The organism is Paenibacillus sp. HWE-109 (genome assembly GCF_022163125.1).
GTDB lineage: Bacteria > Bacillota > Bacilli > Paenibacillales > NBRC-103111 > Paenibacillus_E.
This window is the reverse complement of record NZ_CP091881.1, coordinates 6,685,300-6,742,970: the sequence shown is the minus strand read 5'-3', so window position 1 is coordinate 6,742,970 and position 57,671 is coordinate 6,685,300. Positions and strand designations below refer to the sequence as shown.

At 45.6% G+C, this 57,671-nt stretch carries 54 protein-coding genes, 1 pseudogene and 1 other annotated feature (2 of these 56 only partly in view); of the genes and pseudogenes, 45 read left to right on the top strand and 10 right to left on the bottom strand.

Going from position 1 to position 57,671, the window contains the following annotated elements; all coding sequences use genetic code 11:
* Positions 1 to 277, top strand: partial view of a hypothetical protein gene (locus tag LOZ80_RS28700; RefSeq protein ID WP_238167867.1) — the 3' portion only. It extends 104 nt beyond the left edge of the window; only the last 277 of its 381 coding nucleotides appear in the window; its start codon lies off the left edge, out of view; the stop codon is at positions 275 to 277.
* A 107-nt stretch (positions 278 to 384) separates the two neighbouring features.
* Here LOZ80_RS28700 and LOZ80_RS28695 read toward each other — a convergent pair whose 3' ends face one another.
* Positions 385 to 789, bottom strand: a complete 405-nt coding sequence (locus tag LOZ80_RS28695) for a VOC family protein (protein ID WP_238167866.1) — start codon at positions 787 to 789, stop codon at positions 385 to 387.
* Between the two features lie 285 nt (positions 790 to 1,074).
* Between LOZ80_RS28695 and LOZ80_RS28690 the strand changes: the two genes are divergently transcribed.
* The 6 genes and pseudogenes from LOZ80_RS28690 to LOZ80_RS28665 form a co-directional block, all read left to right on the top strand.
* Positions 1,075 to 2,442, top strand: a complete 1,368-nt coding sequence (locus tag LOZ80_RS28690; RefSeq protein WP_238167865.1) for a PepSY-associated TM helix domain-containing protein — start codon at positions 1,075 to 1,077, stop codon at positions 2,440 to 2,442.
* A 24-nt stretch (positions 2,443 to 2,466) separates the two neighbouring features.
* Entirely contained in the window at positions 2,467 to 3,072 is a 606-nt protein-coding gene (locus LOZ80_RS28685; RefSeq protein WP_238167864.1) for a hypothetical protein, read from the top strand.
* A 21-nt stretch (positions 3,073 to 3,093) separates the two neighbouring features.
* Positions 3,094 to 3,753 (top strand): response regulator, encoded by a 660-nt coding sequence (locus LOZ80_RS28680; protein WP_238167863.1) that lies wholly within the window; start codon positions 3,094 to 3,096, stop codon positions 3,751 to 3,753.
* A gap of 86 nt (positions 3,754 to 3,839) precedes the next feature.
* Positions 3,840 to 4,805: an ABC transporter substrate-binding protein gene (locus LOZ80_RS28675; protein WP_238167862.1), complete on the top strand. Its 966-nt coding sequence runs from the start codon at positions 3,840 to 3,842 to the stop codon at positions 4,803 to 4,805.
* Complete coding sequence (locus LOZ80_RS28670) at positions 4,802 to 5,794, top strand: FecCD family ABC transporter permease (RefSeq protein WP_238167861.1); 993 nt, start codon at positions 4,802 to 4,804, stop codon at positions 5,792 to 5,794. Before LOZ80_RS28675 ends, LOZ80_RS28670 begins: the two co-directional genes overlap by 4 nt.
* A 22-nt stretch (positions 5,795 to 5,816) precedes the next feature.
* Positions 5,817 to 5,963, top strand: a pseudogene (locus LOZ80_RS28665) (MATE family efflux transporter); the annotation flags it as partial.
* 980 nt (positions 5,964 to 6,943) lie between these two features.
* Here the strand turns inward: LOZ80_RS28665 and LOZ80_RS28660 are convergent.
* Positions 6,944 to 7,921, bottom strand: coding sequence for a DMT family transporter (locus LOZ80_RS28660; protein ID WP_238167860.1), 978 nt, complete (start codon positions 7,919 to 7,921; stop codon positions 6,944 to 6,946).
* A gap of 116 nt (positions 7,922 to 8,037) precedes the next feature.
* Here LOZ80_RS28660 and LOZ80_RS28655 point away from each other — a divergent pair, with 116 nt between their 5' ends.
* The 6 genes from LOZ80_RS28655 (at position 8,038) to LOZ80_RS28625 (ending at position 14,545) form a co-directional block, all read left to right on the top strand.
* On the top strand, positions 8,038 to 9,393 hold the full coding sequence (locus LOZ80_RS28655; protein ID WP_238167859.1) for an aminotransferase-like domain-containing protein: 1,356 nt from the start codon (positions 8,038 to 8,040) through the stop codon (positions 9,391 to 9,393).
* 54 nt (positions 9,394 to 9,447) lie between these two features.
* Complete coding sequence (locus LOZ80_RS28650; protein WP_238167858.1) at positions 9,448 to 10,536, top strand: acyltransferase domain-containing protein; 1,089 nt, start codon at positions 9,448 to 9,450, stop codon at positions 10,534 to 10,536.
* A 42-nt stretch (positions 10,537 to 10,578) separates the two neighbouring features.
* Positions 10,579 to 11,868, top strand: a complete 1,290-nt coding sequence (locus tag LOZ80_RS28645; RefSeq protein WP_238167857.1) for an ankyrin repeat domain-containing protein — start codon at positions 10,579 to 10,581, stop codon at positions 11,866 to 11,868.
* A gap of 81 nt (positions 11,869 to 11,949) precedes the next feature.
* A complete protein-coding gene (locus LOZ80_RS28640) occupies positions 11,950 to 12,426 on the top strand; it encodes a MerR family transcriptional regulator (protein WP_238167856.1) in 477 nt (158 codons plus the stop codon).
* Positions 12,427 to 12,455: 29 nt separating this feature from the next.
* Entirely contained in the window at positions 12,456 to 13,328 is an 873-nt protein-coding gene (locus tag LOZ80_RS39335; RefSeq protein ID WP_337950981.1) for an SRPBCC family protein, read from the top strand.
* Between the two features lie 11 nt (positions 13,329 to 13,339).
* Complete coding sequence (locus LOZ80_RS28625) at positions 13,340 to 14,545, top strand: macrolide family glycosyltransferase (RefSeq protein ID WP_238167855.1); 1,206 nt, start codon at positions 13,340 to 13,342, stop codon at positions 14,543 to 14,545.
* A 95-nt stretch (positions 14,546 to 14,640) separates the two neighbouring features.
* Here LOZ80_RS28625 and LOZ80_RS28620 read toward each other — a convergent pair whose 3' ends face one another.
* A complete protein-coding gene (locus LOZ80_RS28620) occupies positions 14,641 to 15,303 on the bottom strand; it encodes a nitroreductase family protein (protein ID WP_238167854.1) in 663 nt (220 codons plus the stop codon).
* 60 nt (positions 15,304 to 15,363) lie between these two features.
* Here LOZ80_RS28620 and LOZ80_RS28615 point away from each other — a divergent pair, with 60 nt between their 5' ends.
* From LOZ80_RS28615 to LOZ80_RS28570, 10 genes are all read left to right on the top strand, one after another.
* Complete coding sequence (locus LOZ80_RS28615) at positions 15,364 to 15,666, top strand: hypothetical protein (protein ID WP_238167853.1); 303 nt, start codon at positions 15,364 to 15,366, stop codon at positions 15,664 to 15,666.
* A gap of 353 nt (positions 15,667 to 16,019) precedes the next feature.
* Positions 16,020 to 16,688: a response regulator transcription factor gene (locus LOZ80_RS28610; RefSeq protein ID WP_189020485.1), complete on the top strand. Its 669-nt coding sequence runs from the start codon at positions 16,020 to 16,022 to the stop codon at positions 16,686 to 16,688.
* Positions 16,685 to 18,112: a sensor histidine kinase gene (locus LOZ80_RS28605; protein WP_238167852.1), complete on the top strand. Its 1,428-nt coding sequence runs from the start codon at positions 16,685 to 16,687 to the stop codon at positions 18,110 to 18,112. Before LOZ80_RS28610 ends, LOZ80_RS28605 begins: the two co-directional genes overlap by 4 nt.
* Before the next feature lie 94 nt (positions 18,113 to 18,206).
* Entirely contained in the window at positions 18,207 to 18,806 is a 600-nt protein-coding gene (locus LOZ80_RS28600; protein WP_238167851.1) for an undecaprenyl-diphosphatase, read from the top strand.
* Positions 18,807 to 19,369: 563 nt separating this feature from the next.
* Positions 19,370 to 20,290 carry a hypothetical protein gene (locus LOZ80_RS28595; RefSeq protein WP_238167850.1) on the top strand — a complete coding sequence of 307 codons (921 nt, stop codon included), beginning with the start codon at positions 19,370 to 19,372 and terminating at the stop codon, positions 20,288 to 20,290.
* A gap of 85 nt (positions 20,291 to 20,375) precedes the next feature.
* A complete protein-coding gene (locus tag LOZ80_RS28590; RefSeq protein ID WP_238167849.1) occupies positions 20,376 to 21,113 on the top strand; it encodes an ABC transporter ATP-binding protein in 738 nt (245 codons plus the stop codon).
* The gene (locus tag LOZ80_RS28585; protein ID WP_238167848.1) at positions 21,106 to 21,852 is read left to right on the top strand and encodes an ABC transporter permease; all 747 of its coding nucleotides are present in this window, start codon (positions 21,106 to 21,108) and stop codon (positions 21,850 to 21,852) included. The genes LOZ80_RS28590 and LOZ80_RS28585 overlap by 8 nt, the downstream gene beginning before the upstream one ends.
* Before the next feature lie 14 nt (positions 21,853 to 21,866).
* Complete coding sequence (locus tag LOZ80_RS28580) at positions 21,867 to 23,345, top strand: sensor histidine kinase (protein ID WP_238167847.1); 1,479 nt, start codon at positions 21,867 to 21,869, stop codon at positions 23,343 to 23,345.
* Positions 23,342 to 24,028 (top strand): response regulator transcription factor, encoded by a 687-nt coding sequence (locus tag LOZ80_RS28575; RefSeq protein WP_238167846.1) that lies wholly within the window; start codon positions 23,342 to 23,344, stop codon positions 24,026 to 24,028. Before LOZ80_RS28580 ends, LOZ80_RS28575 begins: the two co-directional genes overlap by 4 nt.
* A 31-nt stretch (positions 24,029 to 24,059) precedes the next feature.
* Positions 24,060 to 25,178: an MGDG synthase family glycosyltransferase gene (locus LOZ80_RS28570; RefSeq protein ID WP_238167845.1), complete on the top strand. Its 1,119-nt coding sequence runs from the start codon at positions 24,060 to 24,062 to the stop codon at positions 25,176 to 25,178.
* Positions 25,179 to 25,400: 222 nt separating this feature from the next.
* Here LOZ80_RS28570 and LOZ80_RS28565 read toward each other — a convergent pair whose 3' ends face one another.
* Positions 25,401 to 26,681 (bottom strand): ArsB/NhaD family transporter, encoded by a 1,281-nt coding sequence (locus LOZ80_RS28565; RefSeq protein ID WP_238167844.1) that lies wholly within the window; start codon positions 26,679 to 26,681, stop codon positions 25,401 to 25,403.
* Between the two features lie 304 nt (positions 26,682 to 26,985).
* On the opposite strand from LOZ80_RS28565, the gene LOZ80_RS28560 reads away from it, so the two are divergent.
* Positions 26,986 to 28,311 carry an FAD-binding oxidoreductase gene (locus LOZ80_RS28560; protein ID WP_238167843.1) on the top strand — a complete coding sequence of 442 codons (1,326 nt, stop codon included), beginning with the start codon at positions 26,986 to 26,988 and terminating at the stop codon, positions 28,309 to 28,311.
* A gap of 2 nt (positions 28,312 to 28,313) precedes the next feature.
* On the opposite strand, the gene LOZ80_RS28555 is transcribed toward LOZ80_RS28560, so the two are convergent.
* Together LOZ80_RS28555 and LOZ80_RS28550 are read right to left on the bottom strand one after the other, a co-directional pair.
* A complete protein-coding gene (locus LOZ80_RS28555) occupies positions 28,314 to 29,540 on the bottom strand; it encodes a SpoIID/LytB domain-containing protein (protein ID WP_238167842.1) in 1,227 nt (408 codons plus the stop codon).
* A 21-nt stretch (positions 29,541 to 29,561) separates the two neighbouring features.
* Positions 29,562 to 30,851: a SpoIID/LytB domain-containing protein gene (locus tag LOZ80_RS28550; RefSeq protein WP_238167841.1), complete on the bottom strand. Its 1,290-nt coding sequence runs from the start codon at positions 30,849 to 30,851 to the stop codon at positions 29,562 to 29,564.
* A 147-nt stretch (positions 30,852 to 30,998) separates the two neighbouring features.
* Positions 30,999 to 31,259: a binding site (T-box leader), on the top strand.
* 86 nt (positions 31,260 to 31,345) lie between these two features.
* Here LOZ80_RS28550 and asd point away from each other — a divergent pair.
* Both asd and LOZ80_RS28540 read left to right on the top strand, forming a co-directional pair.
* Complete coding sequence (gene asd, locus LOZ80_RS28545; RefSeq protein ID WP_238167840.1) at positions 31,346 to 32,419, top strand: aspartate-semialdehyde dehydrogenase; 1,074 nt, start codon at positions 31,346 to 31,348, stop codon at positions 32,417 to 32,419.
* A 156-nt stretch (positions 32,420 to 32,575) separates the two neighbouring features.
* Positions 32,576 to 33,340 (top strand): formate/nitrite transporter family protein, encoded by a 765-nt coding sequence (locus LOZ80_RS28540; RefSeq protein ID WP_238167839.1) that lies wholly within the window; start codon positions 32,576 to 32,578, stop codon positions 33,338 to 33,340.
* Between the two features lie 75 nt (positions 33,341 to 33,415).
* Here the strand turns inward: LOZ80_RS28540 and LOZ80_RS28535 are convergent, their stop codons facing one another.
* Positions 33,416 to 33,703, bottom strand: a complete 288-nt coding sequence (locus tag LOZ80_RS28535) for a hypothetical protein (RefSeq protein ID WP_238167838.1) — start codon at positions 33,701 to 33,703, stop codon at positions 33,416 to 33,418.
* 147 nt (positions 33,704 to 33,850) lie between these two features.
* Between LOZ80_RS28535 and LOZ80_RS28530 the strand changes: the two genes are divergently transcribed.
* The 8 genes from LOZ80_RS28530 (at position 33,851) to pflA (ending at position 43,288) form a co-directional block, all read left to right on the top strand.
* Positions 33,851 to 34,375, top strand: a complete 525-nt coding sequence (locus LOZ80_RS28530) for a DoxX family protein (protein ID WP_189019482.1) — start codon at positions 33,851 to 33,853, stop codon at positions 34,373 to 34,375.
* Positions 34,376 to 34,554: 179 nt separating this feature from the next.
* A complete protein-coding gene (mobA, locus tag LOZ80_RS28525) occupies positions 34,555 to 35,157 on the top strand; it encodes a molybdenum cofactor guanylyltransferase (RefSeq protein ID WP_238167837.1) in 603 nt (200 codons plus the stop codon).
* A gap of 17 nt (positions 35,158 to 35,174) precedes the next feature.
* Complete coding sequence (locus LOZ80_RS28520; protein ID WP_238167836.1) at positions 35,175 to 35,330, top strand: cytochrome c oxidase subunit 2A; 156 nt, start codon at positions 35,175 to 35,177, stop codon at positions 35,328 to 35,330.
* Positions 35,331 to 35,368: 38 nt separating this feature from the next.
* Positions 35,369 to 35,839, top strand: a complete 471-nt coding sequence (locus LOZ80_RS28515; protein ID WP_238167835.1) for a cytochrome c oxidase subunit II — start codon at positions 35,369 to 35,371, stop codon at positions 35,837 to 35,839.
* Positions 35,840 to 35,870: 31 nt separating this feature from the next.
* Positions 35,871 to 37,532, top strand: coding sequence for a cbb3-type cytochrome c oxidase subunit I (locus LOZ80_RS28510; protein ID WP_238167834.1), 1,662 nt, complete (start codon positions 35,871 to 35,873; stop codon positions 37,530 to 37,532).
* A 103-nt stretch (positions 37,533 to 37,635) separates the two neighbouring features.
* Entirely contained in the window at positions 37,636 to 40,242 is a 2,607-nt protein-coding gene (adhE, locus tag LOZ80_RS28505; RefSeq protein WP_238167833.1) for a bifunctional acetaldehyde-CoA/alcohol dehydrogenase, read from the top strand.
* Positions 40,243 to 40,267: 25 nt separating this feature from the next.
* The gene (pflB, locus tag LOZ80_RS28500; protein WP_238167831.1) at positions 40,268 to 42,526 is read left to right on the top strand and encodes a formate C-acetyltransferase; all 2,259 of its coding nucleotides are present in this window, start codon (positions 40,268 to 40,270) and stop codon (positions 42,524 to 42,526) included.
* 21 nt (positions 42,527 to 42,547) lie between these two features.
* Positions 42,548 to 43,288, top strand: coding sequence for a pyruvate formate-lyase-activating protein (gene pflA / locus LOZ80_RS28495; protein WP_238167829.1), 741 nt, complete (start codon positions 42,548 to 42,550; stop codon positions 43,286 to 43,288).
* A 33-nt stretch (positions 43,289 to 43,321) separates the two neighbouring features.
* On the opposite strand, the gene LOZ80_RS28490 is transcribed toward pflA, so the two are convergent.
* Positions 43,322 to 43,477: a hypothetical protein gene (locus LOZ80_RS28490; RefSeq protein WP_238167828.1), complete on the bottom strand. Its 156-nt coding sequence runs from the start codon at positions 43,475 to 43,477 to the stop codon at positions 43,322 to 43,324.
* 163 nt (positions 43,478 to 43,640) lie between these two features.
* Between LOZ80_RS28490 and LOZ80_RS28485 the strand changes: the two genes are divergently transcribed.
* The 11 genes from LOZ80_RS28485 to LOZ80_RS28435 all read left to right on the top strand — a co-directional run bounded on the left by LOZ80_RS28485 (position 43,641) and on the right by LOZ80_RS28435 (position 55,464).
* Positions 43,641 to 44,183, top strand: coding sequence for a hemerythrin domain-containing protein (locus LOZ80_RS28485; protein ID WP_238167827.1), 543 nt, complete (start codon positions 43,641 to 43,643; stop codon positions 44,181 to 44,183).
* A gap of 37 nt (positions 44,184 to 44,220) precedes the next feature.
* Complete coding sequence (gene hpf / locus LOZ80_RS28480) at positions 44,221 to 44,760, top strand: ribosome hibernation-promoting factor, HPF/YfiA family (protein ID WP_238167826.1); 540 nt, start codon at positions 44,221 to 44,223, stop codon at positions 44,758 to 44,760.
* Positions 44,761 to 44,835: 75 nt separating this feature from the next.
* A complete protein-coding gene (locus LOZ80_RS28475; protein WP_238167825.1) occupies positions 44,836 to 44,994 on the top strand; it encodes a hypothetical protein in 159 nt (52 codons plus the stop codon).
* 1,008 nt (positions 44,995 to 46,002) lie between these two features.
* Complete coding sequence (locus LOZ80_RS28470) at positions 46,003 to 47,226, top strand: MFS transporter (RefSeq protein WP_238167824.1); 1,224 nt, start codon at positions 46,003 to 46,005, stop codon at positions 47,224 to 47,226.
* Positions 47,227 to 47,231: 5 nt separating this feature from the next.
* Entirely contained in the window at positions 47,232 to 48,170 is a 939-nt protein-coding gene (locus LOZ80_RS28465) for a carbohydrate ABC transporter permease (RefSeq protein WP_238167823.1), read from the top strand.
* Positions 48,171 to 48,197: 27 nt separating this feature from the next.
* Positions 48,198 to 49,019, top strand: a complete 822-nt coding sequence (locus LOZ80_RS28460) for a carbohydrate ABC transporter permease (protein ID WP_238173148.1) — start codon at positions 48,198 to 48,200, stop codon at positions 49,017 to 49,019.
* Between the two features lie 125 nt (positions 49,020 to 49,144).
* Positions 49,145 to 50,527, top strand: coding sequence for an ABC transporter substrate-binding protein (locus tag LOZ80_RS28455; protein ID WP_443146983.1), 1,383 nt, complete (start codon positions 49,145 to 49,147; stop codon positions 50,525 to 50,527).
* 73 nt (positions 50,528 to 50,600) lie between these two features.
* The gene (locus LOZ80_RS28450; protein ID WP_238167822.1) at positions 50,601 to 52,424 is read left to right on the top strand and encodes a cache domain-containing sensor histidine kinase; all 1,824 of its coding nucleotides are present in this window, start codon (positions 50,601 to 50,603) and stop codon (positions 52,422 to 52,424) included.
* Positions 52,417 to 54,045: a response regulator transcription factor gene (locus tag LOZ80_RS28445; RefSeq protein ID WP_238167821.1), complete on the top strand. Its 1,629-nt coding sequence runs from the start codon at positions 52,417 to 52,419 to the stop codon at positions 54,043 to 54,045. Before LOZ80_RS28450 ends, LOZ80_RS28445 begins: the two co-directional genes overlap by 8 nt.
* 25 nt (positions 54,046 to 54,070) lie before the next feature.
* Complete coding sequence (locus LOZ80_RS28440; protein WP_238167820.1) at positions 54,071 to 54,796, top strand: SDR family NAD(P)-dependent oxidoreductase; 726 nt, start codon at positions 54,071 to 54,073, stop codon at positions 54,794 to 54,796.
* A 26-nt stretch (positions 54,797 to 54,822) separates the two neighbouring features.
* On the top strand, positions 54,823 to 55,464 hold the full coding sequence (locus tag LOZ80_RS28435; RefSeq protein WP_238167819.1) for a ThuA domain-containing protein: 642 nt from the start codon (positions 54,823 to 54,825) through the stop codon (positions 55,462 to 55,464).
* 561 nt (positions 55,465 to 56,025) lie between these two features.
* On the opposite strand, the gene LOZ80_RS28430 is transcribed toward LOZ80_RS28435, so the two are convergent.
* A complete protein-coding gene (locus tag LOZ80_RS28430; RefSeq protein WP_238167818.1) occupies positions 56,026 to 56,808 on the bottom strand; it encodes an SDR family NAD(P)-dependent oxidoreductase in 783 nt (260 codons plus the stop codon).
* A gap of 102 nt (positions 56,809 to 56,910) precedes the next feature.
* A protein-coding gene (locus tag LOZ80_RS28425; RefSeq protein WP_238167817.1) for an acyltransferase family protein crosses the window boundary here: on the bottom strand, positions 56,911 to 57,671 show its 3' portion. It continues 292 nt past the right edge of the window; only the last 761 of its 1,053 coding nucleotides appear in the window; its start codon lies off the right edge, out of view; the stop codon is at positions 56,911 to 56,913.

Genomic DNA, 57,671 nt, shown 5'->3' with positions numbered 1-57,671 from the left:
CGTTTATTTTATTTACTTTTTAATTGGTACCTTTGTTATTGGTGTACCCTTCTCAATTGTGACAGATCTGATCCTATCCAAAAAGAAGATGTCAATAAGTTACCTTCTGCAGGGACTTGTTTTACATCTTGTGTTTGCAGGAATTATTGTTTTTTTGTTAACTTTTACGGAATCCGACGATATGTACCCAAATGTTCTGATAAATTCAGTTTTTGGAGCAGCAGTAGGATTATGGTTAGTTGATAGTTTTTTGAAAAAAATTCCGTTAAATAATTGAACCTAGATAACATGAAGAGACCATAGCTCATTGCTATGGTCTCTCTCTCTGAAGTCGTCAGTAAAATTACTAATTAAGATATTCGCCCCACTCATTTCAACTATTCGTCAAGGCCTACCGCTGAACCGTCTGATCGCTTCCTCGGTCACCGGCGCGAAGAGGTTAATCAGGTTGCCGTCGGGATCGCGAAACAGCACAGCACGGTTCCCCCACGGCATCGTGGTTGGTTCTTTTACCCACTCGTCGACAAATGGCTTCAAGCGCTCGTACTCGGCATCGACATCGTGGACGAGGAACTCGATGATGACAGTGTGATTGCTGGCCGCCACTGCGGAACCAGCGCCGAACAGTTGCACCGTCTGGGAGTGGCCGATCGCCAGGGTGCACGATGGCACAACGAGTTCGGCAAAGACGGGCGCGGGGCGTTCCGCCGAAACCCCCATGACTTTCTCATAGAACTCGACGAGACGATCCACGTCGTCGGTAATGATGCGTATAGAAGCAAAATTCATGAGATACCATCCTTCCTATTATAATTGATTGAATACTGTATCCTATTATTTTGGGTCCCGATACTTCGCATTTATCTCCTACTCCTTTACGATTACTTACTCCGATTATAAAAAACCGCTACTGACAACAGCATGTCAGTAGCGGTTTGATATTTTTTGGCTTCATCCAGAATTTCAAACATTAGTTGCAATTATAGCCCTTATGAGTCATTTCAAACTTACTGCTTCCAAGTATACTTGAGACAGTTAGTCTGAGCTGGATTGGAAAGGGAGAGTCATGTATTCATGAGTATTAGTGTTGAAATGGCAAATGGAGGGCAACAAACAGCGAGGACCAAGAGTTTATATGCAGCCATATGGAGATGGCATTTTTATGCGGGAATGATCTTTGCCCCTTTTTTAGTTATATTGGCTGTGACGGGGGGCATTTATTTATTTAAGCCGCAAATTGAGAATGTACTGTACAAGGATTATTATTACGTCCAACAGGGACAACAACAGTTGTCTGTACAAGACCAAATTCAAAAAATGAAAGAGGCGTACCCCGAGGCGAGCCTGAAAAAAGTGAAACCGTCCTACGAACCAAACCGCTCTACGGAATTAGAAATAAGTCAGAATGGGCAATCCTTGTTCGTGTATCTTAATCCTTATGACGGGAAAGTACTTGGAGACATTGATACAAACACAAAACTCATGCAGTTGATAAGAGAATTTCATGGGAAACTGATGATTGGAAAGACGGGAGATCGCATCATTGAATTATCTGCTTGCTGGGCGATGATCCTTTTAATCACAGGCATCTATTTATGGTGGCCAAGAGGTAAGAAATCTATTTACGGCATTATACTGCCACGTATGGAGAAAGGAAAGCGGATGTTCTGGCGTGATATGCACGCTGTGACCGCATTTTGGTTATCTCTGTTCATTGCAGCGTTGATCTTAACTGGCTTACCATGGTCGGGCATTTTAGGAACTTACATAAACAAAACAGCTACATACCCGCAGGGATTTTTCTCTTTTGATCCGCAAAAACCAGAGTCGAGCATACCGACCAAAGATGTTGTTAAAGGAGTCCCCTGGGCGGCTGAGCAACTTCCGATACCTAATTCTACTGCAAGTTCAGGTGGTTCTATTTCCATTGAGCAAGTGATGGTTATTGGTAAAAGTATAGAACTGGCTCCAGGCTACCAAATTGCCCTACCCGCAAATGAGAAAGGCGTATACACGATCTATTCAACAACAGCAGATCCGAAGAAACAAGCGACCCTGCATATTGATCAATATAGCGGAAAAGTATTAGCGGATCAGCGATTTAAGGATTTCAGCCTCATGGCGAAAGTCATAACGATTGGTATTGCACTGCATCAAGGCGAATATTTCGGATTAGTCAATCAGATCCTTTGTTTATTGGTTTGCCTTGGTATTATTTTAGTAGCTGTTAGCGGCTTTATCATGTGGTGGTTGAGAAAACCAGAGAAGAGAGTGGGAGCTCCAGCATTACCAAAAGATTTTAAAATGGTCAAATGGGTTGCCGTAGTAACCATTGGGTTAGGTATCGTTTTTCCTCTAGTTGGTATTTCATTATTAATCGTTCTTACTTTGGATGCATTAGTTATTCGTAGGGTACCGGCCCTAAAGCAACTGCTTGGTTAATTCATTTTAAAGAGGTGAAGTCTATTGAGAAGATTAACGCAAGGAATATATCTGAAAATATGCGCTTTATTCATGATCATGTTTGCATTTGCACGGAATTTACCTGCAGCTGCGCATGAACACGGGGAGCACTCAGTAACGGAGGTCCCAACGGGGCCTTCCGCGTCAACAATGAATACAAGTATTGCTTCTCTCATTTTCGTCCTGTTAGTAGTTGTTGTTCTCATTCTCCACTTACGCGCTAAGAAAACGGTTCTAACTAAAATGACAGGCATGATGGCGGCTATGACGATTGCGATGGTTTCCAGCCTGGTTGTCGGCACAATAGCTGGTATTGTGTTGGAGAAATTATTCCTTTCAACCGTTATTGGAGTCACCTTTGGCATGATTGTTGGTTATGTATCCGGAAGGTCATTACATTTACTTGCTTCATTGGACGGCATGTTAGCAGGTTTGATGGGAGGCATGATGGGGGCGATGCTGGGTGTTATGGTGATTTCGGATTATCCGACACTCTCAATCGTTTTCATGGATGTTGTGTTAGCGGTTTCTATGTTGCTTCTATATCAATTGTTGGATGCCGAAGAAAATCTTCCTGTTGGTATTTCTGTTTCTCAGTTAGAAGTGTAAACAAAGGAAGGAGGAATGCTCATGTCTCAGCCTTTTCGGGTTTTAATTGTAGACGATCATCCTCATGCTAGGGAAGGGATCCAAAGTATTATAAGAATGGATACTTCATTTGAAATCGTTGCCGAGGGTAGAAATGGTGCAGAGGCGATTAGGCTTACGGAACAATGGATGCCCGATATCATTCTGATGGACATTAACATGCCGCAAATGGATGGTTTAGAAGCAACGAAGCAAATTAAGGAAAAATTCCCCTATGTGAAGATTGTCATGGTCACCGTATCCGATGATATCACCCATTTGTTTGAAGCTCTGAAGAAAGGGGCACAAGGCTATCTGCTTAAAAATTTGAGTCCGAATTCCTGGCATGAATATTTAAAAGCAATTGCAGTAGACGAAGCCCCTATGTCCAGAGAGCTCGCTTTACGATTATTACAAGAATTCACACCGAAGGAAAAACAGGAGGCACCCAACGCGCTTATTACCGGACGTGAACGAGAAATACTGGAATGGGTCGCAAGTGGCAAATCTAACCGAGTAATTTCGGAGGGATTGGGTATCTCCGAATATACGGTGAAAAATCATCTGAAGAATATTATGCAGAAATTGCAAATGGACAACCGGGTGCAGCTTACCCGATATGTATTTGAGCAGGGATGGCTGCGCAGAATGATCGATCAATAAATTCAAAACAAGAGCTTTGCAAGGAAGACATACTTGCAGAGCTCTTGTTGATTAACGGCATCTGAAGCTTAAAGGAGTGTATATTATTGAAGCGTTTAGGGTTAATCATTGCAAGTACATTCATGTTATCAACAGTAGTTATAGGGTGTTCTTCTTCAAAGCCTACTAATAGTATGGCTCCACCGAATCGAGATTTCATTACTTTCAAAGACAGTACGAAACAAGAAGTAACTTTAAAGGACAAACCGCAGCGCGTTATTTTGTTAAACACAGAAGTTCAGGAGTTGTTCTATCAGGTGGGAGGAAGCGCTGTTGGATTGGCGACTGCTCCTGGCATTCCTGTTCCTGAAATGGCCAAAGATGTCACACAGGTCGGTGCAGTTAACCAAGTTAGCTTGGAGAAATTGATGAGCCTAAAACCTGATCTGGTTATAGGCCAATCTATGTTCCATACTTCCTTGAAAGATTCATTAGCTTCTTCTGAAGTGCCCCTGGCCTTCATTGATATCAAGAGCTATGAGGATATAAAAGCTACTGCGGAGCTATTTGGAAAAATAGCGGGGAGAGAAGATGAGACTAAGGCTGCGCTTGATCAAACGGAGAAAAAAATGCAAACGGTTTTAAGCAAACTCCCACAACAAAGCCCTAGGTTTGCGATGATCACCATCATGCCGATGGGGATTAGTGTACAGAAGAATTCGACGATTTCACTGGACGTTGCTAATCGCTTGAAGCTGAAAAATGTTGCTGAATCCCTCCCATCAGGTATGATGCCAAGTTCTGCACCTTATAGCCTGGAAAAGCTTGTTGAATTGGATCCGGACTTTCTATTCTTCATTGTGCACGGCACAGAAGACTACGGTAAAGAGAAACTCAAATCAGACATAGAGAGTAATCCTGCCTGGAAAACTTTGAGAGCGGTTAAAGAAAATAAAATCTATTTTCTCCCATCATCGCTATTTGTGACTAATCCTGGATTTAACTTCGATCAGTCCTTATCCTATTTAGCCAAACTAGTTTATCCAGATATTTATGGAAGTATAGCCAAATGAGACATGGTCAAAAAAGTGTGAATTGGCGTGCAAGTGTGCTTGTCATTCTTGCATTCTTCGCTTTGTTGGGAATAGGTTTAAGTCTAATATGTGGGGCAGTAAATATTACTATATCAGATGTATTACATTCGCTGTTCGGTGGACAGAGCACTTATCACGATATCATTTGGAATATCAGGCTGCCGAGAACAATCGTTGCCGCATTAGTCGGTATTAGTCTTTCGCTATCAGGAGCACTTCTTCAGGGGGTCATGCGTAATTCCATGGCTGATCCACATATCATTGGTGTTTCCTCAGGAGCGGGTCTATTTGGAATTGGTATTCTTATCTTATTTCCTGCCTATGCGTACTTACTTACACCCGTTGCATTTGTTGGTGCCATTGGGGCTGCTTTACTTATTTATCTTATGGCTTGGCGCGGCGGAGTAAATCCACTCAGGGTCATTCTTGCAGGTGTAGCTGTGTCTGCTCTGTTGAACTCAGGAATTTCAGCTTTACTTACTTTATATAGTGATCGAGTAGGGGGAGCGCTGATTTTTATGGTTGGAGGGCTTTCAGCAAGAAGCTGGCCGCATGTTTATATCCTTCTTCCATATACGCTAATTGGAACCTTACTTGCAGTAATCGGGAGCCAACGATTGAATATTATGGCGCTTGGGGAAGAGCAAGCGAAGGGATTAGGTCTACGTGTAGAATCACACCGCTTATACTTTACAGTAATCGCTACACTACTTGCAGCCAGCACAGTCAGTGTAGTAGGATTGCTCGGTTTTGTAGGCATGATAGTGCCTCATTCTGCTCGCTTGCTTATCGGCAGCGATTACCGTTGGTTGCTTCCAGCATGTGTATTATTAAGTGTGGGTGTACTTACAATATCGGACACTGTGGCTCGAATCATATTTGCACCGATGGAGTTGCCGGTAGGGATTGTAATGGGGGTGCTTGGAGCGCCGTTTTTTTTGTATTTAGTGCGCAGGAGGGTATTATAGGCGCATCCGATCACTTAAGGCGAATGTCCCGCTCTTATTCTTATTCATTACAGGAATAACCACGTTGTTTACAGGGATCTTACAAGCAACAACGCAAGGAACCGCCGCGTTTATTATGTCAGTTATTCAAGGAACTACTCTGATTCCTGAGCTCAATATTCTCTCTAGGGGGCATAAAGGGGGAAAAAAACAGCGGGCTGATAATAAAAGCAATAATTTACCATATTGCGGAACTTTATACTTTCAAAAAGAGTCTATAAATAAAAGACAATGGGAGTTGGTAACGATGAAGAAGTTGGTTGTTGGATTGACATGCGGTGTTGCTTTAATAACTACTACTGCTGTTTATGCCGCACAGTTCTCCGAATACAAAATAGAAGCCAATGTTGTTCCATTTGCTTATCACGTTGCCGATGATAATAGAGACACACTGCATGGCGATAATTACTATGGTACGAGCGATAAGGTAGGTCTTCCTCAAAGTATTAATTATCAAGGAACTCAATACGTACCAATACGTGAAATTGCCAACATCCTAAACCTGAATACGGATTGGGATAATTCTAAAAAGGTAGCTATATTGCAACCGACAACTGGTACAGATGCTAAACCTCAAAACCTCGATGCACTTATTGAACTTTATTCAAAACAATTAGAAATACTTAAAGGTATGAAAGCACAATCGCAAAACGCTACAACCCCATCTGCCGAACCTGAGAAAAAACCTGCTGAAAATGAAATAGGCGGTAATGATGTAAGAAATCCCTTGGCATTTCAACTAACCAAAGAGCAGATTAAGGTTATGTTTGGTGATCAGTATACAGAAGTCACAGATGCAATGAACGGCGAATGGAAAATATGGCGGTTTGATATTGAAGCTAAAGATGGATATAAATCTGACTACGACATTTATAAGAATGGCTTAATCGATATAGATAATTTGAAATCTCAAGTCATTAAAGGGCAGATATTTGTTACATGGGACACAGATGGAAAATTAATGGGTATAGATTGTTATTACTTCCAGAACGGACTAGTATCTCAATTTGGCATTAATGAATAAAGCCTATAATAAAACTTGCCCCCCTTTTAAATATATAAACTCAGACCCTCAGCACGTTGCTGTGGGTCTCTTTTTAATGGTCAGGTTTATCCATTCTTATTTATCATTTGATCAGATAATGGAGGTGAAAGCGCGGCTTTCCTCCTTCTCCATGTCCCCGCATTCGCGCCGAGCACTCCCGCGATAATGACAGCAGCGCCAATTATGTGGTAGTACGCTAGGTGCTCATTCAAGAAAACGGAGCCCCCGATAATTGAAACTAATGTGGCAAGATGATTGAACACGCTCACCTTCGATGCCTCTAACTTGGATAAAGCGTAATTGCTGAGCAAGCTGGAAATGAGCGAGGAGAGTACGCCCAAATAGAGGATTGCCACCAGGAACACCGGGCTTGCAAACGGCTCGAAATAGCGGGATAGCGTGCCTTCTGCCAAGTGCTGGCCTACCGCCATTAGGTTGAAGACAAGGAAGCCAATCACCGTCATCACATAGGTCATGGCAATCACCTTGATGCGCAATGCAAGCTTCCTTGCAAGCACGCTATATCCGGCTGATGAGAGGGCTGACAAGAGAATGAGCAGCGTGCCTTTCATATTCGTTAGATCAATCGTCGTACCTTTCATGATAAAGATGAATACGACGCCTGCGACGGAAAGAAGCGTCGCAAGCTGCTGCAACCTCGTCGTACGTTCCTTCAGGAAATAAGCTGCCGCAAGCATCGTGAAGATCGGCACTGTCGCGTGGATAATGCCTGCCTCCGCGGAGGTCGTGAATTGCAAGCCAAATGCTTGGAAAGCAAAGAACATCGACGGATATAAGACGGCAAGCGGGAGAATTGCCAGTACATCCCGAATTTTAATCTGAAGCTTAATCCATCCCAATAGTACAGGAATGGTCGCAGCGATAAGGGAGACGGTAAAGCGGTGAGCGAGGCTATCAAGCGGCGTTGCAACCGTCAAAGCTAATTTTCCAAAAAGAAAAGAGAGCCCTACAATGGTGGAGTAAATAATGATGGCTGAGTAGGCGAATCGCTTTGTTTTGGAGTCGATCTGTGCTGTTGTCATAACGTTCCTCCTAGTAACTGTTCTTGTTAGGTATATCGTAACTCTCTGCCATGCATGCTACAATAGAGAAAATGGCTATCTGTACCGTTACAGATTATAAGCAAGGAGTTTGCCCGATGTACATGTATTTAAAGCTCATGAATGAGCTGGAGGAACTGATTCTGAAAGAGCCGTATAGGGACGGACAAAAGCTTCCATCGATCCGTACGCTGTCGGAGCAGTACGGCTGCAGCAAGAGTACGATCATTAAAGCATTGGATGAGCTGGAGAAGCGCCATCTCATTTATGCGATGCCCAAGAGCGGCTATTACGTTGTCAAAGGGACAAATGCCTCCCGAGGCCAAGCATCACCGATTTTGAACTTTTCGGAGGCCGCTCCTGATCCAAATGTGTTTCCTTATCTGGATTTTCAGCATTGCATTAACAAAGCCATCGACACGTACCAGAAGGATTTATTTGTTTACGGCACTGCCAAAGGAATGGCCTCCCTGATCGATATCGTTCGCAAGCAATTAATGGGATATCAGGTGTTTACAGAGGAACGGAATATATTTGTTGTATCTGGGGTTCAGCAGGCGTTGTCGCTGCTTGCAGCTATGCCCTTCCCAAACGGCAAGATGACGGTGCTGATCGAACAGCCTGGCTATCATCTGTTAATTGAATATTTGGAGACGCGCCGCGTGCCGGTCATCGGCATCGAGCGCAGCTTTGCGGGCATTGATTTTGACAGGCTGGAGAACATCTTTCGTACAGAGGATATCAAGTTTTTTTATACGATGCCGCGTTTCCACAATCCGCTGGGCTGCTCCTATACGAGCCAAGAAAAGAAGCGGCTTGCTAGGCTTGCCGCCAAATACGATGTATATATCGTTGAGGATGATTATCTTGCCGATTTCGAGCAGGACAGCAAGGCTGATCCGTTATTTGCGTATGACGATTCATCGCATGTCATTTATTTGAAAAGCTATTCCAAAATTATTTTCCCCGGCCTGCGTATCGGCATTGCGGTCATCCCAGTTCTACTCACTGAAACGTTTCGGCTGTACAAGAAGCAAGACGATATCGACAGCTCCATGCTGTCACAGGCTGCACTTGAAATCTATTTGCGCAGTGGCATGTTCGACCGCCATCTTGCCAAAATCCGCAGCAGATATGCGGCTAGGGCGAAGCTGCTTGATGCTGCGCTTACGAAGGAAGCTGCCCGCAGCGGCGGCGCCTTCATGTATGAGCGCTCGAAAATTCCGTTCATACACACGCATATTTTGCTGGATAAAGCGATTTCCGCTACGCAGCTTATTGCAAAATTAAAGAAAGAATCGATCCTACTGGAGTCTTTGGACCGGAATTATTTGAAGAATTTCGAGAGGAATAATATAGTTAAGCTAAACGCAACCAACGTAAACGAGGATGATATTGCGAGAGGAATAGAACGGATTGGTGCCATTCTTGCCGAATCCGCTTGCAGAATCTAACGGACAGGTTAGCGCAGCGTTCACGATGAGCATAATAATTAGGAGGAATTACCGATGGATCGATCGTATATCAATAAAATCAATGAATATTTGCAAATTGATGAGTACAACTTGGACTTGATTCTACAATGCTTCGATGAGATTCAGTCCTCAGATTTTTTGAGAGAGCAATTGGAAATCGCACGCAATCAAATTTTTGTAGAGAACCAATATGATTTATCCGAGGATCTGAAAGAAAATGTAGCTAGTCATTTGCAAAGTGCGAACTTTTTCCCACTCCTTGTGCTGTTGGAGAAATTCGATGACATTCTAGCATTTTATGAGAAACACAAGTTGCCCAAGGAGATCCTGCTGCACACCTTAAGCGACGTGAATTTATGGATTCGAGGATACAAAGATAGACATCAGAAAGATGGATTTGAAGAACTTCGTTGGTTGAAGCTCCATTTTAAAAATGAAATTTTCAGAGTGGGACGATTGCAATTTATTTATAAGAAAAATTATTTGAAGGCAAGAGTGTATAGGAATAAAGAGACTAGTGAAATGGTCATAATTCCGCATGATCAGGTGGAGTTCGATGAGGAAGGGTTTACTACCACTCTCCCTGACACAGATCAGAATAGAAGCAACTTTTCGGCTGTATTGCGAGAAACGGATAAGGCTATTATGTCGAATTGCATGCTTGAGAATGGGATTATGATGAAGAAAAATGTGACCCTTGCCTTGGACGAGTACGATCTCGTTTTGGGTGAAAATGATTATGTATTGGATGTGCATATACCTGGGTATGAACCGTTAGACTCGGATAAATGCAGGGAATCCCTTGAGCAAGCCTTGGCGTTCTATAAAACGTATTTCAAAGAATATAACTATAAGGCTTTCGTTTGCGACTCATGGCTTCTTACGCCGCATTTCAAGGAAATCTTAGGTGCTGACAGCAATATAAATAAATTCAGCTCCATGTTTAAGCTCGTAAGCGGTGTTGTGAGAAACTCGTCTTTTTTGTTCTTTGTATTCAGAACCACGAATCCAGATTTAGAGAAACTGCCTAGAAAAAGCAGCCTGCAAGAAGCCGTATACAACCACCTGAAGAGTGATAAAGATTTATGTGTAATGAATGGTTTTATTTTGATTGATAAATAGTGATGGAGAAACAAAAAAGATGGTTGCCTGGAGGCTAAAAGCATGAACGAGCAGAAGGTTGTTGAACAGTTCAAACAGGCGATCGTGAGTAATGATACGGTCGCTATGAGCCGATGCCTGAACGAGCATCCCTTTCTTGCCAAGCAAATTAATGAGCCGTGGTTCGCCTTCGATACGCCTGCGATCGTCGCTGTAGCGGCAAAGGGGAACCGCGAGGCTGTGGACATATTACTGGAGCAAGGCGCTGATTTGCAGGCAAAAAGCAGTTGGTGGGCCGGAGGATTCGGGGTTTTACATCATGATCACCATGACCTTTCCCGATATTTGATTGAACGAGGAGCTCCCGTCGATATACACGCGGCTGCAGCGCTGGGCATGTTGGATACAGTGAAAGACATGGTCGAGATGAATCCCGCCGTCGTCAATCAGCGTGGACCCGATGGGCAGGTTCCGCTTCATTATGCCACGGAATATGAAATTATAGATTTCCTGCTCGCTCATGGCGCAGATATCGACATGCGTGATATAGATCATGGAAGCACGCCGGCTCAGTGGGCGATCGATAACACGGCTAAATGCAAATTTCTCATTGAGCGTGGCGCGGCAGCGGATATTTTCATGGCGATCCATATCGGAGATGTGGAACGGGTGCGTTCTTTCATTCGTTCCGCTCCCGAGTGCCTTCAAGCTCAAGTCGGGCGCGGCAGCTTCACGTCTGGCGATTCGAGCGGAGGGCATATCTATACGTACAAAATAGGCTCTAATACGCGACCGTTCTATCTTGCGGCGCGTCGCAATGATCCCGAGATTGTTGATCTGATCGCGAAGCATAGCCCTTCAAATGAGCGTTTGCTGCTTGCCTGCCTGCAGGCCGATACGGCGGCTGTGCAAACTGTGCTTGAGCAGGATTCGAATCTGGTACAGACACTCTCGCCCGAGGATCTAAGCATAATGGCCGATGCCGCATGGAACAATGAGGTTCAAGCTGTTCAAACGATGCTTGAAGCCGGGTTCCCTGCGGATGCCCGCCGCGATCACAAGAGTTTTACGGCGCTTCATAACGCGGCTATGCGAGGAAACGCCGAAGCGGTACGGTTGCTGCTTGCGCACGGCGCATCTGTTCAACTAACCCACGGGTACGGCGGCAATGCATTGAGCAGCTGTACGTGGGGAGCCGTTCACTTTCGAGATGCGGCGGGGGATTATCCAGCGGCTGCGGAGCTTCTAATTCAAGCCGGCGCGCCCTTGCCGAACCAAGCGTCGGGCAGCGAAGACGTTAAGAAAGTGCTTGCGCGTTACGGAGTCAAAGACGAGCCTTATAATAATGAGTAACAACCTCTTGCACCTTACGTAACGTCATGTTTTATACTAAAAACACCGGTAAGCAGCTAGCGCCAAAGAAAGGAGTGGGTTATGCAGCAGCATTGGAAGGTGGGGGAGCTGGCCAAATTGACTGGACTGACAGTTCGCACCCTGCGGTTTTACGATCAGATTGGTTTATTTACGCCGTCAGGGCATTCCGATTCCGGTCATCGGTTGTATAACGAAGCCGATATCAAGCAGCTGCACCAAATCGTATCTCTCAAAGACTTGGGCTTATCGCTTGAAGAAATTCAGTCGATACGGAAAGAACATAACTTGACCCCCTCTGACATCGTGGATATTCAGATTGAACGGGTCCGAAAAAATCTAAAAACCCAGCAGAAACTTCTCGCAGAGCTCGAACGTGTTGCCGAGCGAATGAACAAGCAGGAACCGCTTTCAATTGATGCCTTTGTTTCATTACTGGAAACGATGAAGTTAAGCCACGAAAAGTATATCATTGAACGCCGCTTGAGCTGGGAACGTCGTTTTGATCTGCTTGGTGATTTTCTGAACGATAATTTGTGAGTTCTCTAAGAGAAGGAAGGGGCAACATTATGACACAACGATACACGACCCACGCTACATTCCAAATTGAGCGTATTTACCGTGCCGCTCCGGAACGCGTATTTACGGCATGGTCGAACCAGAGCGCCAAAGCGCGTTGGTTTCAGCCTGCTGAGGTATTTGACTTCCAAGTTGGAGGGCGAGAATTTAGTCAGGGTGGCCCTGCAGGTGGACCTGTTTTTACCTTTGATGCTTATTATCAGGAAATCGTAGCCAATGAACGGCTAGTGTACACTTACAGCCTGGACCAAGGGGATACCCGGATGTCGGTTTCCATTGCAACCGTTGAATTGATCCCAACGACCGATGGCACTAAGCTGGTGTTTACCGAACAAGGAACGTTTTTCGACGGCCAGGATACACCGGAACAACGTGAGCATGGAACGAAAGAAATGCTGGACCTTCTCGGGAAATCACTTGGGGAAAGCAACGCATCGAGCTTTGAACTCGTGTCTCGTCGAAAGCTGGATGCTCCGCGGAATTTGGTCTATCGGTCTTGGACGGACCCGGAACTGCTTGCCCAGTGGTGGGGACCTGACGGTTTTACCAATACGTTCCATACGTTCGACTTAAAGCCCGGAGGAGCCTGGGAATTTACGATGCATGGACCGGGTGGAGCAGACTATCCGAACCGCAACGTTTTTCATGAAATCGAGCCAGACCGTATAGTTCTGCGGCACGAGTCCAGACCTCATTTTATCCTAACTGCTACCTTTGAGGACGTTGGCGGCAAGACGGAGATTACTTTCCGGCAGACTTTCGAGACAGAGGAAGACTATACAAAGCTCAAACCCATTTGTGAAGAAGCTAATGAACAAAACCTGGACAGGCTGGGATTGCTCTTGAAGGGCCTTAACGAGTAGGGAGTGTAGAAATGGCGCGTGTTTTATTTATGAATGGTGGATCAGAGGGACATATCAATCCAACTATTGGAGTTGTGCAAGAGCTTATTGCGCGTGGCGAAGAGGTTGTGTACTTTGCTAGCGAAGCTTATCGGGAGCGTTTGGAGAAGACGGGGGCTTCCGTGCGAACATTTGACGATCAACAATTTATTAAGGCCTTTATCTCAGGCGGAAGAAATTATTTGCTTGAAAGAATCAATGGTCTTCTACTAACGGCTGATATCGTCATACCCAGTGTTCTTGATCAGATCAAAGATGAGCATTTCGACTACATGATTCATGATTCCATGTTTGGTTGTGGACGTTTGCTTGCACAAATTCTTAAGCTTCCTGCCATCAACTCCTGTACTTCCTTTGCACAAACAAAAGAGTCATTCGATCGAATATTGGAACATTTTTCAACAGAAACCCCTGCAGAAATTGTTAAACCTATTAATGATAAATTTCAAAGCCTAATGGCAAGGATAAAGGAAAAATATGATGCGGAGATCCATTCTCCATACGAAGTGTTCTGTAATCCTGCGCCACTGACCATCGTTTATACAACAAAGGAATTTCAACCTCATGGAGAGGCATTCGACCAAACGTATAAATTTGTAGGTCCATCCATCTCTTCACGATTAACTGAAGCAAATTTCGACTTTACTGCAATCAAAGGGAAAAGCCCAATTTACATTTCACTGGGGACGGTCTTTAACCATGCAATTGACTTTTATAAGCTTTGTTTCGAGGCATTTGGGAACACGGATCATGCGGTAGTGATGTCTGTTGGGAAGAAGACCCAAATTTCCGATTTAGGGGAGATCCCTGAAAACTTCCTCGTACAAAATTACGTGCCACAAACGGATGTCCTGCCCTACACGAAATTATTTATCACACATGGTGGAATGAATAGTACCAATGAAGCTCTTTATTATGGAGTTCCGCTAATTGTAATCCCCCAAAGCGCGGATCAGCCGATCATTGCCGAGCAAGTCGCTCATGCAGGAGCAGGCATTAAATTACAAATGCAAGGCTTGACTGCAAATCAACTACTTGAAGCTGTAGATCATGTATTAAGCCTATCATCTTTCAAAATAGCTGTTGCAAACAGCAGTGAATCCTTTCGGAAATCAGGCGGGTTTCATCAAGCTGTGGATGAGATTTTGGAATTTACAAGTCAATACAACATTGATTAAAAGAAAATGCAAGATGCCGCGGCATCTGCCAAAGATGCAAATAAAAGACCTTCGTATTCCACTATGCAAGTGGATGCGAAGGTCTTGGCATGTTCTTATTCTTCGGGAATTTCATTGAAGAAGGTAACATCTTCAACGGGCAGCCTGGTTGTAGGGCGCCCAGGGTTAGCCGCCTTGCCGATGGCAATGAGCATAACCGGAGCGTAGCGCTCTGAAATTCCGAAAGCTTCGATGAATTTTCCTTTGTCGAAGCCGCCCATTGGTACCGTATCGTAGCCTTTGGCACGAGCGATGCTCATGAGTTGCATAGATACTAACCCGCAATCGGTATAGACGATCTGTCGGAGGGTTTCCGGAGGCATACTTGCGTGCATGCTTGTATAGCGTTCTATGAAGGAATTGGCTGTCTGTTCAGGCATGAAACCTGCATCGACGGCTTGGGTATAAATCTTCTTGGCTAATTTGATATTCTCCAAGTCCCCGAGTACGGCGATGACCGCTGAAGCTTCGACGACTTGCTGCTGGTTAAACGCAATTGGCAGCAGCTTTTGCTGTAATTCCAACGAGTCGATAACAAGAAAACGCCATGGCTGCATGTTCGCGGATGAAGGAGCCAACGTAGCTTGCTGCAAGATGTCGGTCAATTCCTCCCGTGAAATCTTGACCGCAGGATCATAGCTTCGGACGGAGCGGCGCTCTCGAATAACATCGAAAAAAAGTTGTTGTTCCAACAGTTGGGTTGGTTGTGAATCGGACATGGTTCTCTCATCCTTTCTATATATAAACTAATTTCATCATAAAGGATGACATTAGTGTTAGTGTCAATAAGAAATAATCAGGGATCCCAGCATGGGCGAAAGACAGCATTGCCGATTATGAAGCAATCAGGCCTAATGCAAGGGAAAGGGAACCCTGCATTCGCCCCCCGTGATCTTGCAACAAGAAGAGATGAGGCGGTTACGGCTCTGCTGAACATGTGGGCACAGAAGAGTAAGTGTGTCCACTGTAATGAACTGGATGAAGCTTATGGCCGCGAAAATGGTTCCTTTGGCGATCTAATGAACTGCATTGGCGTTATCGAGCAATTTAAAGGCGAAAATGGTGATCATTGTAGGAAATAACGCATCGGGGATTCATTAGATTTTTAAAATGAACGATTTTGCTCAAATAAAGGTTATTGAGTTCGTTAGGAGCTTGCCTCAGGTTCATTCGGCAGCCCTCGAACATGTTTCCGAAGGTTACTGTTTGGTAATCATCCACGTAACACCGAATTTCTCCACCAAGTGACTCCACGTAAAAATTCGCCTGGCTTCTTGCATCCTCCGACATCAGATAAGAGTGAATATGACGAGTGAAGAATAGTGAAATCGATAAAGGGCCACACTAATAGATAAATTTTTTGAACAAGGACTTCTATCATTGAATTCTCATCTTAGAAAGGTATAGTGATAATAAACAGTTACAGGAGATATCGATGAAACGCATACTAATCATTGAAGACGAAAAAAATCTCGTGCGGTTTATTCAACTAGAGCTGGAGCATGAATCCTTTGAAGTCGAGACGGCTTACGATGGCAAAACGGGATTAGAATTAGCTGTTCAGCATCAGTGGGATATGATTTTGCTAGACATTATGCTGCCGGTGCTCAACGGGATTGAAGTATGTCGGCGAATCCGAGCTGCCAAGAAAACGCCTATTATCATGTTGACTGCAAGAGATAGTATTGTTGATCGGGTGTCCGGACTTGATAGTGGCGCTGATGACTATATGCCCAAACCATTTGCCATTGAGGAATTATTGGCGAGGATGAGGGCGATATTCCGGCGGATGGAGGATAGCGAGGAGCATACGGTACTCTCTTTCAAAAATATTCGAGTCGATATGGATGCTCGCATTGTTTATAGAGATAAAGAAATTGTCGAGCTAACGAAACGTGAGTTCGATCTCTTGGTGATGTTTATGAAAAATCATAATCTCGTTCTTACGCGAGATATGTTGTTGGATCACGTATGGGGCTATGATTCTGTTGTAGAGACGAATGTTGTGGACGTGTATGTTAGATATCTAAGGAATAAACTTGATCGCAATGGGGAAGAGGGCTGCATTCAAACCGTGCGCGGCATAGGATATGTGATGCGATGATGAATAAATTGACGCGTATGTTTCGTGAACTTCCCATCAAATGGAAACTTATGTTGGGAGCGACAGCTTTAATATTTCTGCTATTTGCCTCTTATAACTTCGCTCAATATGTGGTTCTCAAGCATTGGATGATGAATCAGGAGAAAGATAAGTTGCAAGTAAACAGGATACAGCTTCAAGCCTACATGCAAGAAAAAGGGAGTCAATTAGACACCTTGCAAATGGCTGAGATTCGATTATATATTGAAAAAATGATAGGGAAAAACCAATTAGTACGTATTATTGGCAGTGATAATATCCCTATTCTGTCTATTTCAAATCACTTCGAGGAAGCATGGGTTGCACCTAAGTATGTTACTACGGCAGAAGTGATTGACATTACATTTAAGTCAGACCATCTTCTCGTGAATAGGAGTCCAATCAGAACAGCGGAGTTTAAGGGAACATTAGAATTAGTAAGTAATCTAGAAACATTCGATCATTTTAGCCGAACTTTACTTTTCGTTATGCTTATTGGCGGTATTCTTGCCATATTCATAAGTGCTATTTGTGGTTTAGCTATTGCACGGCAATTCATGTATCCCATCAGGGCACTTGCGACGGCAATCCGGAATGTGAAAGAAAAGGGATTAACAGAACGTGTAGTCAATGTTCAGAATGGAGATGAATTATCCAGCTTAACACAGCTTTTTAACGAGTTGATGAATCAATTAGAGGTTTCATTTCGCCAACAAAAGCAGTTTGTGGAGGATGCCTCGCATGAGCTTCGAACACCCATAACGATCTTGGAAGGGCATTTGTCTCTACTGGATCGATGGGGGAAATCGAAGCCTGAAATTCTGGAGGAATCTTTGGAAGCTTCCTTACAAGAAACAAGACGACTCAAAGGTATTGTTCAAGATCTTCTCACATTAACAAAGGTAGAAACACAAGTTGCAATTGCAGGTGAGAATTTGATCCATGTGGAGCCTATCATCCATGAGACACTGCACAGAGTTAAGGTCCTTCATCCTGATTTTGAATTTCAATCCAAGATAGAAGGGATTGCTGAGGTATTCTTAGGCATGAATTCGCTTCATCTCGAACAAATTCTCCTGATCGTTATTGAGAATGCGATTAAATACACGAACGGGGATAAATTAATTGTCGTGGAAGCTGTGCGAACAAGAACGGGGCTGTTGATCTGTATCGAAGATCACGGGATGGGGATCCCGGAGCAAGATGTGCCTTATGTCTTTGATCGATTCTATCGTGTAGATAAATCGAGAAACCGTGAGATTGCCGGAACGGGACTTGGTTTATCCATCGCCAAGCAAATCGTGCTTTCCTACAACGGAGAAATAACGATTCAAAGTGAAGAAGACATAGGGACCAAAGTGTTGATTGAACTCCCGATATCTCCCAATATATCCAACGATAAATAAGTGGATTCTCATTTGGCTCTCATCTTCATCTTGTAAGGTAATTGTAAATGCTTTTGGATCAGGAAGCATTTAGTAAAGCAAAAGGATGATGACAATGAGTTTCACGAAATTGGATTACGACTTGTTTCAAATGATCAATCAATTAGGGGATAAGTTTTCTTTCTTAAATCCATTGATGTGTTTGTTCGCCTCACAAGCCGAGTACGTATTTTATCTAGGGATTGTTATCTATTGGTTTATGAAGAAAGGCTCTCATCGGCGGATGGTAACAGAAGCGATTTTATCTGCCTGCCTCGCATTCATGGGTAGTGTCCTGATAAGTAAAGTGTATTACGAGGATCGGCCGTTTGTTTCCCATCATGTTCTACAGTTAATTTCGCATCCGGCCAACGCGTCATTCCCCAGCGACCATGCTATTGGAGCGTTTGTCATAGCCACGACGATTTGGCTGCATCGTAGAAAGGCAGGAAGGCTGTGGCTTGTATTGGCAGGATGTATAGCCCTCTCAAGAGTTTGGACAGGGGTACATTATCCTTCTGATGTAATTGGGGGAGCAATTATTGGAGCCCTTGCAGCTTGTGTTGTCCACCGCGTATTTAAGCGCTCGTCTTTGGCGCTTAAGTGGATGAATCGTGTAATTCAGTGGTATGAAACGATAGAATCGAAAGTTTGGCGAGGCAGCGCTCTAAAATGACGTAAAGCAAGCATACAGGCGGGAGTAAGCACGTTTAGCGTGCCTGTTTATCCTCATGCTCATAATTGTAGATGACCTAGCCGCAGGCTAGGTTTTTTAATATATATGTTTTGGAGTGAACGCGGAGTTGCTCCAGCTGCCTCCCGCGGACGTAAGGGAACTACGGTGCGCTATTCTAGCCAAAAGTGTCAATATCGGAAGGTTGAGGGAACTACAGTACGCTATTTTGCTGTTTTATGGGGATTTTTACGCTTTTTGTAGAAATAAGACCCTGTAGTTCCGCTATCCCTCTCGCATCCCTACTTTTTGCCTAATTAGCGTCCTCTAGTTCCCTTATTAGGTTTTGCTGCTAAGTGTCGGCGACACCGCGCGCCCTGGACTTGCACGCCGTGGGAAAATCAGGGCCGCAAAGCTGCTTTTCTTATTGTCCCCTCAGAGTTAATAAAGATTTAAGAATTGGTTCACAAGCGTTTCATTTTTGCTGACTAAGATGTAGTTGTAAGCCCATCATTCACAAGGAGACTTTGAGCTTCACTCAAAGATCCCTATATTAGGAGGAAATCATGAAAAAGAAATGGTTGATGTTAGGTGGCGCTGTTGGGATTAGCAGTATTGTTATGGTGACGACTGGGTTTAGTGCATTGGCGAGTACTTCGGGTTATGATGCTTACAAATCTGCGCTCAAGAACACGAAAACTGTCCAAAACGTAGCCGTACAGGCAGCAGCAGCTTTGCAAGATAACGGGAATGTGCTGGCAAGTGCAAACGGGAGTTTTAAAGTGAGTCTGGATTCGAAAACAGCAAGCGGCAACGCAGATGTGTTGGCCAATGGGACTCAGCAATCGTTAAGCTTCTATAAGCAAGACAATCAAACCGTACTTAAATCTAACGCCAGTGATGTGTACTTCGTCAAACAGGAAGGCGACAAGAAACACAAAACTGAGAAAAAACTGAAAGAAACCGAAATTCCGCAGCAAGTGGAAACGGTGATTGACGCTTTAGTCGGGAATTTGAAGGACTATGTAGCGGTTGATACGAAAACGGACGGCACCAAAGAAATTGCCATTCAACTCGATAATGCTCAAATTCCTACCGTGGTGAACGCTCTGGCGCCAATCGCTATTAAAGAAGCTTCCAAAGACGAACATGACGGCGAGAAGCAAGATGCTTCCGGGCAAAACGCTGCGACACCGTTTAATGAAGATTTCTTGAAAAATGCGGCGCCGCAGCTGACACAAGATATCAAAATTGAGAAGGTTTCGATTAAGGCGTCGATTAATGCTGATAATTACATTACCCATCAAGAAGCTGACTTAAGCGTATCAGGTAAAGACGATAGCGGGGCAGCGCATCAAGTGACGCTTCACCTTCAAGCAGATTTGTCCGGTTATAACCATACAACACCAGACACCGTTGATTTAACCGGCAAAACCGTACAAAACTTGAAGCCAGATCATCATGGAAATCACGACAACAACGAGTAAATAAAGCGTACGAAGGTACTAGAGTTCAAGCAGACAGGCCTACTTATCCAAGTCTGTCTGCTGTTTATGAATGGGGGGAATCGATATGACGATTATCTTGGAAACATCTCATTTGAGTAAGGAGTATGGGAATAAACGCGGCATCCGGGATATGAACATCCAGTTGCATGCCGGTGATGTATATGGTTTGTTGGGGCCTAACGGTGCAGGAAAAACAACGTTTCTTAAATTAATTACGGGCTTAATTCGCCCGGATCAAGGGACGATCTCCTTATTTAATTATCAGCTTCCCGAACAATTCGAAGCGGGGATGCAGCATGTCGGCAGCATGATTGAATCTGCTGATTTCCACGAGTTTCTTGGCGCGTGGCAGTATTTGGAGCTTGTTGCTCGGTTCTATCCGACCGTCACCAAGAAGCGTATGGAAGAAGTTTTGGAACTTGTAGGCTTAATCAAGGTACGCAAGGAAAAGATCAAAGGCTTCTCAACAGGGATGAAACAGAAATTAGCGCTTGCCGCGGCGATATTGCCAGAACCGAAATTGGTCATTCTCGATGAGCCTACGAATGGGCTTGATATTGAAGGAACGGTGATGTTCCGGAAACTGATCAAGCAGTTGTCTACGGAGAAAGGGACGTCCTTCTTAATTTCAAGCCATATGATTCATGAATTGGAACAGCTTTGCAATCGAGTGGGGATTGTGGCTGATGGGCAATTTATTAAGGAAGGGTACGTAACTGAATTATTGCAAAACAATCAATCCTTAGAGCAATTTTATATTGATGAGCTTGAGCTCTCAGAGGAGGACAGGGCAAGTGCATAGATGGCGACCTGGTTACTTAAATGAACTTTATTTATTGTTTTATCGGAAGAAAGTTGTCATGTTTGCTATTTTTTCAGCTCTATTACCTATCTTGCTGGCTATTTCACTGCACGCTTTACAGCCTGTTCTTGGACTCATTGCGATTAGTCAGTCGTTCCCAATTGAGATGCTGTCGATCTACACAAGTATTTGGATTCCGCTAGTTATTTTAACCATTATCGGTGATTTGTTTCCCAATGAGCTGGCTTCCAAAACGCTGAAACTCGCACTGCTCCGCCCGAATTCCCGGTTTCAAGTATTTGGAACGAAAGTGGCTGCGCTCGGTACGGGGATAGCTGGCATACTCATCGTACTGGGCATCGTTACGTTCATTTGCAATCTATTTACGGGTACATCCGCTAATTTCTCAGAGACGGTGGCAATGATGAAAGCCTATCTGGCAGCCTATATGTCCATGATTGCTTTGTCAGCTTTATTCGTATTCGTCTCACAGTTTTTCAAAAGTGCCAGCAGTTTTATGGTGTTTTCGCTCGTTCTCTATGCGGCAGCCAAAATTGCGCCGTTCTTGCTGAGCTCGATTGCTTCATTTTCCCCTGTATCCTATACAGACTGGCATATGTTATGGTTAAGTCAAACAGTATCTACTGGTAAATTATTGACGACATCTCTTTTTCTGGTTTCTAGTTGCATGTTGTTCATGGCGCTGGGTTACTATAAATTTGATAGAAAAGAAGTATAAAACGGGGTTTTCACATGTCCATTCGTCTAAAATTATTGCTATCGTACGCGGCAATGCTGCTAATTCCACTTGTTATGATGATCATCACGGCAATGCTGCTCCTGGTGGTGTTTCGGGGTGATTTCCAGAATATTCGAGATCAGTTGAGCTCGGGAGTCGGCATGTTTGAGAATCAGAATGTGGAACATACGTTCAAGGAAGTGGTAAGAACTTCACAGAAAAACCCGAGCATGCTAGCCGATTTGACTTATATAGCCGATATAGATCAAGAACTTCAAGCGAGTAATTCAAAGCTTGTTATACGTAGGGACAATACGTTCATTTATACTTCGCCCACCTTAATGGATGCCGAAGTGCTCCAGCAACTGCCAGTGTTCAAACATCACGACCACCCGGAACGCGGGGATGTCAAGCGCTTTGGGAAAGAATTGCTTGAAATCAATTCATTTGATTTTTATTTTGCGGATCAACAACCCGGCAGTGTGTTCATTATTACGACGGTGAATCCGTTAGTTAACTTTATCCAAAAGTTTTTTCCTATCTTATTCGTTACGTTGCTTATTATCTTGATTCTAACACACACCTTATTAACTTATTTTGTTTCGAAAAGTATCATTTCACCGCTTAAAAAATTAAAAAATGCGATGAAAAGAATGCAAGCCGGCGATCTCGATTTCCCTGTCCAGATCACAAGTACAGACGAAATCGGGCAGCTAAGTATCGCCTTTGAACAAATGCGCAAACAATTGCAAGAATCCATACAAACTCAAGTTCAGTATGAAGACAATCGCAAAGAACTCATTTCCAATATCTCTCATGATATCCGAACTCCGCTGACCGCTATTAGAGGCTATGTAGACGGATTAGGGGATGGCATTGCCGATACCGCGGATAAACGTCAAAAGTATATCGATATCATTTCATCCAAAGCGGAAGAGATGGATCATTTAATCGATGAATTATTTTTGTATTCCAAGTTGGATTTGAAGCGTATCCCCTTTAACTTTGAAATTGTGAACTTCGCTTCCTTTTTGGCAGATTGGTCGGATGAACTTGATTTTGAACTCAGTAAGAAAGGCATCCATTTTAAGTCAGAGATCACGATTCAAGAGACGACGTTAGTGTCCATTGACCGGGATAAAATGAGGCGTGTTTTTTCTAACATTGTGGATAATTGCTTGAAATATATGAACAAATCCGAGAAATATATCACACTGCAGGCCAAGCTGGCCGGAGCGAGCGTCGTGATTGACATTACGGATAATGGAGCAGGCATGGATGACGAAGCGCTGCCGCATATCTTTGATCGTTTCTACCGTGCAGATCCGTCCAGGAACAGCAATAGTGGGGGGAGCGGACTAGGATTAGCAATCTCCAAGCAAATGATAGAAGGGCATGGAGGAACAATCCGTGCAAGCAGCAAGAAGGAAGAATGGACTTGTATTACCATAAATTTGCCGCAGAAGCGGGACAAAGATGGTGGGAATAAATGAAACACATACTCATTGTGGAAGATGAACAATTGATTGCAGAACTTGAACGAGATTACTTGGAGGTTAGCGGCTACAAGGTCGATATTGCGATGGATGGCGAACAAGGCCTGAAACTCGCGCTCCGTGGCGTGTATGATCTGATCCTTCTGGATGTCATGCTTCCCTTATTGAACGGGTTTGAAGTATGCAAGCAAGTTCGCGAGCATTATCAAATTCCGATCTTGATGGTCACAGCGAAAAAAGAGGATATTGACGTCATTCGTGGTCTTGGTTTAGGGGCTGACGACTATATTACGAAGCCGTTCAAACCTGGGGAGCTGGTAGCAAGGGTCAAAGCTCACTTAGCACGTTATGAGCGTTTAATAGGAACCAAGGAGCAGAAGGATGAAATTCGTATCCAAGGTCTCTTCATTGATAATGCTTCGCGCCGTGTGTTTATTAATGAACAAGAAATCAATCTGACAACGAAAGAATTCGAGTTGCTCATCTTTCTGGCGTCGAATCCGAACCGGGTGTTTAGCAAGGATCATATCTTTGAGCGGATTTGGGGATTCGATGCAATGGGAGATGCCCAAACCGTTACGGTTCATATTCGTAAATTAAGAGAAAAAATGGAGATAGATCCCTCCAACTCTCAATATATAGAAACGGTATGGGGAGCCGGTTATCGATTTCGATTATAAAAGGGAATGTTGAAAGGTGGCGCCTATCCAGATGACGGTTAATCCACGAGTATTAATTCTTACGGCCAGCTATGGGAATGGACATCTGCAGGCTTCAAGAGCTCTGCAACAGGAGTTCTATCGCCAAGGTATAGAGCAGGTGAAGATTGTTAACCTGATGAAGGAGGGCCATCCTTTTATTCATTCGATTACAACCTCGTTGATTAGCACAAGTACAAAGAGTTCACGCATGGGTATCGACTATTATGGCTGGAGCTATTACCTGACTCGTGAGACGAAGCAGACGGCATTATTTCAGAAGTCAATGACCTTTCTAGGGCAGAAGAAACTCAAGGAGATTATCCTCCAAGAGCGTCCGGATGTTGTAGTTAATACCTTTCCATTCGGCGCATCGCCGCAAGTATGCAGTTCAATGGGTATCCCCAACTATACAGTATTGACGGATTACGCGTTACACGCGAGTTGGCTGCATCCGAATGTGGATCACTATTATGTGGCAACAGAAGAATTGAAACAGCAAATTATCTTTAAAGGATTCAGCAAGGACTGCGTTGAGGTGAGCGGAATCCCGCTGCGACAAGAATTTGCGCATGCGAGCATGCGTCAACGGAGTCCAGAAAAGAAGAATATTCTTATTATGGCTTCTGACAGCGGCATAGCCTCCTATATGGAGGGGATGCTGCAGAAGCTGATCCAATTAGAAAACTGCCGAATCGTTGTTATCTGTGGTCGTAATGAGAAATTAAAACATCGACTTGAAGCGGAGTTTGCCATGAATAGGGGGGTAACTATTCTTGGGTTTGTTGATAATGTTTATGAGTGGATGTCTCGAGCTACCTGTCTAGTAACGAAAGCCGGCGGTTTAACTTTGACAGAGGCAATCGTCTTAAGGGTGCCCATTTTTATTTATAAGCCCTACGGCGGTCAAGAGAAAGAAAACGCGTTGTATTTGGCAAGCCGCGGGATAGCAAATATTTCCAAAAATATAGATGAATTATCTGAGAGTATAGAGCATCTCATAAATCATCCACGCTTATATGAAGAAATCAGGGAACGTATGCAAACATTACAGCGAAGCCATGCAGCTGGGCATATCGTCAATGATATGCTGCTTAAATGGCATAACCAACGGATGGAAGCGTTGATTTAGAAGGAGATATTCCTGTGTATGAGAATTTAGCATGATGAGCATGAAAACCTCCTTGACTTATGGAAGGAGGTTTTTTTATGCAGAGATTTGGATTGGAACTGAGCAGTATAGGGATAAATGCTGTATTTTTCATGATGATTTCTTTCCTCGTTATTTATTTAACAAAGACACGAAGAGATGTGCTCCCGATTTCAAATTCCAACTAGAAGCAACCTCCTGCATTTACATGAAATACCGCCAATAAATATAAATATTAGCCAATACAACAGACAGCAGCATAAGTGGAAAGCCGTACTTCATATAGGCAACAAATTTGATCGGGTGTCCTTCTTTGCCGGACATACCGGCTACGATTAAGTTTGCGCTCGCCCCAATTAGGGTGCCGTTGCCGCCAAGGCAAGCTCCTAAGGCAAGGCTCCACCAGAGCGGTTCAAGATTACCAACGCCCATACTGCCCATTTCCTGAATCATGGGAATCATGGTTGCGACGAATGGAATGTTATCCAGGAACGCAGACGCGATCGCACTGAGCCAGAGAATCAACATGGATGTGGCCAAGGGATCTCCTCCAGTCAGCTCAATCGCCGCCGCCGCTAGCTTGGAGATGATGCCAGTCTCTACCAGACCGGAGACTAAGACGAACAGCCCGACGAAGAAGAAGATGGTGGTCCATTCGACCTTGGTGAATGCGGCTTCCATAGCATGCTCGCCAGTCAGCAGCAGCAATAAGAATGCCCCTGCCAAGGCGACTGTTGCGGACTCGAGGTGAAGCAGCTGGTGGAGAAAGAATCCGACAATCGTAAGGCTTAGGACGGAAAGGCTCTTGATTAGCAGTTTGCGATCGGTAATGACTTCTTTCTCATCCATAAGCATAATGCTTTGCTTCAGCTCAGGCGTGGTCTGAATCTGCTTACGGAACAAGAAGACGAAAATCGGTATCATGATGGCCATAATGAGGAAGACGATCGGCGCAAGATTATTGATAAAAGCCATGAAAGTCAATTCTTCGACGGCACTTCCGATCATGATGTTCGGAGGATCGCCAATTAATGTAGCTGTGCCCCCGATATTGGATGCCAGAATTTGCGTGATGAGGAAGGGGATCGGATTCACGCGCAGCTGCCGCGTAATGCTGAATGTAACGGGCACCATGAGGAGGACGGTCGTCACGTTATCTAGGAAGGCCGAACCAATCGCGGTAATTAGCACGAGTGATACTAGGATTCGGACAGGATCGCCTTTCGCCTTTTTTGCTGCTAACAGTGCGATATAGGTAAACAATCCCGTTTCAGCTGTTATGCTGACAATAATCATCATACCGATTAAAAGTCCCAAAGTATTAAAGTCAATGTGGTGCAAAGCCGAGTCTTGATCTACAACGCCGAGAACGACCATGAGGACACCGCCAATCATAGCCACGATCGTGCGATGGATTTTTTCGGCGATGATCATGCTGTATGTGAGAAGAAAGATACCAATTGCCAAGATTGCTTGTTGTTCCATAATTCCTCCTATATGTTCATCATTTGTTAGTACTATTCCCTATAAATGCAATTTGGTTGTATCCCCCTTTCTCTGCATAAAAAAAGCCCTACCTAGGGCTCTTATGTCGAAAAAAGAATAAAAGGAGCCCTTGGTGACAGGCTCCTCCGAATTGCAGCAATATGTAGTTGGTCGTAAACATTGGTGCTTTAAATTTACATTGCTCTTGCATTTATGTCAATGGTCATATTTTAAAATCATGATTCTATACTTAGTAGTATGAGTGACTGATGACCATGTTAACTTTGTAATTGGATGTGATTATGTGGGATGGAAGGACGGGTTGACTGGACGGATCGTTGAACAAGGCTCAAACGGATATGATGAAGCCAGACGAACATTTAATTCACGGTTGTCCAAGTTCCCTAAGCTAATTGTTTATTGTCTTGTGAAAGAGGACGCTTCAAATGCAGTGAATTGGGCGCGAAAGCAAGGCATCTCATTTTCTGTACGATGCGGTGGACATAGTTACGAAGCCTATTCAGTAAAAGACCAAGGGCTTGTTATTGATATTAGTGAAATATTGCATCTGAGAGTGGATAAACGTACAGGGTTAGCTCAGGTGGGCGCAGGGTTTCGGTTAATGCCGCTCTATGAAGCTTTATGGAAGCACAAAGTGACGATACCAGCCGGAACTTGCCCATCTGTTGGAGTGTCTGGTTTAACACTAGGCGGGGGTTACGGAATACTGTCCAGACTGCTTGGTATGAGTTGTGATAATGTTACTGAGATTGAGATGGTCAATGCCCAAGGGAAGGTTATTTACCTCAATCCAAGTAACCATATTGATTTGTTTTGGGCTTGTCGCGGAGCTGGTGATGGCAGCTTCGGAATCGTTACATCATTTACCTTTCGAGTACATCCTATTAACTCTATTGCTCATTATACGATGACTTGGAATTCTTCGGAGGTTGAGAAAGTGATACAGCACTGGCAGTCTTGGGCGCCCCATGCGGATTCACGACTAACGTCGCTCCTCGCACTTTCGGCACATCACCAAGGCGATCTTGTTTCTAAAGGTCTGTTTGTTGGGGGGGATAAGGAACTCCATGAGCTCCTCAAATCTATAACGAAATACGTTCCACCCCAAACATTGACGGTCCGCACAGCTTCATGGATAGAAGCTGTGCGTTTATTTGCCGGCAGACCAGTTAACCAAGCTAAGTTTAAAAATACTTCTGCGTTTGCTTATGAACCTCTAAGTGCTACGGCGATTGAGAATATAGTCAAGAATCTCAAACGTGCGCCTGGGCCAAGTAATTTAGTTGCATTGGATGCATTTGGAGGAGAAATCTCCAAGAAATCTACTGATGCAACTGCTTTTGCACATCGTCAAGCATTGTTTATGCTCCAATACCAAGCATATTGGGAGCGGGATTCGGATGCGGCCAAAAACATTCAGTGGGTTAATGAGTTTCGTCAGTCCATGCTTAACCATACGAAAGGAGCCTATCGAGACTATTGTGATTCCTCGGTACTCAACTGGCCGACTGAATATTTTGCTGAAAATATCAATAGATTACAAAGAATAAAAGAACGGTATGACCCTGAAAATATGTTTAATTATGAACAGAGTATACCTCTCAGATAAGATCAATCTGCGTATCGAAAGAATGTAAGTGGAGATACGGCTTCCTCCATGCGCTCAGAGCCCTCATAGTAATGTTGTAGAATTTCAGCAGCGTCTTTCCCTTGTTTGGCTAATTCGACGGCGCCTTGACGAGATAAGAGACCGCTTGCCGGTTCTAGTGTAAATTCAGTAGCGGTTTCTGGCAAGAATAGCTTGTGGCTTAAACCATCCTTGAACCCGATACCTGCAACGTCCACCGCGTGAAATATGTTTCTCATTTTCTCGATTTGTGCTTTTTCATTATCATCTTTTACTGTGTAAGTTGCGATATATGTCTGACCTGGATCCGTATCGATTACATCCGCATTCATTCTATGAGCTGTTGGATCAACAACGACTGAGAACCAACTGTACATTTTCACCGCTAATGCTCCTGCCTTGAGTGCTTCAATGGGGGCATCTTTGGGCCAGGTCGTACTAAAAACGTTCTGAATATATGCAAGAAAGTCTATTTCCTTAACACAATCCTTGTCGCAATTATAAGCTTTCTTATTCTCTAATGTAGTCATTAAGACCTTAATGGTTTTGGGTCTTTTATAGTTAAGATTTATTTGCTCAGGCACGAATTGGAGCCATTTTCCTCCAGCAGCCTGAAGGGACGAGTTTCCGTTCATTTCTTTATGTAAATCTTGTGTAGTTGCCACATTGTCTTTATCAATCTCTTCCCCTTTTCTGTTGAGGTAGATTCCTTTGTCACGAGCCTGAGAAATTTTCACCATTTCTTTTTCATCTTCTGTTCCAAAGCCTAAGTGATTTGCTGCCACTAAATCGACCGGAACGAGACCCATCTCTGCGACCTGCCAGATCCCATCTTGTTGCGTATAAATGACAACTCGGTAGTTGATTCCATTGATGGCATAGCGGTTTTCTTCGGACATCTTATAGTCAATCGCTGCATAGCGCACAACAAAGGGGAGTTTACGTCTTTCGTATTTTTCTATGTTGCGAAAGCTTTTTACGAATGTTACCGGTAGTTCCTTGATGTCTTTCGTATGGGTGCTAAGAACAAGTTTTTTCCCCCGTATTGTGGTTGCTTTTTCATAGAACTTCTGCAAATAATTATCCAATAATTGTAATTCTTTTTCCTTGTTCAATACGTTTGTTAATTTTTCTTCCGCCAGTGATGGATGGGTGACGAATGTGCTTACCAGGAACATGACAATCATTAAATGTATTCCTTTTTTTATCACGGTTAATTTCACTCCTCTATATTATTTGGCATATCGGAATAATTCGATTTGAGCGCCCTTAGGCAGAGAAGGAGCCTTTTCAAGGAAAATTTCCAATATATCTATAAACGATAGTTTTTGTTCGTTCACTAGTTTGATTGATTCGGTTTGGGATATGGTACCACTCCCTTTGGCAGCGTCCTGTTTATGCCCGATATCCACCAAGGTATTTAGTATATTTTCTTTTACGCCGACCCCTGCGACCCCATATGCATGAAAAATGGCCCCTACTTCCACAGCCAGTTTGCTTTCCCTCTCACTAATTTCCCTTATCTGTTGATCGGTCAAGGACGTATTGGTTTTACGAATTTTTGAGAAAAAGTAGGATTTGAAATCCGCCGCATAGACTTGATTGGCTTCAGTGTCGATAATGTCCGCATCCGTATACCGAGCTTTTGGATCTACAGTTACAGCATGCCATGCGTACATTTTAATCGCCAAGGCACCGGCCATTAATGAATCTTTTGGGGCTTCCTTTATCCATTCTAGAGGTAAGACATGTTTCAGATAATCGAAGAAATCGATTCGTTGAACACATGCTTTGGTACAGCCATAAAATTTCAAATTGCTAGGTTGAGTCATCACAACCCGTATCCATTTAGGGCGCTTATAGTTCGGATTAACCGCATCTGGAATTTTACCGTTCTTTGGTATTGAGTTTGCAGTTGCCTCCCCCATTTCAAGAAGCAGGTCCGATTCCATTGCGGCGTTGTCTGTATATAAATCTCCAACTTCCTCCCCCTTTCGATTAACATATTTTCCTTGATTGCGAAGTTCTTCAATCTGCGCCATTTGGCTTTCATCATCTGTACCAAAACCTTGGCCTAGCTTCACAAGCAGGTTCACTGGTGCCGTGTCATACCGAAAGAAATCCCACTCCTTGTTGGGTGCCTGAACCATAATCATTAACCGGTAGTTGATGCCATTAAGGCGATATTTGCTTTCTTTCGAAAGGTTATAATCAACAGCTGTATAAAAAACAAGGTAGTCTCTCCCGAGCCGTTCAAAATTAGATACATCAACAACTTTTTCACTGATTTCCTTTGTGAGTTTCTTAACATTCAGCACTTTGTGGGATAAAATGTTCTCTTTTTTGCGTATGGCAAGTTCTCGTACTCTGACAGTATCTTTAATGTACTGATTGAATAGACTGATCAATTGTTTTTCTGGCATCTTATCAACCTTTTTGAAAGCACTTAGGGAAGCCGGTGATAGATGGACTAACAGTAGTGAAGTGAGAAGACCAATAAATGTAATTTTTGCAAATTTCATATGCTATCTCCTTATTTTTTAAGTATCTTTTCCGAAGATTATCATTTACTGTGGAAAGAATTTTCATCCAAATTGAGGTCATAAACTCAGCTATATACAAAAATATCTTTACTCTAGTTCAATTCCTTGGTATTCTGTATCCATTATTTAAAAGCGATGACGAGAAAAGTAGCCGAAGCATTCTTCCACAGAGAGCTCCCGAAAGCTGAAAGGGAGTGAAGAATGCTTGGGTGAAGAAAGCCTCTGAGCTGTACATCGGAACCCAAGCGGGGATGGTGTAACAGGAGCTCCTGTTATAGAGCTAGAGTATAAGCATCTGTGTCTGGATGTCGTACTCGAAGAGGTGGATATGGCGACATATTTGCGAATCCGGGTGGTACCACGAGCATGCAACATCTCGTCCCTGAGACTAACAGTCTTGGGGGTGGGATTTTTTTATTTGCAGGATCGTTGTACGGCATATGTATTTCATACCCAATAAGGAGTGAGCAAATATGGCAAGGTTAAAAGCGGCAGTCGTCGGAGCGACTGGCATGGCAGGGCAGCAGTTCGTTCAGGCACTATCCAACCATCCGAACTTTGAAGTGGTGATCATGGTGACCTCAAGAACGTTGGCAAATTATGGAGAAGCATTGCTGGAAGCGAATGGATCGTCGAGATGGACACAGCATACGCCGGTTCCCAGCGACATGCTGGAAGTGCCGGTGGTCTCGTCCAAGGAGTTCCGCCCCGATTCGGTTGATGTCATTTTCACAGCTATTGAATCGGATCTGGCCCAAGAGTTAGAGCCTTGGTTCGCCCAAACGACGCCAACCTTCTCAACGGCATCGGCTTTTCGTTATTTCGAGGATACGCCGCTTCTTATCACTGGTGTCAATGATGATCATGCGGAATTAATTCGTAAACAGCAGCAGGAGCATGGCTGGAAGGGTTTTGTACTGCCTGTTCCCAATTGTACGGTTACTGGGCTGGCGATAACGTTAAAACCATTGCAGGAGCACTATGGGATTGAAAATGTGCTGATGGTTTCCATGCAATCGCTTAGCGGTGCAGGAAGAAGTCCAGGGGTTCGCTCTCTAGATATTCTAGATAATATAATTCCCTACATTCCCAATGAGGAGGGGAAAGTCAGGAAGGAACTTCTGAAGATACTCGGTGAGTATTCGAATGGGGCTATTATTCCGGCTGAGATAAACATAAATTGTATATGTACGAGAGCAAATGTGTTGGACGGCCACACAGAATCTGTGTTTGTCGGTCTGAAGAAACAAGCAAGCTTAGCTGAGATTAAAGAAACGATTCAACGGTATAATCCGTTCGCAAGCAGTTCTTTGCATTCAGCTCCCGAGCATATGATTCATGTCTTCGATGATCCCTATCGACCTCAACCTCGCTTGGATCGCGAGCTCGGAGGCGGGATGACCACGAGCATGGGGCGGCTGGAAGTGGAGCCCGTGCTTGGCGGTGTGAAATATGTGCTGGTTTCCCATAATACCAAGATGGGAGCAGGGAAAGGTGCCGTTCTGCTCGCTGAGTCAATGCTAGCAAGGGGCTTACTGCACGTATAGCTAGATGAAAGTGACAGCGGCTAGTACAGGGACATTCATGCGATGGTCCTGGTACTGGCCGCTGTCACTTTTTGTCTACTTATGTGATGTTTTTCACATGAATTTCGCATCATTTCCTCTACACTAGGGAAAAGGAGTTTGCCTGGAGGTGTGGATATGGGGTTCGTTAAGCCAGAACAGATTTGGGAGCGAGCGGTGGAAGCGGGAGAGAAGAAGGTGCACTTGCCTCTGCGCGGACAACTGGTATTAGGATTTATGGGCGGTGCTTATATCGCTCTGGGATTTCTGTTGTACATCAGGGTTAGCGCTGCAGTTCCTGCGCCATGGAGCGACTTTGGTCATCTTATCGGGGCATGCGTATTTCCGCTTGGACTAATTCTTACCCTGCTGGCAGGTGGGGAACTGCTAACCGGGAATATGATGGCGGTGCCTGTGGCGTTCCTCTCAAGGCGGGTCAAGCTGGTTGATATCGCCCGCAACTGGGCGGTTATTACGGTTGGCAATCTGCTTGGGGCTTTGTTCATTGCATATGCTTTTGGACATCTTGCCGGGTTAACCGAGCATGGTATTTATTTAGCCAAATTAGTGAAAATTGCCCATGCCAAGATCGAAGAGCCCTTCTTAGTTGCTTTGCTATCCGGTATCGGTTGCAATTGGCTGGTTGGCCTTGCTGTGTGGCTCTCGTATGGCGCAGAGGATAGCGGGGGCAAAATATGGGGCATCTGGTTTCCGACGATGGCTTTTGTCGCAATCGGATTTCAGCATGTCGTTGCCAATATGTTCGTCATTCCAGCCGCTATTTTTGCTGGTCAGGCTACCTGGACGGAATACTTGCACAATTTTGTCCCAGTATATATAGGAAATTCAATGGGAGGCGCGCTGTTCGTTGCGGTCATGTATGGTTTGGTGTACCGGCGCTAGCTGGTTAACAACAAAGAGGAGGCTGCTCGCCAGGTGTTCGACCTGTTGAGCCAGCCTCCTTTTCAAGTGGAGAAACTATTTCAAACGAATGAGGTTGCTAACTAAACTCTCGACAATGACATCTCTAATGGAAGCTTGTTCTTCCTCTAGAATGTGAATGATATAGTTTTCTTTTGGTGTAGAAGCTCTGAATATGATGTGTTCTCGATCTTCCAGAACGACGTCATGCCCACAAGCGCGAAGGCATTGTTCATAATCAGATATCGTGGGCTGGTGATTCTCCTCTAAGAAAATAATCCCCCTTAACAGAGAACTTCGATCGTGATGGATGACTTTGAAATGAACGGTGATTTCTTTTTTCATGATTAGAATCATCTCCTTGGTTGCGTACTGGATCCATATATCCTTCATTATAAATAAGAAGAATTCGTGAGACTGTGATTTAATTCACATACAACTCATTTTCTCCGTCCTATAATAAAGTCATAAGATACGAAGGAGATGGTTCAGATGATGAAATGGTTAAGAGGAAACAATTATGCGGCGATCCTGTTGACGATCATTCGATTATATGTGGGTTGGGAATGGGCGGTCGCGGGATGGCACAAAATTACGGGGGATAAAGCTTTCGACGCAACAGGCTACTTGAAGGGCGCGATTGCCAAACCGGTTCTTGAGAGTGGAACGACAGATCTGGTTTATGCCAACTATGTGGCTTTCTTGAAAAATTTCGCGCTGCCCCATATCGGGTGGTTTAATGTCTTAGTTCCCTGGGGCGAGCTTTTGGTCGGTATCGGTTTACTGATCGGAGCGCTGACTACAGCAGCCGTATTCTTCGGCTTACTGATGAATTTCATGTATATGTTCGCTGGTACGGTTAGCTCGAATCCATGGTTAGTGCTTCTCGGTTTCTTCATCATAGCAGCAGGCGCAAATGCAGGGAAATTTGGTGTGGATCATCTGATACTCCCTTACCTGCACAAATGGTTCGATAAGCTCTTGGAACGCTTCCATCTCAAAGCAAAATTGAGATAAGAGGCAATCTGCGCCCGCGATGCAATCGTCAAAAACCTGTTCTTTCTACTTCGGCAATTCGGAGGAAAGAAGAGGTTTTTTTTGTGGCGAAATGGTTGCGGATGTGTGACATTTTTCACTTACAGGTGTTTGCTTTTTGACTAAAGTGGAGGTATCAAGACAGGTTGAAAGGAGAAGTGATGGGTATGCTTTCAGGCGTTATTCTGGCTGGTGGAGCAAACCGTACCATGAACGGAGAACTGACGGCATTGCTTCCGTTTGACGGGAAGGCTCTGATTGTCCGGCAAATTGATCGTATGCGAGAGATCTGTGACGAAATCATTATTGTCACGAATGATCCCAAGCCCTATTTGAACAAGGTCGATCGTTCTGTGCGCATTATTACTGATTTTTTCGCAGGTCAGGGTCCTCTTGGGGGGATGCATGCCGCTTTATCTTTGGCGAAGTATGCGTCCGTTTGGATCGTGGGGTGCGATATGCCCTTAATATCCAATAAAGCGGCTCAACTGCTCATGGCCAAAAAGCAAGATGGGTTCGAAGCGGTTATCCCCATCGTGGCAGGCAAGCTTTATCCCTTGCACGGGATTTATGACCGAGCCTGTGCGGCCCGGATTGCGCCGCTATTTAATCAAGGGAAGATTAGAGTTTCGGCGATGCTCAACCATGTTATATGGAGCGAATTAGGGGAGAGATACTTGCTGGATAACGGCATTGACTTGAATTTTGTAGCCAATATCAAGACGATTGCCGACTACGAGGCCATACAGCACTTAGATAAATAAGACAGGAGGTGAAGAGGATGGATAGCCGCAATAACGATGCGATAGATAAGGAAAGGAATAATACAGAGCAGGAGCCCATCTTGAGGGGAACGTTCGCCTCGGTTTTACTCTTAGGACTCTTCTTGCTAGTCAGTTGGGTCATCATATTTGTTCTATTTATATCCAGGCAATAAAGCAAGGCACATTATGTTCTAGTAAAGGTGGTTAGACCATGCATATCCATAAACTCGAAAAAATTTGGTTAACAATTGGGATCGTTATGCTATTTGTATTTCTAGCTGTGTTGGGGGTTTCCGCATTCGCAATGGGCGTCAAGCCGCCAAGTGAGCACCACCATCAGATTGACCCCTCGAAGGTTCAAGAGACAGCCCCCTTTGATAAGCCCGGGCTGCGCCAAATGGACGACCATACGTATGAAGCGATTATGACAGCTTTTACTTTTGGCTATGCGCCCGACAAGATGGAGGTCCCGTTGGGAGCGACGATCAACTTCGTCGTGACAAGCCAAGACGTGGTTCACGGCTTTGCCATTCCGGGCACGAACGTCAACATGATGATTGTCCCAGGTGAAATCAGCCATGTCAGCCATACGTTTACACAGCCAGGCGAGTATTTGATCCTCTGCAATGAATATTGCGGCGGTGCTCATGAATATATGAAAACAACGATTATTGTTAAGTAGCGGGTAGAAGCGAAGGAAGGTGGAAGACAGCATGAAAATGGGAGATAGGACATTAACTCATACATTTGATCTCAAGGATGGCAAATTGGTAGTCGCCCATATTCTGGTGGCGTTCATAGCGCTGCTGATCGGCGGTGTGGCAGGATTGCTGCAAACGATGGTGAAGAGCGGCACGATTCAATTGCCTTATGGCATTGGCTACTACGAGCTATTGACCGCACATGGGGTTCTGATGGCGATTGTGTTTACGACATATTTTATTATTGGTTTTCTGTATTCGGGCATTTCTTACACGTTAGGGGGGAAACTCCTCCCGATTGTCCATAGAATGGGTTGGGCAGGCTTCGGTTTCATGACAGCAGGTACGGCACTTGGAGTTGCGATGGTCTTAACGGGGAAGGCCAGCGTACTGTATACCTTCTATGCGCCACTAAAGGCATCTCCTTACTTCTATATTGGCTTAGCTATGCTAGTGGTAGGAAGCTGGATCAGCGGCTGGGGTATTTTCTATCAATATAAATATTGGAAAAGAACACATCCAGACAAGTTGTCCCCACTGTTCGCCTTTATGTCTGTTGTGACCTTCCTAATGTGGCAAATCGCCACAATCGGGGTTGCCGCTGAGGTGTTGATTCAATTGATTCCCTGGTCCTTTGGATGGGTGGAAACGATTAATGTCATGCTTAGCCGCACGTTATTCTGGTATTTTGGGCATCCTCTCGTCTATTTCTGGCTAATGCCCGCGTATATGTGCTGGTATGTCATCATTCCGAAAATTATCGGAGGCAAAATTTACAGCGATGCGCTTGCCAGACTTTCTTTCATCCTCTTGTTGTTGTTCTCGATTCCTGTCGGTTTTCACCATCAGTTGATGGAGCCTGGCATTAGCTCCTTTTGGAAATACTTGCAGGTTGTATTAACGTTCATGGTGGTTGTTCCGTCTTTGATGACGGCTTTCTCCCTATTTGCAACCTTTGAATTGCATGGTCGTGCCTTAGGAGCCAAAGGGCTTTTTGGATGGGTGAAGATGCTGCCTTGGAAGGATGTTAGATTCTTTGCGCCTTTCATGGGGATGCTGATTTTCATACCTGCTGGCGCAGGCGGATTAATCAACGCCAGTAACCAAATGAATGCTGTTGTCCATAACACATTATGGGTGACGGGACATTTTCACTTAACCGTTGCAACCAGTGTAGCGTTGACGTTCTTTGGGATTACGTATTGGCTAATCCCTGCGGTTACCGGACGTGTACTAACAGCCAGAATGAATAAATTAGGGATTATCCAAACGATCATTTGGTGTGTGGGCATGTTCTTCATGTCAGGTGCGATGCATCTGGTCGGCTTGTTCGGCGCACCGAGACGAACAGCGTTCACGACGTATGAAGGCAATGCGGATGCGGCGACCTGGATGCCGTATTACGTTTTCATGGCAATCGGCGGAACCGTGCTATTCCTCGGGGTGCTGCTTATGGTTTATAACTTTTTCGCTCTGCTGCGTGCGCCCAAAGGCGAAACCGAGTATCCCATCGGTACAGCCATGGAATCTGCGGAGGCAACACCGGCCTATCTGGATCGCTGGCGGATCTGGATTACGGTTTCGATTCTCTTGATTTTATTTGCCTATTCCATACCGCTCATGGACATGATTGTGAACCCGGCTCCCGGTTCCAAAGGATTTGTTACTTGGTAGTGATTTTTATCATAGTTGGGGCGCCGGATTAAGTTTAATCTAGTGGTATACCAAACAAATCAATGGCTCTACAGCAATTAGCAAATAAAGGAGTGAAAGCATCATGACAACCAAAGAAGCGAAAACGAATGAACGGATTTCCGCGCAAGACGAAGTGAACCAGCTGGTGGCTAGAGCGAAGGAAGCGCAGCAGCAATTTCTGAAATTGGATCAAGATCAGGTTGACCGCATAATTCAGCAAATGGCGTTAGCAGGCATCGATAGGCACATGGTTCTCGCCAAATTTGCTGTGGAGGAAACCGGTCGCGGTGTGTATGAAGACAAGATCACGAAAAATTTATTTGCCACAGAGTACATTTACCATAGCATCAAAAATAACAAAACAGTTGGCGTAATCGAGGAAAACACGTATGAGAACTACCGCATGGTAGCCGAACCTGTCGGCATCATTGCCGGGGTGACGCCGGTTACCAATCCGACTTCGACGACGATGTTCAAATCATTGATTGCGACCAAAACGCGCAACCCCATCATCTTCGCGTTCCACCCTTCCGCCCAGCAATCAAGTGCCGCAGCGGCAGCGACCTTGCTGGAAGCAGCCGTGAAGGCGGGTGCTCCCGAACATTGTATTCAGTGGGTGAAGCATCCCTCTGTGGAAGCAACGCAACTGCTGATGAATCATCCCGATGTAGCACTCGTCTTAGCAACTGGAGGGTCTTCCATGGTGAAGGCAGCGTATAGCACAGGGAAGCCAGCCTTAGGCGTTGGGCCAGGGAATGTCCCTTGTTTTATTGAGAAATCAGCCAATTTGCAGCAGGCTGTGAATGACTTGATTTTATCCAAAACTTTTGATAATGGCATGATTTGTGCCTCAGAGCAGGCTGTCATTATTGAGGAAGCGGTGTACGCAGAAACAAGAAAGCTGATGGCCGATCAGGGCTGTTACTTTCTGAATAAAGAGGAGACGGAAGCCGTCTCCAAACTAGTTATTAATGCGGAAAAGTGCGCGGTGAATGCCGTTATTGTAGGTCAATCTGCCGTGAAAATCGCCGAGATGGCTGGCATTAAGGTGCCTGCAGCTACGAAAATACTGGTTGCGGAGCTAACCGGCGTCGGGGAGGCCTTCCCTTTATCCGCTGAGAAATTAAGCCCTGTGCTCGCTTGCTACAAAGTGAAGAATGCGGAACAAGGCATTGCTCGTGCTGTAGAAGTGGTCAAATTTGGCGGGATGGGTCATTCCTCTGTCATTCACTCCCAGAACGCAGAAGTGATCGAGGCTTTCTCGAATAAACTGCAAACGGGACGCGTCATCGTCAACTCACCTTCCACTCACGGGGCTATTGGCGACATTTATAATACCAACTTGCCATCTTTGACACTTGGCTGTGGTTCCTATGGACATAACTCCACAACTTCCAACGTGAGCGCTGTAAATTTGATCAATGTGAAGCGGGTTGCTTATCGTACGGTTAATATGCAGTGGTTCAAGATACCGCCAAAGATTTATTTTGAAAAAGGCGCTACACAGTATTTGGAGAAGATGCCTGACATTACACGGGTCATGATTGTTACGGATCCAATGATGGTGAAGCTTGGCTATGTCGAGCGGGTTGAATATTATCTTCGCAAAAGACAACTGCCGGTTTACATCGAAGTGTTCTCGGACGTGGAACCAGACCCATCTGTCGAAACCGTGGAACGCGGCCGGGCCCAAATGGCTAGCTTCCAGCCGGACTGCATTATTGCCCTAGGCGGCGGATCACCGATGGATGCAGCCAAGGCGATGTGGTTGTTCTATGAATACCCGGATACTGATTTTGACGCATTGAAGCAAAAGTTTATGGATATTCGCAAACGGGTCTACAAATATCCGCGTCTAGGGCGCAAAGCCAAATTCGTCGCGATTCCCACGACTTCGGGCACAGGCTCGGAAGTGACTTCATTCGCCGTCATTACGGATAAGGAAAAAGGCAATACGAAGTACCCGCTAGCCGATTATGAGCTTACGCCGGATGTTGCTATCATCGATCCTGACTATGTGTACAGCTTGCCTAAGACGGCAGTAGCCGACACGGGAATGGATGTCCTGACCCATGCCATTGAAGCTTATGTATCGGTTATGGCGAACGACTATTCCGATGGGTTGGCCATGAAAGCTATTCAACTCGTGTTCCAGAACTTGGAGAAGTCGTTTGCGACAGCAGATCCGATTGCCCGGGAGAAGATGCATAACGCTTCAACGATCGCGGGCATGGCCTTTGCGAATGCCTTCCTCGGTATCAATCACAGCTTGGCGCATAAATGGGGCGGCGAATACCACACCGCGCATGGGCGTACCAATGCGATTTTGATGCCGCATGTCATTCGCTATAACGCGCAAAAACCGACCAAGTTCACTTCATTCCCGAAATATGATCATTTCATTGCAGATCAGCGCTATGCCGAAATTGCCCGTATGTTGGGACTTCCGGCCAAAACGACCGAAGAAGGCGTGAACAGCCTGATCGAAGCCATCCGCAAGCTAAACCAAATTCTTGGCATTCCTGAGAAATTTCAGGATTTGGGATTCCATGCGGAACAATTCGAGAAGCGGGTAGATTATTTGGCGGATCGGGCATTTGAAGATCAATGTACAACAGCCAATCCGCGGATGCCGCTGGTAACAGAGTTGGCTGACGTTTATCGCAATGCTTTTTACGGAAAGTTTTAATCGCGATTTCGAAGGAGGCACCATCATGGCGATAAGAGAAGAAGAGTTGGCAGCAGGCCGCCACTGGCACGGATTTGTGCAGGGGAAATGGCAAACGGCCATTGATGTGAAAGATTTTATCGATAAAAATATGACAGTTTATACAGGAGATCATGCCTTCCTGGCTGGTCCTACGGAAGCAACGAATGAGCTATGGCAGGTGGTCAGCGCGCTGACCCGCCAAGAGCGGGAGAACGGGGGCGTATTGGACATCGATGTTCACACGGTGTCCACGATTACCTCACATGCGCCCGGTTATATCGCCAAGAACGAGGAGAAAATCGTCGGTCTGCAAACCGACGCTCCTCTGAAGCGCTCCGTGCAGCCTTTCGGCGGTATCCGCATGGTGATCGATGCTTGCGAGGCCTACGGATTCAAGCTGCCGGAAGAAATCATCCAAGTGTTCACAGATATTCGCAAAACGCATAACCAAGGTGTGTTCGATGCTTACACGTCGGAGATGAAAACAGCGCGCAAGGCTGCCATTATTACTGGGCTGCCGGATGCTTACGGCCGCGGTCGGATCATCGGCGATTACCGGCGTGTTGCGCTGTATGGCGTGGACCGATTAATCGCAGAAAAGCAGAAAGATCTTCTGCAGATGGAAGTTGACGCCATCACGGAGGATGTGATTCGGCTGCGCGAGGAGCTTTCCGAGCAGATTCGCAGTTTGGGTGAATTAAAGATGATGGCTAAGTCGTATGGCTTCGATATTGCGAAGCCGGCAGCGACTGCCAAGGAAGCTGTGCAATGGCTGTATTTTGCCTATTTGGCCGCGATTAAAGAGCAGAATGGCGCGGCGATGAGCCTTGGACGAGTATCCAGCTTCCTTGATATTTATATCGAGCGGGATCTCTCCGAGGGGACGCTAACAGAAGATGAGGCGCAGGAGCTTGTTGACCATTTTGTGATGAAGCTGCGTATTGTGAAGTTTCTGCGTACTCCTGATTATAACGAGTTATTCAGTGGGGACCCTACGTGGGTGACCGAATCCATTGGCGGCATGGGACTGGATGGCCGAGCGCGAGTGACCAAAAATTCCTTCCGTTTCCTTCATACCTTATACAATCTGGGGCCGGCGCCTGAACCGAATTTAACCGTGCTCTGGTCTACGCAGCTGCCGGATGGCTTCAAGGCTTACTGTGCCAAAGTATCTGCCGAGACCAGCTCGATTCAATACGAGAATGATGATCTCATGCGTCCATACTACGGGGATGACTACGGCATTGCTTGCTGTGTCTCCGCTATGCGTATCGGCAAGCAGATGCAATTCTTCGGCGCTCGCGCCAATTTAGCCAAAGCTTTGCTGTATGCCATTAACGGTGGGGTAGATGAGAAGCTTGGGATTCAGGTTGGCCCCCGGATAGCACCTGTAACTTCGGATGTGTTGAACTACGAACAAGTCGTGGAAAACTTCGATACGATCATGGAGTGGCTGGCGAAGCTGTATGTGAACACCCTTAATGTGATTCACTATATGCATGACAAATATTGCTATGAGCGCTTGGAGATGGCTTTGCATGATCGTGAAATTGTACGCACCATGGCAACAGGCATCGCCGGATTATCAGTTGTAGCCGACTCGCTCAGCGCGATTAAGCATGCGAAGGTGCGCCCGGTTCGCAATGAACAAGGCATCGCCGTTGATTTTGAGATTGAGGGCGAGTACCCGCAGTACGGCAATAATGATGAGCGGGTAGATGCCATTGCTGTGCAATTGACGGAAACGTTCATGAATAAGATTAGGAAGCATACCACGTATCGGGGCGCGGTGCCAACAATGTCCGTTCTGACCATCACCTCGAATGTCGTATATGGCAAAAAGACAGGAAGCACACCGGATGGCCGCAAAGCCGGAGAGCCCTTTGCGCCAGGCGCCAATCCTATGCATGGCCGCGACCGGAAGGGAGCGTTAGCTTCACTCGCTTCCGTTGCCAAGCTGCCTTATGAACATTGCCTCGACGGGATATCCAATACGTTCTCTATCGTGCCGAAGGCACTTGGCCGGGAAGAGGAGACGCGCATTTCGAATCTAGTTGCTATGCTTGACGGCTATATGGCCAATCAAGGGCATCACTTGAATATTAATGTGTTTGATCGAGCGAAGCTGTTAGATGCTATGGAGCATCCGGAGTTGTATCCGCAATTGACGATTCGTGTCTCCGGGTATGCGGTAAACTTCATCAAGCTGACCAAGGAACAGCAGCTTGACGTGATACATCGTACCTTCCACGGCACGATGTAAGAATAGAGAGGGGGCAGACCAATGAAAGGACGCATACATTCCTTCGACACCTTCGGCACCGTTGACGGTCCGGGCATCCGCTTTGTGCTTTTCATGCAGGGCTGTGCGCTGCAGTGCCAGTACTGCCATAATCCGGATTCATGGGAAATGAATGCGGGCAGACCGATGGAGGTAGACGAGATTCTCCGGGAGATTGAACCCTACGTCGAGTACTACCACCGGTCGGGAGGCGGCATTACGGTAACAGGAGGGGAGCCGACTTTGCAGGCCCCCTTCCTGGCCCGTTTGTTTGCCGAATGCCGCAAGCGTTGGGGCTTGCATACCACCCTGGATACCAACGGGTTTTGTGAGCCGAGTCATGCGCAGGAGCTGCTGGACGTAACGGATTTAGTGCTGCTTGATCTGAAACAGATCAATCCAGAGACGCACATCGCGCTGACGGCGCAGCCTAATGATCGGATCAAGCGCTTTGGCCAATATCTGAGCGAGATAGGCAAACCTGTCTGGATTCGCCACGTACTTGTACCTGGTTGGACGGATGAGGCCAAGGATCTGCTTGAGCTTGGCAAGTTTATCGGCACTTTGCAAAACGTAAGTAAACTGGAACTACTGCCCTATCACAGAATGGGCGTTCATAAGTGGCAGCAAATGGGGAAAGAATATCCGCTCGAACAATGCCCTACGCCGACAGATCAACAAGTTGCCCGGGCGAGGGATCTAATTGAACAAGGTAGATTAAAAATAACCAGCAGCGCAGGATGAATTCCAGCACTACTGGTTATTTTTTAGGATGATTCATAGGAAGTACTCCTCTTGAAGGCCAACGTGCTGCAGATCGTTCGGTTCTTCCTGATCGTACAACCCAGCTGCTTTTTCCGCAAATACTTTGCCATACTCACAGCAGAAATCATCGCGCAAGGCTTCTAACTCTTCATTATGCAGGGTTGTCATAGAAATCACTCCTCTTCTTTGATGATTTAATTATATAACTTGCCAGAGTATATGTATGTGATAAATTTCACATGTGCTGTGTGATTTAGCGCACAGCGAGAAGTCAATTCTGCCGCTATACTGAAGATAGTGAAGGAAATGATGACTTTGGGAGGGACGCAGTATGGCAATACATGCCACTGGCTATGCTTCAGGGATTGCTTCTTCAAACCCAGACGAGCTTGCATATGCGACCGATCGATTAAGGGCAGAGCATGAGGAATTGAGAGATCAGCTAAGGCTGCTCGAAACGAGCGCCAAGGAAGTGATTCTGTCGGATGATTTGGTGAAGGGCATACAGCTTGTCCAAGAACTCAGAGATCGCACCCAGCGATTCGTTGAAGTGCTGAAACGGCATTCGGATTGGGAAGAGAAGGAATTGTTTCCGTTTCTGCTGACCTATTTTGATCGTCACTCGGGACCTTCTATCCTGCCTTCTTTCTGGGTATTGGAAAAAGATCATCAACTCGGTTTGTCGTTTATCGAATCTTTCCAGGAAGCTGTTTGCAAGGTATCACCTCTTGTTCCTAAGAAGCAACTAGCGGAGATCACATCGCATCTCGTTCAGGCGTGCTTGATATTAAACGACCACTTTACCATGGAGGAACAGCTAGTTTTTCCAATAACGGAGCAAGTAATGACAGATTTGGAGTCATTTTTTTGTTGAAATAGGACCGATGATGAATACCAAGGAGATGAGCGAAATGAGATTAATTATACATGGCAAAGATGTAACAGTGACTCCTTCCTTGCATGAATATGCGGAACGCAAATTGGGACGATTGGAATCCTGGTATGAAGAAGATTGCGACATGCATGTTACGCTGTCTGTGCAAGGCCACAAACAAGTTCATGCGGTAGAAGTCACAATCACCTGCCAAGGCGTTGTGCTTCGTGCAGAAGAAAAAAGCGAGGATATGTACGCATCGATCGATGGCGTCGCCGATAAATTAGAGAGACAGACGCGAAAGTTAAAGGACAAAATTAAGCATCGCATACGCCAACAAGGCGGGGTAAGAGAGATGTCTGGTCGGCTGGAAGGGGCGGACAGAGAGGACGATGCCCTCTTTGAAGTAGCCCGTGTGAAGATCGTTCCGAATAAGCCGGAAGATATCGATGAAGCCATTCTCCAAATGATGCTGTTGGATCACAGTTTCCACATGTTTTATAACCGGGATACCAATAAAACCGAACTTGTGTATCGTCGCCATGATGGCACATTCGGACTTATTACAACGGCATAGAGTAAGGGGCAGGGCAAGTGGCAGGGCTTGAGGCAAAGCTTGAGGCAAAGCAAATGCAAGAGCAAGAGGCAGGGCTTGAGGCAAATGCAAATGCAAGAGCAAGAGCAAGAGCAAGCGCAAGCGCAAGAGCAAAAGCAAGAGCAAGAGCAAGAGCAAATGCAAGAGCAAGAGCAAGAGCAAGCGCAAGAGCAAGAGCAAGAGCAAGAGCAAGAGCAAGAGGCAGGGGTGAATTAACCCCTTGCCTCTTTTTTTGGTTTGGGATGAGCGAAGCCTTGCTTTTTTTTGGGGGTTGGGGTGAGCGAACTTGGCCCCCCACTTTGGGCTCGGTACGCGGAGAATAAGGTAGCTAAACGTGCTTATTTGTTTGAATGGCTGCTGTTTTGGGGGCATAAGCAAGGTATGAGTGCTTATGGTTCGTCCTTCGAAGAAAGAACGACGGAATTTTCCCGTGCTCATCATTGTACACACGGGTTTGATTGAGGAGCTAGTTCAGCTGCCTCGCGCGGTGAGGGAACTACAGTACGCTATTATAGCAAAAAGTGCCATTATCGCGAGGTTGAGGGAACTACAGTACGCTAATTTGTTGTTTTTAGGGAAATTTAGCGCTTTTCGTGGATATAAGACCCTGTAGTTCCGCTATTGTCCCAGCATCCCTGCTATTTGCCTAAATAGCGTACTGTAGTTCCCCTACTAGGATTTGTCGCTTGGAAGCGGCTCATCTCTCAGGGCGGAGAATTCCAGATGCACTATAGAAAGATAATGATCACGCTTCCTCCTAAATGCTCCTTCATAACGCCTATTGAGTTCGTTAGCACGTCAGAGTAGCCTTTTTCTCGTCGATAAGCGTCATAGAGTTCGTTAGCACGTCAGAGTAGCCTTTTCTCGTCAATAAGCGTCATAGCGTTCGTTAGCACGTCAGAGTAGCCTTTTTCTCGTCGATAAGCGTCATAGAGTTCGTTAGCACGTCAGAGTAGCCTTTTTCTCGTGGATAAGCGTCATAGAGTTCGTTAGCACGTCAGAGTAGCCTTTTCTCGTCGATAAGCGTCATAGCGTTCGCTAGGTTTGACAGGCTGGCCGAGGATCTGTTGATCTGATAAATGCCGACAAAAGTCATAATTCTACAAAAGAAAATCAAAATAGTGGCAAAGTTGCCTAAGCCCCTTCCCCTATAATGAGAGCTATGAAGAAGACAAGGGAGGTTCAGATGAGGATGAATTTAGTAGAAGGAGATAACAGACTGCCATGAGTGAACAGCAGGCAAAACCCACGATTTATCCGGTCCTATTTGCGATAGGTTCGGCTCATTTGATCAATGATGCGCTGCAAGCCGTCATTCCGGCTTCTTACCCGATCTTGAGGGATTCGCTGCATTTGTCGTTTACGCAAATAGGAATCATTACGTTCATCTTGTATTTTTCGTCTTCGGTGATGCAGCCGTTTGTCGGCATGTATGCGGATGCGCGACCTACGCCGAAATTACTGCCCATAGGCATGGCGATCGCCCTTCTCGGCATGCTGGGGCTGGCTTTGGCCCCGGGGTATGCGATGGTGCTCGCCGCTGTTGCCTGTGTAGGCGTAGCTTCCGCAATGTTCCACCCGGAGGGATCACGGATTTCCTACTTGGCTGCCGGGCAGCGCAGAGGCTTGGCCCAATCCATCTTCCAGGTTGGAGGCAACACCGGCAACGCGCTTGCGCCGCTGATGACGGCACTGATCTTTTTCCCATATGGACAATTCGGAGCCATCTGGTTCACGCTGCTAGCAGCTATAGGCATAGCTATTCAGCTGCGGGTTGCACGCTGGTATAGAGCGCATCTATCGCTCATTCCAGTGAAAAAGGGCAATGCCAACGCCAGGCCGTTGGACGAAAAGCACAAAAAAGCGATCCGATATGCCATCATTCTGATTATTTTCATCGCTTTTGCCAGATCATGGTTTGGATCCAGCATTTCGACCTATTTCGTATTCTACTTGATTGAGCATTTTCAAATATCCGTACCTACAGCGCAGCTGTATATATTCATTTATTTGGGCGCAGGTATTCTCGGAACATTCGTGGGAGGCCCGCTGTCAGACCGAATTGGCCGGAAAAGTGTGATTTTGCTTTCACTGCTCGGCTCGGCTCCGTTCGCTATGCTGCTCCCGCATGCCAATGAGCTGTGGACTTATCCGCTATTATTTTTACTCGGTGTGCTCAATCATAGCAGTTTTTCTGTCACGGTGGTGTATGTGCAGGAGTTGGTACCTGGCAAGGTGGGAACCGTTTCGGGCTTGATTACAGGACTTTCCTTCGGCATGGGGGCGATTGGTGCTGTAGCATTGGGAGGGCTGATTGACGCAACAAGTTTGACCCTGGTAATTACAGCCTGCTCGTTTATGCCTTTATTGGGCGGCATGGGCTTCCTGCTTCCATCTGATAAGAAGATTCGCGATTGGTCTGCCCAACAAATTTCAGTAGAGAGGTGAATGCGATGAACCACAATTCCTCGGTAGTCTCCATGGATAGACCGGTTTCCAAGCGACGGCTAGGATCGTTGCAGCGCAAAGAATCGTTTGCAGGTCTATTGTTCGTTAGTCCTATGATCCTGGGCGTTACGTTTCTAACGCTCATTCCTATTATAGCTACATTCCTGATAGCGTTCTCGGATTGGAACTTTATCATGGGGCTTAGCGGTTTCAAATGGGTTGGTTTTAGCAACTTCCAAACCCTGATGAGCGATGTCACATTTTTGAAGTCGATGAAAAATAATGCCATGTTCTTGCTGACGGTCCCAATCTATATGGGGATTGCTCTGCTGCTCGCGATTCTGATCGAGAAGCATATTTATTTCAAAAGTTTTTTTAAGGTCGCTTTTTTCATGCCCTATATTTCCAGTGTGGTCGCTGTTGCGACGGTGTGGATGGTGCTGTTCAATCCGTCTACAGGACCTGTAAATCAATTTCTGACCTCTATCGGCATTGATAATCCGCCCAAATGGATCGCAGATCCGTCCTACGCGCTGCCTTCGCTAATGATGGTATCCGTATGGATATCGATTGGTTTCAATATGATCATTTATATTGCTGGATTGCAGGACATTCCCAAGGATCTATATGAAGCGGCCGACATTGACGGTGCCAACGGTTGGGTGAAATTTCGGCGAATTACGCTGCCGCTCTTATCGCCTACCTCTTTCTTTCTACTCGTCTCCGGCATCATTGCTACCTTTAAAGTATTCGATTTGATAGCCATCCTGACAAGAGGCGGACCGATGAGATCTACTTCGATGATGGTGTGGGACATGTATGAAATGGCTTTTGTGAATTTGAAAATAGGTTATGCCTCCTCGATGGCATCTGTTTTGTTCTTCTGCGTTTTGCTAATTACGATCCTGCAATGGTTCGGTCAAAAGAAATGGGTCAATTATTAGGAAGGAGGAAGCCTTGTGCAATCAGCCATGAATTTACGTAAAATAGTGCTCACTGTCATCATGTTTCTGTTCAGCTTGCTTTTTCTAATGCCCTTTTTCTGGATGATTTCGGCCTCGTTCAAGATTGAAGCGGATGTATTTAATTTTCCTATTGAATGGATTCCTGTCCACTGGAATGCTTGGGGCAATTACAAGGAGGTGTGGTTTGGTAATTATCCCTTCTATACGTACTATTGGAATTCCATTAAAATTAGTGTACTAACGACGCTGATCTCCTGCACGGTTTCCAGTTTGGCCGCCTATGGCTTCTCTAAGGTTCAATTTCCTGCAGGCAAGTGGCTGTTCCTGATCGTACTTGCCACCTATATGGTACCTGGGCAGGCCATTCTTATTCCGCAGTTTATTTTATACCGCTCCGCTGGTTTTTTTGATACCCATATGGGATTGATTATTCTTAATAGCTTTAGTGTGCTCGGTACGTTTATGTTGAGACAGTTTTTTATAGGCATCCACAACGAATACATTGAATCGGCCAAAATGGAAGGCGCGGGTCATTTCAGAATCTATTTAAGCATTGCGCTTCCCCTGGTGCGACCGGCTATAGCCACATATGCCATTCTGCGATTCATTTGGACGTGGAATGATTATCAGAATCCATTAATTTTCTTGCGAACAGATAAGTTGTATACGATTCAGCTCGCTATGCAGAAGTTCTCAAGCATTAACGGAGAATTCTATTCCCTCATTATGGCTGCCGCAGTTTCAGCGATCTTCCCGCTGCTTATCGTTTTCCTGATAGGGCAGAAAAGTGTTATTGAAGGCATCTCAATGGGTGGCGTGAAAGGGTAGTTGGCGTTATAAAGTCAAAATAGTCGGTAAAAAAGTCAATTCTCTTTTATAGAAGGAACAGAAGATCTTGTTACAATAATCGAGCAAGTAGTGGAAGCGCTATCACAAAACATGGAGGGGTACACTTGAAAAAGAATGTGTTCAAGGTTTTGCTTGTAGGAACTATGGCACTAAGTCTGCTTGTCGGTTGTTCCACCGGAAGTAAAACACAGTCCAATGAGGGGAACAGCACACCGTCTGGCGGGAAGTCGAAGGATGCGGTTACGATTCGGTTTTTGACGCACGGGATGGACTCGAACTATAACTGGAAGGAAACAATTCCGGCTTTTGAGAAGAAATTTCCCGATATTAAGATTGATCTGGTTCAACTTAGCGATAAAGGGGATACGGCTGAGGCGAATAAGAAGCTCGATTTGGCCGCTTCCTCCGGGGAAACGATGGATGTGTTGATGCTGACGGACCCAGCCAGCTTTGCGAAGCGGGTTGCCTTAGGGATTGCTGCGCCGATGGATGAGTTTATTGCCAAAGAAGGTTTTAAGGTTAGTGAAGAATATAAGGTAGATACCCAGCTTAACGGCAAGTATTACGCCCTTCCGACGAAGCTTACACCTTGGTATGTTGTCTTGAACAAAGACCATTTGGATCAAGCGGGACTGAAAGTGCCTACGGATTGGACTTGGGATGAGTTCAGGGAATATGCCAAGAAACTGACCAAAGGCGAGGGTACAACGAAGCGTTACGGGGCTTTCTTCCACGGGCCGACGGACGGCGGATTCATGGAGTTTATGAAGCTGCAGTTAGGCAATCAACCGGATAATATGGAGTTCCTGAAAGCGGATGGCACCTCCAATCTCGATAGTCCATTATTTAGAAAGACGATTGAGCTTTACCTCAAAATGGAGAAAGAAGATAAATCCTTAACTCCGTATGACGAAAGGATATCGCAAAAACTGCACTATCGTCCTGCCTTCTTCAACCAAACGACAAGCATGGTTCTGATGGGCAGCTGGTTTACTAGCGAGCTTGGCGGTACCGAGCAATTCCCGCTGAACTTCAACGTTGCCGTAGCACCGTATCCCAAAAATGCACCTGGCGATCCTAGCGGCTACGCGCCGTATATCACAGATTACATGGCGATAGCGGCCAATTCCAAACATAAGGAAGAAGCGTATAAGTTCATTCGTTGGTATACGACAGAAGGACAAATCGTACAAGGCAAACAAATCCCATCATGGAGCAAAGTAAAGCCGGAGGAAATGGGGAAAATTGTCGATGTCATTCTGAGCAAAACGAAGAACCCGGAAAAGGTGGATAAAGCCTCTATCACGAACGTGATGACGGGTTACAAATCAGCCAAATCAATTCCTCCTGTGACGTATCAAGCAGAAATCAATAAAGCGATCAATGAGGAATTTGAATTGTTGATTTTTGGCAAGCAAGATATAGACACGATGATCAAAAAATCCAAAGATCGCGTTCAAAAATTGATTGATGCCAATAAAAAATAAGAAGCTATAATAGAAGCAAGTAGGAGGGGGCGTATTCTAGCCCTTCCTGGTGTCAATAAGGGAGGAATCGCAGATGTGGAAGTTGCTGGCTAGAATGATGCCACCCCGAACGCTTCGATTTAAACTGATGATTGCATCTGTTGTCTGCATCTTGATTCCGGCTTGTATAACGATGTCGGTCTACAATTATTTAACGCGGGACGCCGTTAAGGAACAAGCGGTATCCAATGCGGCGGAATCTCTAAAGCTGGTAGACGGCTACGTCACGAATCTACTCAAGTACATGCTGAATATTGCGAATTATATTCAAATGGATGCTGAAATTAATACGATTTTGAAGGAAGTTTCAGGAACGGGATATCAGGGAGACGATATTGAATACCGGAGATTTGCAGACAGGTATAAAATAACCAGCAAAATCACGAATATTACTTTCACAGGCGAGAAAAGCTATGTGACGATTTTATTGAAAAACGGGACGTATTATACGAATTACCCGCTGTATGAGTATGATCCGATGCAAACCTTTGAAGAGCCGTGGTTCGGTAAGTTGAAAGATTTGAGCGGGATTCAGTCCTACTGGGTGGGGACGGCACCAACCGTGTTTTCAACGGAAAAATCATTGAAGAATGCCCACCAAATCTCTGTAGCCCGCACATTGCGAGGCGAGGGGCTCGATATTTACGGCTATGTCATTGTCACCATCATGGAAAATCAGGTGAACCAAATTTTTAACCGAATTGCTTCAGATCAGGGAACCTTGCTGCTGGATGAGTCGGATACCATCCTTTCCCAAAGGAACAGCGAACACGTTGGATTGAAATTTCCCTATGTGAAGCAAGCAGCCGAACACGCTTCGGATATCATTCGTATTGAGAATGAAGATTACTTGCTGACTACGCTCCCGCTAAGCGTTACGGATTGGAAGCTTGTGTCATTAATTCCTTATAAAAAAGCGATTTTCAAAATCGATTCTATTTTTAAGAAAGTATTTATGTATCAAGTCATTTCATTTCTTGTCTTTTTATTGCTGCTGCTGTATCTCCTGCAAGCCTTTACAAAACCGCTGGCGCATCTTGGCAGGGTGGCGGCAACGGTACGGCGAGGCAATCTGGAGGTTCGCTCCTTTATCCGGGGCAAGGATGAAATCGGAATTCTCGGCATGTCCTTCGATCAAATGCTCGATCACATCAAATATATGATTGCTGAAATTACAGTCACCCAGACGCGCAAGCGCAAGGCAGAACTGGCTATGCTGCAGGTGCAGATCAATCCGCATTTCTTGTTTAATGTCCTGAATTCGATTCGAATGAAGGTGCTGCGGAAAGGGGATGTGGAAAGCGCGCAAATGATAAGCTCACTCTCCAAGCTGCTGAGAATGACGATCTCTCAGGATCAAGATTTGATCTACTTTCACGAGGAAGTGGAGACCATCAAGGAGTACGTGCAATTAATGGATATGCGGCAAAAGGAAAAGGTGAATCTTGAAGTGGATGTGTCGCCGGATGTGCTTTTTCAGAAGGTGCCGAGATTCTTTTTACAGCCGATTATCGAAAATGCACTTATTCACGGGCTGAACCAATGCGCTGGAACGATTACGTTGAAGGCAGTTGTCAATGAACGCCAATTCGTCGTGATTGTTGAGGATAATGGGGAAGGCATGGAGCCCCACGTATTAGCCTCGCTTCGCCATACTGTGCTGACTGGCAAAGGCTTGGACACGGCGGAGGGAGAGGATGTATACCGCTTCTCCAGCGTAGGTCTGCCTAATGTATGGGAACGGATGAAGCTGACCTTTGGTGATGCTTTCGAAATGAAGATCGACAGTGAACGCGGAAAAGGAAGCTGGGTAACGATGCTTTTTCCTAGGGAATTGGAGGGGCGCAGCGATGTATAAAGTGATGTTGGTGGATGATGACTATCCTGTTCTTGAATTATTATCGGAAGCCATTGCCTGGGAACGCCTCGATTTGCAGTTGACCAGTGTTCATGAGAATGGGATGAGCGCGCTGGAAGCATGCGATGAGGACATGCCGGATATTATCATTACGGATATTGGCATGCCCAAGATGAACGGTCTGGACCTCATTCGTGAGCTGCAGCAGCGGAAGCCGGATATTCGGGTCGCTATTCTGTCCTGCCATAGTGAATTTCATTATGCGCAGCAGGCTATGAAGCTGAATGTTCAGGATTACCTGCTCAAGGATACGCTGAATCCGGCAGATTTGGAGAAGCTGCTATTGCAGTTCAAGGAGAAGCTGGACCAAGAGCAGCAGCACGATCAGCTTCACACACATCTGCTTGATCTGGTTGATCGCAGCAAAGAGATGATGAAGGAGAAGTTTATTCGCAGCACAATCCATGAGCCTATTCTGGATGCTGCCAAATGGCAGGTGGAAGCCAAAGCCTTCGGTTTAAGCTTTCAGGGGCAAGTATGCCTGCCGGTCATGGGCTTCATCAGCAACTACCGAAGCGTTGCGCAGCGATTCGTATCCAACGATATTTTACGCTTTGCTGTCAACAATGTGATTCGGGAGGTCTTGGACAAAGAGCGTTCCGGGGCGATTCATGCCAGCTATGATGCCAAAGAATCCTTTATGCTGTTTCTGTATCCGCCAGGTCTTAAGGTGAATCCGTATGAGCAAACAAAGCGGACGATTCTTTTGATACAAGGAGCACTGCGCCGTTTCTTGAAAATAACGATGACTTACTTGATTGGAACGATAAGCACCACCCCCGAAGAGCTGAAGCTGGGCCTTAGAGGGCTGCTGGGCAGCACGGCGCAGCGCTTCTATTTAGGCGAAGGGGAGATTGCCAGACAACAGGAGCGGGAACTTGTCCCAGCTTATGTATTCTCTTACTACGATAAAGCCAATGAAGAGTTCAGGGACATTCTGGTCGATAAACAAGAAGCGTCCTTGCTGCCAACCGTTAAGCGCTGGATGAACGTATTCAAAGAGCAAACCTGTCCACCGGAGATGGTGAAGGATTGGGTATTGAAGCTGCTGCTGGATTTGAAACTGAAATTGGAGTCTTTGCAGCATTTCCGATCCACGTATTCCGTTGATGTGATGCACAAGGATATCCTGGAGATCGATACCATGACGGAATTGGAGCATTGGCTTATCGATTACTTCCACTCCGCCATATCCGTGACAGGGGAGATTATGGACCAGAGCAAGCGTCTGTCCGTGCTGAATGCCTTGCAATATGTGTCTATGAATTTGGATAAGCGCATTTCTCTGGAGGAAGTGGCCGAGCATCTGTTTCTGAATTCCAGCTACTTCAGCCGTCTGTTCAAGAAGGAAACCGGGGAAACCTTTATTGAGTATGTAACGCGAATGAAAATGGAAAGAGCGAAGGAACTGCTGGATATGACCAATGAGCCTATGTGTAAAATTTGCGAGCTGCTGGGATATGACAGCCAGAGCTATTTTATCAAAATATTTAAGTCATATAACGGGCTGACCCCTGTTGAATACAGGAAGCTGAAATCATTTACTAGTGTCAAAGTGTAGATAAGGAATGTGGGGTGGACTAACCATGACAAAATATGCATTTGTAACCGGCGCGGACCGGGGGTTGGGGTATGAGTTGGCGGTTCAGCTGTTGAAAAGGGGATACACCGTGTTCGCTGGACGATTTTTGCGCGATTGGGTCCAGCTCGACAAAGCGGTTTATGCCTATGACGGAAGGCTAATCGCGATTGATTTGGACGTATCGGATGACGAGAGCGTCAGGCAAGCCGCGATCAAGATCTCTGGGTATACGAGCAAGCTGGATCTCGTTATTAATAATGCGGGTATCGCCAGCGGCAAGGACGATGAGATTTTTAGCGAGATCGATTTCAATGCGGTAATGGGGCTGTACAATGTGAATGCATTGGGTCCGCTGCGTGTGACGAATGCGATCATATCCCTGTTGATGAACGGGGAAGACAAGCTGATCGTTAACATTTCCTCCGAAGCTGGACAGATTAATCAAACGTGGCGGGAGAGTTGGTATGGTTACTGCATGTCGAAGGCGGCATTAAACATCCAATCTAATATTGTTCATAATCAATTGAAGCATAAAGGCGGACGCGTTCTTGTCATTCACCCAGGCTGGATGAAGACGTACATGAGTGGGAAATTAAACGATTCAGCCGATGTCGCAGCGGAAGAAGCGGCTTCACAGATCGTAGAAACGCTGTTGCAGTATCAAAAAAACAAAGAAGTACTAACGCACCCGGCTTTCCTTGATTACAAGGCAGAGGAAATGAGCTGGTAAGCAGATCGAAAGGGGCTTGTATGCATATGAACAACAACCAAAAAGCTTTATTGCTGGGGGACATCACAAACGCCAAATATCATCCACTTCAAGCGGTGGCTGATGACATAACGGATGTGTTCCAGGATCATATCGATGTGGAAATATCGGAGGACCGGGAGAAGCTAACGGTTGAACAGCTGAAAGCGTTCGATCTATTCATTTCCTATACCGATAGTTGGAAGATTCAGGTGACGCCAGAGCAAGTAGCAGGCGTATTAGCCTACGTAAGCGGCGGCGGCGGGCTGCTTGTTATACATAATGGAGTATCGCTGCAAGCGAGATATGAGCTGAGTCAATTGATAGGCGCCAAATTTACAGGACATCCTCCCTATACATCCTTAGATTTCCATCTTACCTCTGCCGAGCACGAAATTACGCAGGGGATTGAGTCCTTCTGCATGGATGAGGAGCCTTACCGTTACGACATGGATCCGTTGTCAGAGAAGACCGTGCTGCTCGAATATACGCATGAGGGCAAGAAGTGGCCTGCTGCCTGGGCGCATGAGTACGGTCTGGGTCGAGTTGTTTATCTCATGCCTGGGCACCATGTGGAATCATTCAAGCACCCGACGTACCGGAAGTTGATTCTTCAGGCTGGTCAATGGGCTTTGCGAAAGCAGCCTTAGCGCTCGGGAAGGGCGGCGGCGAAAGTCAGTTGGGAAACGCTTCAGGGGCAAGAGTGAGAGAAATGCGTTAGGGGCAAGAGTGAGTGAAATGCGTTAGGGGCAAGAAATTGGGAAAACTTAGGGGTAAAAAGCGGCTTCGTTGCCCTAAGTGATGAACCTCTTAAAATAGATAAATCCTAGATTAAGGGAACTGTAGGACGTTATTTAGGTAAATGGTGGATTTTATAAGGCGAGGCGGAACTACAGGGTCTTATTTCCGGAAAAAGCGCTGAATTTCCCAGAAAACAGCAAAATAGCGGACTGTAGTTCCCTCAACCTCGCCATATTGACACTTTTGGCTAGAATAGCGCACTGTAGTTCCCTTATCCTTATTTCTGTGCGACGCAGCTACAATAACTCCTCGATCACTCCAAAAGTTCATCTCTTTTAAAGGCCTGCGGCGAGGCCATCTACAATGTGAAGTGCACCCCCTAGAACTTTCATCGGTTTAACCCAAGGGTTTTTCCAATGTCTATTCTAAGGGGTGCACTTCATGACCTCAGGTGGAGGGTTTTCAAAAGCCTACAGCGTTGCACCTTTTCCGCCATCGACATTCACCGAGGTGCCGGTCACATAGGAAGCGGCATCGGATACGAGAAACGCGATGACGTTGGCGGCCTCTTGCGTATAACCGATGCGTCCCAATGGGATCTGATGATGGGGAAGCTGCGAGAACTGCTCCCAGGTCAGTTCAGGATGCTGGTTTTTCCAGCTTCTCTCGATTTGATCGCTTTGTATTAATCCTACGCAGACGGCATTCACGCGAATATGGCTGGCGGCCAAATCCTGGCTCATCGCCTTGGTTAGCGCCAGGCCTGCGGCACGGCTGACCGAAGTGGGCAGCGATGATGCGGCAGGGGTTTTGGCGGAGGATGTGGACATGTTCACAATCGCTCCTTTGCCTGACTCCTTTAAGTAAGGCAGCGCAGCTTTGGAACAATGAATAGCACCGAACAATTTCAAGTCGAGATCCTGCGTCCACACCTCGTGTGTAGCTTGCTCGAAAGGGCTGGCGGCGAAAGTGCCGGCATTATTGATCAAAATATCCAATCGCCCGAAGCGCTCCACGGTTTCCGCAACAGCCCTTTGGCAATCTTCCTCGGATGAAACGTTGGCTTGAATATAGTGAACCTTCGCGCCGGTTTTCTCTACGATCTTCGCTGCAGCGCTTCGCAGGTCATCCTCATTGCGAGCACAAATGGCGATATGGGCGCCTTCAGACGCTAGCGTTATCGCGGTCACTAATCCGATCCCCTTGCTTCCGCCGGTAATCAGAGCTACTTTTCCTGCCAATCCCAAATCCATGTCGTATCCCCCTATCATTCCTAGGCTTAATGAACCTTCCATAAGTATAGTGAAAATGGACATCTTTCCTTATCTTTATTTTGATTATTCGTAGCATTATTTTTACTTCATTGGCGAGTTTGGTGAATCAGGCAATGGAGGTTGCGTATTTGCTCGAATAGCTCCTCGTTTCCAGAAAGATAAATGGGGTTCAATCAGCGGTTGACTGAAACGGCGAACCCATCCTTGCAACAGCAGCCAAGTCATCGCAGCGGCGAGCAGTAAGACAAGGGCCATCTGTGCAGCTGTATGAACATGGGAGAAGAGTCCCAGAGAAATGGCTGTTTTCGTAATAAAGGCGTGGAGTAAAAACACGTATACCGTGTATTTGCCCCATTCGGTCAGGATAGATGGTGTGCGTGGAACGAAACTCAGAAAGCAAAATGATGCGACAATTTCCAGAACATAAATTCCCAAGCGGTACCCGCCTGTATACCAATGTAAGGTACCTAGCTCGGTATAAGTAAAGCTGCTGTATAACCATTTGGGGTCAAGCGTTGTGACATTCAGAAGGACCAGAATACCCAACAGACCGATGGCGCTGAACCATTTATTCAGACGAATAATCAGCATAGGCACCCTGTCCAATTGAAAATAGTAACCAGCCAGGAAGAAGGGGAAGAAGACTAGCGTCCTTGAGAAGCTGAGCATCGTCCCGGTAAACGGGGCATAGCCGGCAAGGATCCCGAGAACGATAGAAATTGCGAGAGGGTGCTTCAATTTGGTAAAGAGCAGCAGGAGCAGCCGCCAACAAAAATGGCTGAATAAAAACCATAATAAGGAATAGGGAATAAAGAAAGAATAGCGTACACCCGGCGCATGGA

Bases quoted from the DNA above. Each gene is read 5' to 3' on its own strand.
- LOZ80_RS39335 (WP_337950981.1), top strand. From the start codon at position 12,456: ATGACACAACGATACACGACCCACGCTACATTCCAAATTGAGCGTATT.
- LOZ80_RS28645 (WP_238167857.1), top strand. From the start codon at position 10,579: ATGAACGAGCAGAAGGTTGTTGAACAGTTCAAACAGGCGATCGTGAGT.
- LOZ80_RS28445 (WP_238167821.1), top strand. From the start codon at position 52,417: ATGTATAAAGTGATGTTGGTGGATGATGACTATCCTGTTCTTGAATTA.
- LOZ80_RS28610 (WP_189020485.1), top strand. From the start codon at position 16,020: ATGAAACGCATACTAATCATTGAAGACGAAAAAAATCTCGTGCGGTTT.
- LOZ80_RS28460 (WP_238173148.1), top strand. From the start codon at position 48,198: ATGAATTTACGTAAAATAGTGCTCACTGTCATCATGTTTCTGTTCAGC.
- LOZ80_RS28590 (WP_238167849.1), top strand. From the start codon at position 20,376: ATGACGATTATCTTGGAAACATCTCATTTGAGTAAGGAGTATGGGAAT.
- LOZ80_RS28430 (WP_238167818.1), bottom strand. From the start codon at position 56,808: ATGGATTTGGGATTGGCAGGAAAAGTAGCTCTGATTACCGGCGGAAGC.
- LOZ80_RS28535 (WP_238167838.1), bottom strand. From the start codon at position 33,703: ATGAAAAAAGAAATCACCGTTCATTTCAAAGTCATCCATCACGATCGA.
- pflB (WP_238167831.1), top strand. From the start codon at position 40,268: ATGGCGATAAGAGAAGAAGAGTTGGCAGCAGGCCGCCACTGGCACGGA.
- LOZ80_RS28510 (WP_238167834.1), top strand. From the start codon at position 35,871: ATGAAAATGGGAGATAGGACATTAACTCATACATTTGATCTCAAGGAT.
- LOZ80_RS28600 (WP_238167851.1), top strand. From the start codon at position 18,207: ATGAGTTTCACGAAATTGGATTACGACTTGTTTCAAATGATCAATCAA.
- asd (WP_238167840.1), top strand. From the start codon at position 31,346: ATGGCAAGGTTAAAAGCGGCAGTCGTCGGAGCGACTGGCATGGCAGGG.
- hpf (WP_238167826.1), top strand. From the start codon at position 44,221: ATGAGATTAATTATACATGGCAAAGATGTAACAGTGACTCCTTCCTTG.
- LOZ80_RS28650 (WP_238167858.1), top strand. From the start codon at position 9,448: ATGGATCGATCGTATATCAATAAAATCAATGAATATTTGCAAATTGAT.
- LOZ80_RS28595 (WP_238167850.1), top strand. From the start codon at position 19,370: ATGAAAAAGAAATGGTTGATGTTAGGTGGCGCTGTTGGGATTAGCAGT.
- LOZ80_RS28470 (WP_238167824.1), top strand. From the start codon at position 46,003: ATGAGTGAACAGCAGGCAAAACCCACGATTTATCCGGTCCTATTTGCG.
- pflA (WP_238167829.1), top strand. From the start codon at position 42,548: ATGAAAGGACGCATACATTCCTTCGACACCTTCGGCACCGTTGACGGT.
- LOZ80_RS28575 (WP_238167846.1), top strand. From the start codon at position 23,342: ATGAAACACATACTCATTGTGGAAGATGAACAATTGATTGCAGAACTT.
- LOZ80_RS28450 (WP_238167822.1), top strand. From the start codon at position 50,601: ATGTGGAAGTTGCTGGCTAGAATGATGCCACCCCGAACGCTTCGATTT.
- LOZ80_RS28550 (WP_238167841.1), bottom strand. From the start codon at position 30,851: ATGAAATTTGCAAAAATTACATTTATTGGTCTTCTCACTTCACTACTG.
- LOZ80_RS28620 (WP_238167854.1), bottom strand. From the start codon at position 15,303: ATGTCCGATTCACAACCAACCCAACTGTTGGAACAACAACTTTTTTTC.
- mobA (WP_238167837.1), top strand. From the start codon at position 34,555: ATGGGTATGCTTTCAGGCGTTATTCTGGCTGGTGGAGCAAACCGTACC.
- LOZ80_RS28490 (WP_238167828.1), bottom strand. From the start codon at position 43,477: ATGACAACCCTGCATAATGAAGAGTTAGAAGCCTTGCGCGATGATTTC.
- LOZ80_RS28655 (WP_238167859.1), top strand. From the start codon at position 8,038: ATGTACATGTATTTAAAGCTCATGAATGAGCTGGAGGAACTGATTCTG.
- LOZ80_RS28690 (WP_238167865.1), top strand. From the start codon at position 1,075: ATGAGTATTAGTGTTGAAATGGCAAATGGAGGGCAACAAACAGCGAGG.
- LOZ80_RS28435 (WP_238167819.1), top strand. From the start codon at position 54,823: ATGAACAACAACCAAAAAGCTTTATTGCTGGGGGACATCACAAACGCC.
- LOZ80_RS28440 (WP_238167820.1), top strand. From the start codon at position 54,071: ATGACAAAATATGCATTTGTAACCGGCGCGGACCGGGGGTTGGGGTAT.
- LOZ80_RS28530 (WP_189019482.1), top strand. From the start codon at position 33,851: ATGATGAAATGGTTAAGAGGAAACAATTATGCGGCGATCCTGTTGACG.
- LOZ80_RS28570 (WP_238167845.1), top strand. From the start codon at position 24,060: ATGACGGTTAATCCACGAGTATTAATTCTTACGGCCAGCTATGGGAAT.
- LOZ80_RS28680 (WP_238167863.1), top strand. From the start codon at position 3,094: ATGTCTCAGCCTTTTCGGGTTTTAATTGTAGACGATCATCCTCATGCT.
- LOZ80_RS28465 (WP_238167823.1), top strand. From the start codon at position 47,232: ATGAACCACAATTCCTCGGTAGTCTCCATGGATAGACCGGTTTCCAAG.
- LOZ80_RS28625 (WP_238167855.1), top strand. From the start codon at position 13,340: ATGGCGCGTGTTTTATTTATGAATGGTGGATCAGAGGGACATATCAAT.
- LOZ80_RS28520 (WP_238167836.1), top strand. From the start codon at position 35,175: ATGGATAGCCGCAATAACGATGCGATAGATAAGGAAAGGAATAATACA.
- LOZ80_RS28565 (WP_238167844.1), bottom strand. From the start codon at position 26,681: ATGGAACAACAAGCAATCTTGGCAATTGGTATCTTTCTTCTCACATAC.
- LOZ80_RS28605 (WP_238167852.1), top strand. From the start codon at position 16,685: ATGATGAATAAATTGACGCGTATGTTTCGTGAACTTCCCATCAAATGG.
- LOZ80_RS28485 (WP_238167827.1), top strand. From the start codon at position 43,641: ATGGCAATACATGCCACTGGCTATGCTTCAGGGATTGCTTCTTCAAAC.
- LOZ80_RS28695 (WP_238167866.1), bottom strand. From the start codon at position 789: ATGAATTTTGCTTCTATACGCATCATTACCGACGACGTGGATCGTCTC.
- LOZ80_RS28540 (WP_238167839.1), top strand. From the start codon at position 32,576: ATGGGGTTCGTTAAGCCAGAACAGATTTGGGAGCGAGCGGTGGAAGCG.
- LOZ80_RS28515 (WP_238167835.1), top strand. From the start codon at position 35,369: ATGCATATCCATAAACTCGAAAAAATTTGGTTAACAATTGGGATCGTT.
- LOZ80_RS28660 (WP_238167860.1), bottom strand. From the start codon at position 7,921: ATGACAACAGCACAGATCGACTCCAAAACAAAGCGATTCGCCTACTCA.
- LOZ80_RS28580 (WP_238167847.1), top strand. From the start codon at position 21,867: ATGTCCATTCGTCTAAAATTATTGCTATCGTACGCGGCAATGCTGCTA.
- LOZ80_RS28670 (WP_238167861.1), top strand. From the start codon at position 4,802: ATGAGACATGGTCAAAAAAGTGTGAATTGGCGTGCAAGTGTGCTTGTC.
- LOZ80_RS28640 (WP_238167856.1), top strand. From the start codon at position 11,950: ATGCAGCAGCATTGGAAGGTGGGGGAGCTGGCCAAATTGACTGGACTG.
- adhE (WP_238167833.1), top strand. From the start codon at position 37,636: ATGACAACCAAAGAAGCGAAAACGAATGAACGGATTTCCGCGCAAGAC.